Raw genomic sequence first — 57,671 nt, 5'->3', positions numbered from 1 at the left:
CAGTGTTCAACAGTTGCTTGAATCCCTTCAGGACAGGCGTCAACAAATTGAAGAAAGACTGCGTACCCTCCAAAAACAACAACGAGAGTTAGAGGAAAGCCGCAGTCAATTGCAAGAACAAAACAATGCAATCCGCGCGGAATTGGCTCGTAAACGGGCTGAGATGAAGGTGCTGGAGCAGGCAGAGCGAAATTACAACGGTTTGGGGCAAGGGGTGAAAGTGGTTATGACTGCTGCCGAACAAAAAAAGATCAAGGGCAGCATTCAGCCGCTTTCCCGCCTCATCCAGGTGCCTTCCGAATTGACAACCGCAGTGGCTGCCGTTTTAGGGGAAAGCCTGGAGGGTCTGACTATTGAAGCAGATGTAGAAACCGAAGAAGTACTTCAATTCTTGGAAAACATGGAAAACGGAAGGGCGGTACTTTTTCCGCTGGAATGGTTGAGGGGAGAAACCCATATCCCTGCGCCGAAGGAAGAAAATGTCTTTGGCAATGCAGCGGATGTGGTGGTGTATCCTGCGGCGATCAAAAGACTGGTTATGCTTTTATTGGGAAAGGTATGGATTGTCCGGGATCGTCAAACTGCCCGGCGTTTGATTCAAAATCAACCTGCCGATTTGCGTATTGTCACTTTGAGCGGGGAGGTGTTTTTTGGCAGCGGCGAGGTTCGGGCGGGTAAAGAAAACCGCGCTGAGTTGATTTCCCGCCCGCGTCAATTAAAAGAATTGAACGATGAAATCCGTCAGCTGGAAGCACGACTGGCGGAGGGTGAAGGCCTGGTGGCTGAAAACCAGAAACAGCGTGAAGCGTTCGAACAACAGCGGCGGGTTGCTGAAAGAGAATTGAGTGAGACGCAAGAACAGGAGAAATTCCAGCAGCGCAATCTCCAAAAAATTACCATGCAGGTGGAACAAACCCGCCAAAAATTGAGCTGGCAACAAAGTCAGGTTGAACAGCTGAGGCAGCAAACTGGCAGCAGTCAAAAAGAACGCGAAGACCTGATTGGGCAGATGAATGCGCTGACTCGCGAAGCCCAACAGGTGGAGTCCCATGTGCGAGAAGTACAGCGAGCGCTGAATAACCTGATGCTGGATGATCTTCAATCGCAGGTTATTCACTGGAACACCCAGGTGAGTGTTATGGAGCGCGTCCTGCAGGACATGCAGCGACGCTTAAATGACTTTCAGCAAGCGCTGGAGCGAAACGAACACCAGCAGCAAACCTATCGAGAGCGTTTGAATCAACTTGACCGGCTGATGGAGGAACTGGAAGCGGAAAAGACCAAACGAAAAGCTGAAGCAGGTCAATTGAATCAGGCCATTGAAGAAGTTCAGGCAAAGATTCAACCCGCAGAGGAAGAACTGAATGAACTGGAAAGCAGGTATGAAAACCTGCAAAAGGACTTGAGCGCCGCTCAGCAGAATACGGCTGTTGCAGAAAGACACGCCACCCAGGCGCAACTGGAATTTGGGCGCATCCGTGAAAATTTGGAGAGTCTGCGGCGGCGGGTTGAGGAAGATTTTGGTCTGGTCGCATTTGAGTATCAAAATGAGGTTTCTGGCCCAACCCCTCTGCCCCTGGAGGGAATGGTCGAACAATTACCGGTTGTCAAAGAGATTTCCCCTGATCTGGAGGAGAACATTAACCGTCAGCGCAGTCAGTTGCGGCGGATGGGCGCCATCAACCCGGATGCTCATAGCGAATATCTTGCCGTAAAGGAGCGCTATGAATTCTTGATTCAGCAGGTTGCGGATTTGAAAAAGGCTGATCAGGATTTGCGCGAAATCATTGCCGAACTGGACGGTCTGATGAAAAAAGAATTTCGCAAGACCTTTGACGCGGTGGCAGCCGAATTTAAGGAAAATTTTGCGCGGTTATTTGGAGGCGGATCAGCCCGATTGGTATTAGAAAACGAGGAAAGCCCAATTGAAGGGGGAATTGATATTGAAGCCCGCCTGCCGGGCAGACGTGAGCAGGGATTGTCGCTGCTTTCGGGCGGCGAACGCAGCCTGACTGCGGTGGCATTGATTTTTTCTCTGCTGAAAGTATCTCCAACCCCGTTCTGCGTGCTGGATGAGGTGGATGCCATGCTGGACGAATCGAATGTTGGACGCTTTTGTGAGCTGCTGCAAGAGTTAAGTCATACCACCCAGTTTATCGTGATCACCCACAATCGCAACACAGTTCAGGTTGCGGATGTGATCTACGGCGTGACCATGGGGAAGGATACAGCCAGTCAGGTCATCTCCCTGCGCCTGGACGAGGTGGGAGAAGAGATGGTTCGTTGAACAAATCCCAATGAAACAATAGCCAACGGAGGTCAAGCCTGCATTGACCTCCGTTGGGTTTGTGACTGGAAAGAGTTGATCAGAAGCCTAAACCGGGCGGCAGGGTGGGTACGGTGGGTACCTTGTTGACCCAATTGGTATCCCTCTCAATTTTGAGGCTGGCCTTGGTTTCGTTCAACCACGATTCAAACTTTTGCTGCTTGAGTGTGCTTAGGCGGCTTTCGCTGACCGGTCGGCGTTCTTTACCCAGCAGCTGGATGATGTGATAACCGAACTGGGTTTGAACCGGCTCGCTAATCTGTCCGATTTCGGTCATGTCAAACACAGCGTTTTCAAATTCGCTGACCATTTGCCCGCGCTCGAACCAACCCAAATCACCACCGCGGTCTTTGTTAGAAGTATCGGTTGAAAATTGGGCTGCCAGCTGGGCGAAGTCGCCGCCGTTTTTGAGCGCTTCAACCACCACAGCGGCTTCTTCCGGTGTGGCTACCAGAATGTGGCGAGCCCATACCCAATCATCTTCGGCTGGCACATCTTTGGTGATGGCTTCAAAGACCTTCTCATAGAGCAGGGAGGATCGCACAATTTCACGGAAGGTTTTTTCATCAATCTGAGCTTCGGTTTTCAAAGTGGTCAAATAATTTTCCAGACCGGTTTTGAAGCCTTCTTCTGTCATGGCGGTAGGTGTGGGGAAAGGCGTACTGGTCGGGCCGATGGTGGCGGTTGGCAGGGGTGTATCGGATGGCGTTTCGGTAGTTTCAATCTGTTCAGGCGTTGGAGCCTCCGTTGGGGTAGCCGTATAGGGGGCGAGAGTCAACTGCTGTGCTGAATATGTGGCTGTACTGAAGGGGGTAGCAGTTGGAGCAAGGGTTGGTGTGCCGGCCGGGAAGAAACCGAAGGCTTCTTGAAAAGCCTTTTCAACTTCCTCATCGGTCACGGTAAGCCCCAATTTCTGGGCTTCACGCCGGATGATAGCCTCATTAATTAACTCATCAATAACCTGGTTGCCCAATTGATTGGGGTCATTGAGTTTGGATACGTTGAGTTGAATTTGAGAGGTGAAGTAATTGGCTGAATTGGGATCAGCCTGAAAGAGCTGCTGATATTGGGCAAGTTGAATGGTATTCTGGATGAGTTGAAAGCGATCGAATCGAGCGCGGGCTTGAAATTGCTCCAGGGTGATTTTCTCTCCATCCACCGTAGCCACAGGGCGCATATTTTGCAGGTAAAAAGTATCCAGCAGGCCATAACCCAAAATGAGAATCACGGCAACAGCAATGGTAATGCTAACAATGAGAACGATGCGGCGTTGCTGCCGTTCTTTTTCAACCCGGCTTTGTTGTTTGCGGGAAACTACAGCAGGTCGGGATGTCTTAGCCATCTGATGAACCTTTCCAATTCAAAAAATAGAAAAGGGCATTGGGCGTGTTTTTGCCCATGCCCTGAAGTTGTGCCGAAGAAAAACGGATTAGCGGATTGCCTCACTCCACTCTTCTGCAACAAACGGAAGCAGTGCGATATGGCGGGCGCGCTTGATTTCTCGCGCTAAAACCCGTTGATGCCTTGCGCAGGTACCCGTCTGACGACGAGGGCGGATTTTCCCTTCTTCCGTAACATACCGGCGAAGGAGGTCCACATTTTTGTAATCAATTGCCAGGTCTTTATCAGCGCAGAACTGACAAATTTTGGGGCGGGCCATAAAGCGCCGTGGTCCGGAAACCTGTTCGTTCTCGCCTGGAATTTGGTCGGTCATACTATCTTACTCCTAGAACGGATATTCATCTTCGATTTCTTCTTCCTCGCCCTCTTCCAGAGAAGGAGGGGTTTGGTTTTGGGCATTATCACGGCGGTCACCAAGAATCATCATCTCGCTGGCGACGATTTCAACCGAAGTATGCTTGATACCTTCTGAATCCTCCCAACGACGGGTCTGAAGCCGACCCTCAACGTACACTTGCTGTCCTTTGGTCAGATACTGTTTGCAAATTTCTGCCAGATTTCCCCACGTAACCACATTGAACCATTCGGTTTCGGTGTGCCGTTCGCCATCTGCAGTATTCCAGGTGCGGCTAGTAGCAACACTAAATGTAGTCACCGGTCTTCCGGAAGGGGTATAACGCATTTCCGGATCGCGTCCCAAATGGCCGATGATCATGACTTTGTTAAGACCGCGGCTCATGATATTCTCCCAAAGTACATTTGTTGAACCTGAGTTTGTCTTAATCGCGATTAACGATCAAGAAGCGCATTACCTGTTCCTGAAAGCGCAAATTGCGTTCCAGTTCGCTGCTAAAAGCGGGCGGCATGTTCATGTCAAACAAAATGTACTGGCCTTCGCGGCGTTTGTTAATTGGATACGCCAAACGCCGTTTTCCCCAGCGATCAATTTTGCTAACCGTGCCGCCGGCTTCTGTAATCCAACCTTTGACTTTTTCGACCAGTCCTTCAACGGCTGTATCGTCCAGTTCTGGTTGGAGGATGAAGACCAACTCGTAGCTGCGCATGAAGGGATTCCTCCTTTCCTTGGGATTGCCCTTTGCTCCCGCCGCAGGCAGGTCAAAGAGCGGAAAGCAACCATGTTGTTCTGTGTTGCAAGCCGATGTAGTTTACTATAAAACCACTTTTTTGGGTAGGTACAATTAAAAAATATTTAATGGATATAAAACCTTAAAATTCTGATACAGTATACACATAATTTCTATATGAAGGAGATGTTGGTATGAAAGTCGAAATCCTTTTCCGTCCCTCTTATTCCATTGCGAAGGTGCTGCTCGATCCAAACGAAGCCGTGATCGCTGAAAGCGGTGCGATGGTAGGCATGTCTGCGGATATTCAGGTTGAAACAAAAATGCGGGGCGGCCTTTTGCAATCACTGGCGCGGTCGGTACTGGGCGGCGAGTCCTTTTTTGTGAACACTTTCCGGTCAGGTGCTCGCGGCGGAGAACTGTTGCTGGCGCCAACTTTGCCCGGGGATGTTTTTACGACTGAGTTGACCAATGAAACCTACCTAGTTCAGTCTGGTTCTTTTTTGGCCTCCTCGGAAGGTGTTGTAACCGATACCAAATGGTCTGGGGCGCGCACATTTTTTGGCGGTGAGGGTCTGATCATGCTGCGCTGCAGCGGCGCAGGAACGTTGATCCTTTCCAGTTACGGCGCCATTCATGAGCTGGACCTGGCTGCCGGCGAAACTTATACTGTGGACACCGGACATCTGGTGGCGTTCAGCGAAAGAATGGGCTTTAAAGTACGGGCAATAGGCGGATTAAAAACCACCGTGCTGGGTGGCGAAGGTCTGGTGGTTGATTTAACCGGCCCTGGCAGGGTTTTGCTTCAAACCCGCAGTGAAGGCGCTTTCCTCAACTGGCTGCTTCCCAAAATTCCCAAACGCTCCAGTGATTAGGGTTTTTCCTTAATCAGGCTGTCTGGTGAGGCTTGCTGGTAAAATTCACGAAATGCGCGGCTTTCCTCGAGTAAAAATCGAAGCCGCGCTTCTTTATCTCTTAACTGTGAAGGATCTGGCACCCCGCCTTCAGCGATGATGAGAAAATCCGGCTCTCGTGAGAGAATACGGATGAATCCTTTGCAAACCAACCAATCCACCCCGGCGAGAATGGTTTCTTCACGCTGATTCAATGCAGCTGCCATGCGAGGAATCTGCGCTTTGCCCCCATTCTGCTTAATTGCGTAGCGAATCATAGCGGTTAACGCCTGTAAAAAAGACTGGGGTTTATCATTCGGTTGGGCAAGCGAACATAGAATGATTCGTTTTGGGAGAACTTTTTGAATTGAGTCGGATAAGATTTTCTGAGAAGGAGGGGGTGAACAGATGACCAGCGTTTCGGCCGGGGCAAGCTCCCAGCGCTGTTTGACTTTAAGGTCAAGTGCGAATTCTCCATCAGCCCAGAAGAGAATTTGATCGGCAGGGATAGTCAGCCGATCAAGTTCCCGCAGGGCATCCTCAGAGGATCGCAGGTCAATTACTTCGCGGCGGTTCGCGTCAGACAGGTGAATTGTTTCAGTTTCCAGCGGGCGGGCAACAATCCATTCCAATTGCACTTCTAAATCGCCGCCAAAGTTGACCGGGCGAGCGTGATAAGCCAGATCAAAACGCCCCTCGGGAAGTATAGAGCGGGCGCCTTGCCACCAGATCACGCGGCGCGTATTTCCCTCTTCATCCTCGACAATGGTCATCAGGTGTTCCTGTGTTTTACCGATCGGGGCTGAATCCAGTAATGTGAGATTGCGGCTGGCAAAAACCAGAGGCGGGTTGCCTGCCCCAAATGGGGCCAGCCTTTCCAGCTCCAGAATGAAATCCAGATTTAGTTCCCCGATTTTTACCCACGCATCAATCGTGAGAACCGGCTTTTGCCGGTTTTGGGCGCGCTGCAATTCGACATGCGCGGATACCAAACGTCGAAATTCAAGGAAGTTTTCGGCTGGCAATGCCAGACCGGCAGCCATGGGATGTCCCCCGAAACCAATGAGGAGGTGTTGCGCACTGGCAATGGCCGCTGTGATGTTGATGCCTTCGGTTGAACGGGCCGAACCGCGCATGGGTTGGCCGGGGGGTGAACTCAATAAAATTACCGGGCGCTGAAAAATTTCCACCAACCGGCTGGCAACAATCCCGTTGATTCCGCCTGGCCATTCGGGGTGATGCAGGACCAGCACCGCATACTCCAGCACCCGTGGGTCTTGATCAATTTGCTGCAAAGCTGCCAGAAAGACCTGTTCGGTGAGAAAACGGCGCTGACTGTTGTAACCTTCCAGTTGGGTCGCAAAGACGGCAATGGCTTGTGAATTGGTTGAGGAAAGGAACTCGACAACCGGGTTGGCATCTCCCAACCGCCCGATTGCATTCAGGCGGGGGGCAAGACTGAAGCCGATGTGCTGTTCATTCAAATGCGCCGGGGTGATTTCTGCGTTTTGCATCAGTTGCAGAAGCGCTGGGCGACGAGGATTACGCATGAGTTCCAGGCCGCGCTGTACCCAGTAACGGGTATCCCCACGCAGAATCGCTACATCGGCTACACAGCCCAAAGCCACCAGATCGAGATGCTCCTCGACCAGTTCGGGCCTCCCCATTTCTTTGCACAACGCTTGGGCAAAGACAAAGGCCGTGCCAACCCCCGCAAGACTGTGCATGGGATGATCTTCCGGAAGGCGCTGGGGGTTAATGACCGCATCCGCTTCGGGAAGCTGCTCGGGCAGGGTGTGATGATCGGTAATCACCAGCCCAATGCCGCGCTGGCGTAAGAAGTTAGCGGCGTGGTGTGCACTGATGCCTGTATCACAGGTGAGGACGATTTGTACCCCATCAGCGATCATCCGTTCCAACCCATCCAGGTGAACGCCGTGCGATTCGCGCTCACGTACCGGAATGTAGTATTGCACCTCTGCGCCGAGTGATTTCAACGTTGCAACCAGTAAGGTGGTGGCGGTCTGGCCATCCACGTCAAAATCGCCCCATACCCCAATTTTCTTTCCGGTAAGGATGGCGGTTTGGATTAATTTCACCCCTTTTTCCACATCCGGCATTTCATACGGGTCGGCGGGGTGGTAAAAGTGATAATCCAGAAAGGCGCGTGCATCTTCAAATGATTTGAATCCGCGCCGGGCAAGTGTGCGCCCCAGCAGGAGGTTTTCCCCTGCCAGCTGCCGAATGGAAGGTGGGAGGGGAGGGTCTTCGGCGTCCAGCCAGATGCGTTCGATACCTGCAAAAAGCCGTTTCATTAAAACTCAATCTCGCCAATTTGATCAAAGGCAATGTCCAGATTATCCTCGTCCACTTCATTGTCCATTTCATCATCCATGCTGCCTGCAGCTACACCGCGGTTGCACAGTGAACGATAAACACACAAGGAGCATTGCTGTTCCTGGGAAGTGAGCGGGAATACAGTCTGTGCGCAGTGTTCAACCTGACGAGTCAGTTCGAGCAGGTACTCACCATCCAGGTCGGCCTGTTTTTGGGAATATTGGAAGTGCTCGGGGCTGAGCGGATCGGCGGTGAACCAGTAAATCATTTCGATTTGTTCTGGCGAATAGGAGATGGTTTTATCAAACGCGCTGGAGCACTTCCATAGAAGAAATGGGTACAGCCGGGTTTGAATGCGGCGGGAGAGAACGCGGTGCGGTGGTTTTCGCCGGCCGGTTTTCCAGTCCACAATGATTATTTTTTCGCCGGGTTGAATGGCGATCAGGTCATATTTTGCAATGAAGCGGTAACCACCGTGAGTGATTTGCAGCATGTGTTCGATGAAACGATGTTCAGGTAAGGGCTGCGGCTGGCTGCCAAGATAATCTTCCCACCATCCCAGCAGGGTTTGATCATAAGCCTGTGTACTGATTTGTGGGACTGGCAAGCCAATCTGGTGCTGCTGAACCATCTGATGAAAAATTTCCCCGCGGCGCAGGTGTTGTTCGTGTTCCAGCACCGGCTGTGATTGAATGGCTGGCCAGGGTTGACGCAACAGGTAGCGTAATTCAAAACGGCGGGGGCATTCAACAAAATCCTGTAAATTATTCTGGCTGAAGGCAAAATCAGATGGAAATTTCACGACGGTATTCCTCCCAGAACTTTTGGAGATGGACAAAGGGCAAAGCGGGGGAGTTCTCGCCGCCCTGGGTGTTTTTACCCGTGTTCCAGGTGATAATCAAAGAACGGCGAGCGCGGGTGATGCCGACATATAACAAGCGCAGGCGCTCAGCGCAATAATCCAGCCGGGCTTGCTGGGTAGCAATTCCCTCTTCCAGATACAGTGTGGTCAGCTCCCCATTGGCAAGAGCTTTCAATCGGTTGAGCGCTTCGGCCTCTAAATTGAGCTGGTTACGGATAAAGTATTTTTCAGAGTAGTAATGGTCAAATCCTTGAGCAGAGGGAAAGTCATAATTGTTGACCGACATCAGGTAAACCCGATCCCATTCCAACCCTTTGGCCTTGTGAATGGTAGCGACCACAACTTTGCCTTTGTGTTCATCGGGGTCAAAGCCCGGTTCTTCATCGCTGAAACCAAGGATGCGCCGCTCGTTGCGGGCAATTGCCCCCAATTCCTCGGTCAATTGCGGCAGCTGCCAGTCGGGGTGACGCTGGGTAGTGCGCCCCAGCAGTAAGGCAAGGCTGTGTGACAGCGCCAGCTGGGTAGGTTCACGGAAGATGTCTTGAGCGATGGTCAGAAGTAACTGGTCAATCGGCAGTAAAATGGCCTGCTGCCAGCGGCGCATGAGTAGTGCAAAGTCTTCCAGAATTTGGATGACTTGTGGGGGTAAAGCCTGGTGTGCGTGCAGCTCATCTAACCAGTTGGTTTCGACGCGAGGGTAGAGGTAGTTTTCCGGGAAGGAATTGGTTACCAACAATTGTGCTGCTTGCTGGACAACGGCATTATCAAGGGTGTTATCCGGGTAAAGGAATCGTACCACTTCTTTGAAAGCATCTCCCAGTAAGCGGGAATCGGCGGCTTTGTTCAGACTTTTGAGAATTTTTTCCAGCGCTGCGGCGGTTTGTCGGGTCGTCTGACTGGATTGCAACAATTCAATGACAGGCAGACCGGCGTTTTTCAGCGAGTTGACCACTTTGCTGCCGCGTTCGTTGCGGGGCACCAGCACCGCCACGGTTTGATCCGGATGCTGCGGAAGCCAGCGCCTGAGCGAATCAACGACGGCTTTGATTTCTGCATCCGGAGAAAATTTCTTTAAGAAAAGATAAATTTCATTGGGGTCATCCGGAGGATTTGGCTGCGGGTCACCCGGGGGGGTGGGTCGGATGAAGGGCGGGGTCAGCGCGTTCCTCAATGCTTCAACCGGATGGTCTTCCATCGTCCAGCGGATTAGTTCGTTAGCCAGATGGATAATGCTGGCTGTTGAGCGTCCCGAATCGGGCAGGTCACAGGCTTTGACGCGATTGAGTTTGAGAAAACGGCGCAAATATTCAGGGCTGGCGGTCGTGAAGGTTTCATAAATTGCCTGATTGGGATCTCCCACCCGCACCCAGTTGCCTTCTTCTCCAGCCAGCCGGCGCAGGATTTCTTCCTGCAAGCGGGAACTGTCCTGGGCTTCATCCTCCAGAATATAGGGGAAGCGATGCCGCAATCGCTGCAAGTAATCCGAATCGGTCATCAATACACTGAGCGCCAGCGTGATGAGGTCATCAAAATCAATCAGACTGCGGAGAATCAGCCCGCGTTGATAGGCTTCGTAAATATCCAGTCCAAATTGAAGCAGGGAGTGGTTATAATGCGTGCTGTTCAACCGGTCGCGCAGTTGTTGTGGCGAAAGCTGCAAATCCTTTGCCTGACGGATAAAAGCACGACCTAACTTTACCAGTAAATCTTCCCACTTCCTGGGCAGGTCAGAGTTTTTTTGAAGATTGAAAGCCGGGTTGGTCCACTCCAGTAAAAATTCCGGGTGAGATCGAATCCATCCTGAAACTGCGGCTTTGACGATTTCATCACTATCCCGGTCGTCGGCAATGCTGAAACGATCAGAAAGGCCGGCTAGATCGGGACGCTCACGCACAATATCATGAGCCAGCCCATGCAGGGTGCGAACGCGGTAATTCATATCGCGCATCAAACCGAATTGCTCAACAAAGGAACCAATCCGACTGGCAAAGTTATCTACGGCTGAATTGACCAGCGTAACGATCAGAACTTCCTGTTCTTCACCGATCAACCCGCCGGTGATGATTTGGGCAGCCAGCAATGAAAGTGTATAAGTCTTACCGCTGCCCGGAACGGCAGATACTCCCATCCAGCCGCCGGAATAATTCAGAATTTGAGATTGTTTGGGGCGGGGTTGATGGCGGTTATTCATGGGCTTGCTCCCGCTGGTGCAGCCTGCGCAGCAACCCCTGAAAAGCCAGCAGCAAAGCGCCGCGCTCCTCGGCGCCGCGTTCATTCACCCGGCTGGTGCAGAGGAAGATTTGATCACGGCAGCGGTAAGTTAAGCCGTAGATGATGCGCATCAGGGATTGCTGATTGGTTTCGTATTCCTCAGCATCCGTCCATAATCTTCCCGCCGCCCAGTGACGGCTGAGGATGTAGGGGTGGGTAAGGGGTTGATACAGGCGTTCCCACCAGCCAATGTTGCCGCAGTCCAACCAAAACTGAAAGCGAACAGAACGGTTGCTGATGATGAAGGAATAAGCCGGAGAAATTAACACCGCATCTTCCTCATCTGAGGGCAGTAAATACTGCGCCGAGATCACCCCTTGCCTGACCATGTTGAGGTATTCCAGCCCAACCGAAAAGTCGGGCTGCTGGCTGCGCACCGGTTCAATTACCTGGCGGAATTTCTGAATGGATTCAATCAACCGGGCAGTTACTGCTGCATTGTCCAGTTGTTCGTGAAAACCATAGCCAGGCTGGGATAATACTTCACCAAACAAAAAGGCAAAAAACACATCCAGTTCCTGTTCTTCTTGCTGCTCAATGTAGTTCAAAAGCCAGGCACGCAGCCGCGAATAACGCAATCCGGCTGAATAGGTGATTCTTTCTCTTCCTTCTCCACGAATTTCCTCAAAAGGACGCAAGGCAAAAGGTGAGCCTTTGGGCGCCGTTCCCATCTGCATCAACAAATCGGCGCGGACAAGGTCAAGGTCTTCAATACAATGCACCAGCATAGCGCGGATTTCCTCACGGGTGGGAGGCATTTTCCAATGCGGATGTGCCAGCTTTGCCAGCGTGATGAGGGTGCGAACAGCCGGTTCGTCATACAGGCTGCGCGAGGGGCGGTGAGAGCGGGCAGGTATCTGATATTGTTCCAGGCGGTTCATCAGTGAAAAGCGCAACGAATCGGAGACAAACGGCGCAAGCACTGCAATTTCTCCGGGTGCAACCTGCTTTTCATGCACCAGTTGGTGAATGGTGCTGCTAACCATATCCACCATTTCCGGGTAAAAACGGGCGGGTAGATGCGTGAATGCGGTTTTGATTTGGGGTGAGACATCATCCATTTTCAAGTCGCGCTGCACGGCTTTAACAAGGGCGAATTGGAACTGGCGAATCGCCGCAGGGCAGATCAGGCTGGGCGGAAATTCAACAATGTCATCACACAAACCGGCCAGTGATGCAGCCGATTGTGGATCAGCCCCCAGAAAAATGCGATGACCGCCCTGCTGGTCATAAATCAGCAGGGCTGATTCGAATACCGGCAGCCAATCCCGAACGACATCATGGACTGCAGGGGCATCCTCTTCCACATTATCGTAAATCAGATGGCGGTAATGGCTTTGCAGGTAATTTCGCACCAGAAAAGAGCGCCAGAGATGATGTAAAAACAACTCAATTTGTAAGGAAAAATCGAGTAGATTATGTTCAAGGCAGTAGTTTCGAAAAGCATTGATGCATTCCTGCGCCTGATCGAACAAAATCAGGTGCTGGGGCTGACCATTCCAGGCCTGCTTCAACCGGTCGCCAAGCGTGGTGTACGCAAAACCAACCAGGGCGGCTTTGTTAAGATTATCCAGCAATTGGGAGTACAGACGATTACGGTCAATCACCAGCTGTTCAAAATAACCTCGCTCTAGAAACGGCTCAACTACTTTGGCCATGTAGTACTGGGCAGTTTCCAGTGTGAGAAACAAAGGCGGTAGATGGGGCTGGGCAAAACCTGCTTCGCTGCCGATGGCTGGCCAGAACAATTGAATTGTGCGCTGGCTTAAACCGCCCAGCGTTACGATGGTGGGTATCCCACCCGGCGGAAGAGGTTTTTGTGTTATATGGTCGTAGTATGGTCTGGCCAGGGTGCGCTGGGGGAGCAGAATAAGAATCTGCTCTGCCGGTACGCCTTTATCCAACAGGTATGCCAAACGAGCCAGACCGGCGGTGGTTTTACCGCTGCCGGGTTCACCCCGTAAAAAAATTTTACGGTTTAAGGGGGTCTGGGCGATGGCGTTTTGAGTGGAAAATAATTCTGGGAGGCTCATTCCGGTTTGCCGAATGAATAATCCATGCCGGCGATTGCGTATAGCAATGCCCGGGTCAGTCGGGCATCATCAGCAGCGCGATGGGAATTGGGCAAAGGGATCCGCAGGCTTTTACCGGCTTCTTCTAATTTGAAGTAACGATATGCGCGGCGAGTTGCATCCCATTCACCGCGATAGGCGGCATACAACTGCATGATGTCAAGAGTGGTCAGCCGTTCTTTCCAGGCCAGTTTATAGATTTCATAGGATTGGCGCATCATTCGCAGGTCAAATTCAGCATTGTATAGAGCGATTTTGCGGTCAAGTAAGTAGGTTCGTAAGGACGCCCAAACCACCGGAAAGGTGGGGGCTTTTTTTACCATTTGATTGTCTATCCCATGAATTGCCGTTAGATCCGGTGGGATCGGTCGGGATGGGCGGACAAAGGATTCAAACAGGATTGACCCATCACAGTCAATGACGGCGATTTCGACAATTTCAGCGTTTTTATCCAAACCGGTTGTTTCTGTATCCATGAACACCGGATTTTCGCGAATCCACTGGCGTGCCTGCTGTATGATGGCTTGACGGCGAGGATCTATGGTCAGTTCCATTCCTACTCCAGGCGCCAGTAAGCAAATTCTTCGGCATACACCGTAAAATTGGGGGTGTTGCGGGCTGCAATGACAATGCCGAAGGATCCGGGTTCGGTAAAGGTACTATCGCTGATTTCGCGAATTTTGACACCGTTAACATACAGGGTGTAGTTGCTGCTTACGGCATAAACCCCGATGCGGTTGGTTTGATTGGAACCGGTGCGTATGGCGTCGTTGACGTTGCCGCCCTCAGCCAGATTGACATACTGCTGTCCATCCCAGTAACCGAATGCCCATTTGCCGTCGCAAGTCAGCTGGAACCAGTAACCTTTCACGAAATCCGGCGAACGAAAAACCAAACCATAGGTATCCAACCCACTGCATTCGCCGGTTCGTACCAGTGTTTCCAGATAGGCATTGCCGATTTTGGTGCCGCCGGTGCGCCAACCGCGATAACCGGTGGCATAACGGCTGGTCAATACCAGGGCGCCATTTTCGACGCGAATGAAGGTGTAATCGTCATCGTACGGCTTGTCCTGCAATCCAAAAGATCGGCCGCTTTCAAGCGTATCAACGAAGGTAGGATTGCCCAAAAACTGGCGGGGATCATCACTCAATGGTGTGGCGGTTGGAGATGGTTCTGAAGAGGGGCTTGGGCTGGGTGATGAAACAGGTGACTCGGTTGGCTGCACTGGCGGCGCGGGTGTTTCGGTTGGCAAAGGTTGAACGGTCGGCTGGCTGGTTAGGATTGCGGCTACCTGCGTGCCGACAAAATCAACGGTTGGGGTTGATGTGCCACTGGCCGGCAAATTGCAACTGCTCAACAACAGCAGCAGGATTATGGAGGGGAATATCCATTTTGGCATGGCTGATCCTTTAGATTTTTTCAAACCACTCATCAAACAATTTTTCGATTGTATTGATTATAATCGGAATCACTCTGCTGGTTGTATAAATCGAACTAAATTTCGATGAGAGCGATTGCGTTTTTCAAACCCTACGGTGTGCTGACTGCCTTTCAGGATTCTGAGGGTCGTCCAACCCTGAAACAATATATACCCATCCCGGAGGTTTATCCTGCCGGACGTCTGGATTTGGACAGTGAAGGATTGTTGATTCTCAGTGACGAGGGGCGTTTGATTCACTTTTTGACCGATCCCCGACACCGCATTCCGAAAACTTATCTGGTACAGGTGGAAGGGAAGGTTACTGAGGAAGCACTGGCTGCTTTGCAAAGAGGGGTAATGGTTAAGGGCAAAAAGACCCGGCGGTGCGATGCGCTGATGATCCCAGAGCCCAACCTCCCGCCGCGCAGTAAGCCAATCACACCTCATGGAGAAACCAGCTGGTTGAGATTGGTGCTGCAGGAAGGACGCAAAAGACAAATCCGGCACATGACGGCTGCGGTGGGTTTTCCCACCCTCCGGCTGGTGAGGGTAGCAATTGGGCCAGTTACGCTGGAGGGCTTGCAACCGGGGGAATGGCGGGATTTGGGGGCTGAGGAAATTCGGCGGTTGTGGGAGTACGGTCAGCCCACCCGACGTGTATAATTACCATAAATCCATTCCCGTTGTTTGTGTTCTTAATGAAAACCCAAATCATTCGTCTGGAAACCCATGATGACTACATCTCGATTCGCGACAAGATGTCCTGGAGCAAAGCGAGGCGTATTCTGCTGGTGCTTCCCCGCCGCCGCCCGCCGTTACTCCAACGCCTGGATTTGATTCTGCTGCAAAGACAGGCGCAAGCTCTGGGTGGTCAGGTTGGTCTGGTAACACAGGATCAAGACCTTATCCTGGAGGCGAAGGAACTGGGGATCGCCGCTTTTCCGACGATACCGGCTGCCCAAAGGATGACATGGCAGCCTTCAACCCGCAGGCGGAGGCTGCTACGGTATCGTAAAACTCAGAAAGCCAATCCTGACGCACTTCGTCGGTTATTGGATGAAACGCGTCACCGCCCGGAAAAGAATTGGGTGAGGTTGGTGTTCTTTTTATTGGGGCTGAGCAGTTTTCTCAGCCTGATGTTGTTTTTCCTCCCTTCTGCAACCATTTCCCTCGATCCCTATCAGGAAGAACAAACTATCGAGATGCAAATTCGGGCAAGCCCGCAAATTGAGGTGGTATCTCCTTCTGGTTTGCTGCCTGTCGAGGTGTTCAGGGTCAAGGTGCAGGGAACTCTTTCGGCAGATGCCAGTGGCGTTCAGCAGGTTGGCGACCAAAAAGCAAGCGGTACGGTCATTTTGACCAATTTGACCGATGGGGTGGTTTCTGTCCCCCAGGGTACAATCCTTCGGACTTTGAATGAGCCTTTCATTCGATTTGAAACTACCCGGAACGTCACCATACCGGCCGGTAACGGGCAAAGCCGTGAAGTGGCCGTGCGGGCGTTGGCTGCCGGAAGTCAGGGAAATGTTCCACCTCGGGCATTGGGTACGGTGGAAGGAAACCTTGGGTTGGCAGTGGCCGTGGAAAATCCGCAGGCGGTGTTTGGCGGTAGCGACCGGCAGGGCAGGGTGGTCAGCGAAGCAGATGCAGCACGCGTATATGACACCTTGATCACCTCACTTGCGGAAGATGCCTTGCAGGAATTGCAAAATGCGATCCCGCCTGGAAAAACCCTGCTGCCGGAAACGCTGGTCATTCACCAGGTGATTGAAAAAGTTTATCAGCCGGGAATTGGAGAACTGGCAGATCGGTTTGTCCTCAATATGCAGGTGGAATTTGAGGGGTGGGCTTATGATCAGGCTCATCTGGATCGCATCCTGAATGACGCAATGAACGCTAACCTGCCAGAGGGTATGGCTGCTGTAGAAGAAACCTATCAAATCCATGACCGCAGGGTGAAAAACTTTATTGAGGGAGAATCCATAGAATTCACAATCGAAGCTTCCCGATGGATTGAAGAGAAGATTGAAGCGGCGCAGTTAACGGCAGCAATTCGTGGGTTGCCGCTGGAAAATGCCCTCACATTGATTCAACAGCAGTTCCGTCTTGCCAGCTTACCCGAAATCATCGTGCGTCCGGGGTGGTGGTCGCGTTTGCCTTTTCTTACTTTTCGCATGGCTGTGGAGGAACGATGAGCCTTGAACGAGGGCGGGTGCTGGCCGTTGATCCGGGTGAAAAGCGAATCGGACTGGCCATATCGGACCCAACCGGAACCATTGCGAATCCGCTGTTGGTGCTAAAGCATGTTTCACGCATAGCAGATGCAGCCAATATCGTTCAGATTGCTCAAGAATGGGGGGTTGTTGAAATCGTGATTGGGCAGGCAGTGGAACTGGATGGTATGCCGGGCGTAATGGGAAGAAAAGCTCAACGGTTGGCTGAAGCGATTCGCTCGCAAACTGAAATTCCTGTGATCTTATGGGATGAAAGTGGCAGCACCCAAACTGCCCGCAACGCCCGAAAGAAAATGGGCGTCAAACAAAGCCAGCGGCGCGGCCACATGGATGATCTGGCGGCTGCTGTCATATTACAATCCTACCTGAATAGTCGTGATTCCATTTTTCCAGTAGAAGAAGGATGAGCATGGCAAAATCAAAGCGCGGAGGCCTTTCGTTTGGATGTTTTTTGTTGCTGCTGATCAGTTTGATGGGCATGGTTGCTTTGGGCTGGATGCTGGTGCAAATCCCTGTCCTGGCGGAGCAGCGTTTTGGTTATGCCAGTTCAAAATTAGATGTTTTTGATCGTTACTGGTATTCTCTGAAGTTGTTGTTGAAATATGCGGAGCTGACAACTCCGCTGGAACCTCAGGCAACACCTCGCCCGTTTGTCATTCAACGCGGGGAAACGGCTGAGCAGGTTGCCATTCGACTGCAACGCGAAGGTCTTATCCGCGATTATGAAGCTTTTCGAGATTACATGGTTTACTCCGGATTGGACACGGCAATTCAGGCAGGAGAGTATGAAATCAGTCCGGCGTGGAACGCGATTGAAATCGGGCATCAATTGCTGGATGCTACCCCGGATCAGATAACTTTTGTGATTCTGGCAGGCTGGCGGGTTGAGGAAATCGCTGCATCTCTGCCGACATCGGGGCTGCAAATTACACCCGAGGAGTTCCTTCAATTTGTGCGCAATCCCCCCTCCGAATGGCATCCGGCTGGCAGGGATTCGACCGGCATGAGTCTGGAAGGTTATCTTTTTCCCGGTGAATACCGCTTCAGGCGGGATGCAAGTGTTCGCGAGGTGGTTGCTGCCTTTTTGGATCGCTTCAATGAGCAGGTGGATGCTAACCTTCGTGAGGGTTTCTCCCGGCAGGGCTTAACATTACATGAAGCCGTTACGCTGGCTTCCATCGTCCACCGCGAGGGAGTGGTCGAAGAGGAAAGGCCAATGATTGCTTCGGTGTTCTATAATCGCTTGAGAGCCGGCATGAAACTGGATGCTGATCCAACCGTTCAATACGCATTGGGATATAATTCAATTCAACAGACGTGGTGGACAAATCCGCTTAGCCGCGATGATTTGATGGTCAATTCACCTTACAATACTTATCAAAATACCGGTTTACCGCCTGCCCCAATTTGTAATCCCTCGTTGAGTGCATTTCAGGCGGTGGCTTATCCCGCGGATTCGCCTTACTTTTACTTCCGCGCTCGATGTGATGGTTCAAGGAAACATTCCTTTGCAAAGACATTTGAAGAGCACTTGCAAAATGCGTGTCCATAACTGACAGGGAAGGAGAGCAAAATGGAGATTTTAGGGATTGACATTGGCGGATCTGGTATCAAGGGAGCTGTAGTTGACCCGGTAACCGGTTCATTGCTGACCGAGCGCAAACGGCTGCCAACCCCGGAAGGTGCAAAACCCGAAGACGTTGCCCAAACTTGTGCCGAACTTGTTCACCAGTTTGGCTATGAGGGGGTCATTGGCTGTGGCTTTCCTGCCCCTATTTTGCAAGGAATCGCAATGATGGCTGCTAACATTCATCCCAGTTGGATTGGAACGAATGTCAACGAACTGCTGACCCAGTACACCGGTTGCCGTACTTTCACCTTGAATGATGCCGATGCTGCCGGTATTGCCGAAATGAAATTTGGAGCCGGTAAAGATGTGAAAGGGGTTGTGCTGGTAATCACTCTTGGGACGGGAATAGGTACGGCCATTTTTACCGATGGCATTTTGGTGCCGAATGCTGAGTTTGGACATCTCAAGATCCGTGGAAAAGATGCTGAGTGGCGGGCTTCAGATGCGGCGCGGCAGCGAAAAGGCCTGTCATGGAAAAAATATGCCAAACGGCTGCAGGAATTCTTAAGTGAGATGGAAAGACTCTTCTGGCCGGAATTGATCATTATCGGCGGCGGCCTGAGTAAAAATGTGGAAAAATTCCTGCCCTATATTTCTACCAGAGCAAAAATAACACCGGCATTGTTCTTGAACAATGCCGGTATTGTGGGATCTGCGGTGTACGCCAGCCAAAAGATTGAATAGGTTTATCCGCCACCGCCTCCGCCGCCGAACAATCCACCTTCAGTCAATTTGCGCATATCGCTGAACACAGCGCGGATTTCTTCTTCGCTCAGCGGTTGACCGGTATCTTTGTGTTTTAATGCGCCTTCGCGCACTTTTTCGAGCGCAACCTCTTGTACGGTTAAATCGCGGCTAAGCGCTTCTTTGACTAGGGCGGCGCCTGCTAGATAGCCAATAATCGGATTCAGGGCGGTGACCACAATCGTATTGCGCGCCAGCCAGCCTTCGGCTTTGGCGCGGTTGGCTTTTATGCCCACGACGCATTTATCTGTAAATGCGCTGATTGCACCAATCATCACGTGCATCATTTCAAATAAGTCATGGGCGATGATCGGCATCATCACATTCAATTCCAGCTGTCCAGCCTGAGAGGCCAATGCCACAGCGGTATCCAACCCGATAATATGATACATTGCCATGTTCAACATTTCGGCCAGGACGGGGTTTACTTTCCCGGGCATGATAGAAGAGCCCGGTTGAACCGGCGGCAGCCGAATTTCATCCAGACCTGTTGCCGGTCCCGAAGAGAGCAGACGCAGATCATTGGCGATGCGGGTGAGGGTCAACGCCAGGGTACGCAAAGAAGCCGAGAAGTCGGCCATATCGGCCATGGATTGCATGGATTCAAACAAATTGTCGGAAGTATACAGTTTGAGGCCGGAAACCCGCGAAAGCACTTCCACCATGCGGGCATGGTATTCTGGATGGGCGTTCAAACCAGTACCGGTAGCCGTGCCGCCAATCCCTAAACGGCGCAGTCCCTCGGCGGCGCGTTCGATTCGTTCGCGGTCGCGTTCCACAGCCCGGGCATATGCCCCAAATTCCTGACCCAGGCGGACCGGCACAGCATCCTGCAAGTGTGTACGTCCAGATTTGACGATGTCATCAAATTCAATGGCTTTATCTTTTAACGCTTCCACCAATTTTTGAATGATGAAGGTTAATTCATCCAGCCGCCACAAACAACCCAGACGAATTGCTGTTGGGATGGTATCGTTGGTGGACTGGGACATGTTGACATGGTCATTGGGGTGAACCCGATATTCGCCAATTGAACCGCCTAAAATTTGAGTGGCGCGGTTGGCGATGACCTCATTCGTATTCATGTTGTGGCTGGTTCCGGCACCGGCTTGAAAAGGATCTACAACGAATTGATCATTCCATTGACCGGCCATAATCTCCTCGCCAGCCTGAATGATGGCGTTGGCACGTTGTTCGTCCAATAGACCCACCGCATGGTTCACTTCAGCGGCAGCGCGTTTGATTAATGCCATTGACCAGATAAAAGCGCGGTAGGGCCGCATACCGGACACTGGAAAATTGAGGACAGCCCGCTGGGTCTGGGCGCCGTACAGGGCATTTGCCGGCACCATTACTTCTCCCAGTGAGTCTCTTTCGATGCGCACGTTTTCTTGGGTCATTGACTTTCTTTACCTCCTTTGGCTGATTTTTTACAAAAAAACAGGGTTGTTGAATCAGTGGTAAAAGAAACTTGTGTTTTCACCGGTGAGAATATATCGCTCACCGGTAATTTTCTTCATTCCACCGATAACAACCCTGAAGGGAAAATCTGGTAAAGACTAGCCAGCCGCGCTGTAGCCGGGGCCTTCCTTGAAGTACTCGTAATTTTTGGGGATATCTGGGGTCAGATCAACCACCTCTCCGGGCTTGAGGGTGCGGGTGGCTTCCAGATGAACCGGCTCGCCATCGTGGTTTACACCGTCATAAACCTCCGTGAAGCCGGGAGTGCCAACCGGCATGGATTGTCGTTCACCGCCGCGGGCGACATAGGCTGAGGGAACTTCATCTTCGGGGAATATAGCCGCATACGGACACTCCGGCACACATGCACCGCAATCAATGCAGGTATCCGGGTCTATGTAAAACCATGGGTATTGTTCTTGCGGTTTTCCCGGCACAATACACTCCACCGGGCAGACAGTCACGCAGCCGCCATCGCGCAGACACAGGCTTGTAATAATATGGGTCATTGGAACCTCCGTTTGGTTGAAATAGAGTTGGATCAGAATGCAAAAGGGAAACTTAATGGTTGGGTGAAAATGAATTGCTTGATTACATACTGATAAAATGCTGAAAATTGAAAAGCTCCAGACACCTCCCCGCAATTATTTGTTTGGTTTTTTGACCGGTTTTGTAGTAATGGGATAAAGTTATTCTAGCCAGCCGATACCCGTTTGTCAAGCATTCCTCTGGGATATAATAGGGTGATTATGTCCTCACCACAGAAATCATACCGTTTCGCTTCCGCCATCCTGGTGATTGGCATATTGGCGGTTTCAACCGCTGCTATTTTTATCCGTTATGCCCAACAGGATGCGCCTTCTCTGATCATTGCGGCTTACCGGTTGGGGCTGGCCAGTTTGATTTTACTGCCATTTTCATTCCGGCAGGCGCAGCGGGACGTGATTGCCCTGCCTGCAAGTGGTAAGTTACAGGCACTCCTGGCGGGTGTTTTTCTTGCCGTTCATTTTGCCGCATGGATTGTCTCATTGGAACTGACCAGTGTTGCCAGTTCGGTTGTCCTGGTTACAACCACACCTCTGTGGGTTGCCATTTTTTCTCCTTTGTTCCTCAAAGAGCGGATGATAAAGGAAGTCTGGTGGGGGCTGGGTCTGGCGCTTATCGGAGGAGTGGTGGTGGCTGCCAGTCAGGTCTGTGTTTGGGAAGAGAGCCGGCTGGTTTGTGCCTCGCTGAGCTCGTTTTTTCAGGGCAAAGCGTTGCTTGGGAATCTGCTCGCGTTGATGGGGGCATGGATGGCAGCCGGCTACCTGCTGGTAGGACGGAAGATCCGACCCTTGATTTCGTTGCGGTCGTATACTTTACTGGTTTATTCAACAGCTGCGGTGGTATTGATCGTTCTGGCTGCGCTGAATGGTTACTCGTTCACCGGCTATCCTCTGTCAGTTTTTGGATGGTTTCTCTTACTGGCCATCATCCCACAGGTGATTGGGCATTCATCTTTCAACTGGGCGTTGCGGTATTTACCGGCAACTTTTGTCTCTCTTGCTTTGTTGGGTGAACCTGTTGGGGCGACGATTCTGGCAATGATTTTCCTTCGAGAAACGCCGTTGCTAAATGAAGTGATTGGCGGGGGAATGATTTTGAGCGGCATTTACCTTGCTTCCCTTGCCAATCGTGAGAATTCTTGAATTGATTATTTATCTGACAGGCGCAAGTCCATGCTCAGGTTTTATGATAGGTTGCAAAGCCTTTTTGGCCTTTCCAAATTCACCTGACTAATTCAGGGCAGGTGCGGGTTGGTGGGTTACACAAAAGAGATACAGCCTGGCTTTATAAAGGATAATCGGCTGGTATTTCAGATTCTGAAGTACGTTCGATATCCATTCGGGCGTACAGGTAATTGACCTCTTTGAGCCGTTTAAGAATTGTCGGGGTATAGGCTTCGGGGTGTAACCTCCAACCCCAGTTACCACTGGCTCTGCCGGGCAGGTTCATACGGGCTTCATTTCCCAAACTCAGCACATCCTGCATGGGGGCCAGGGCAAAAACTGAAACCGAAGACCACACAGCGCGAATCATATCCCAGGCAATGTCCTCGCCAGAACGGGCGAGATAGCGGCGGATGAAATCGCGTTCTTTTTCCGGTGCGCTTTGATACCAGCCCAGGGCGGTATCATTGTCATGGGTGCCGGTGTAGGCCACACAATTGGTTTCGTAATTATGCGGCAGGAATGGGTCCAGCGGGTCGGTCGTGAAGGCAAATTGGAAGACCTTCATACCGGGCAGGGCAAACGAATCGCGCAGTTCCACCACATCCGGGGTAATTACGCCAAGGTCCTCAGCGATGATTGGCAGGTCGCCCAGCGCTTCTCGAAAGGCATGGAATAGTTCGGCTCCTGGGCCCTTGACCCAGCGACCGATTTCCGCCGTTGGCATGCCGAAGGGTACTTCCCAATAACCCGCAAAACCGCGAAAATGATCCAGTCTCACAATATCCACCAGCCGCAAGGTGGCCTGCATTCGTCGTATCCACCAGCGGAAGTTCTGCTGGCGGTGCACCTCCCACTTGTAGAGAGGATTCCCCCATAACTGACCGGTGGGAGAGAAGTAATCCGGCGGGACACCGGCAACAACGGTTGGTTTGCTTTCTTCATCGAGGTAAAACAATTCCGGGTTTGACCAGGCATCTGCGCTATCGTAAGCCACGAAGATGGGGATATCTCCGATGATTTGAATGTTCTTTTGATTGGCGTATGCCTTCAAATCCAGCCACTGGCGGAAAAATAAAAACTGGCGGAAGGCATGCCGTTGAACGCGGTCTGCTTCGGTCTTTTGGAATTGCTCGATTGCCGCCGGCTGGCGAGTGCGCAGTTCTTTGGGCCAGTTATCCCATGAAACGCCTCCATTGGCTTCTTTGATTGCCATGAAGAGAGCAAAATCGTCCAGCCAATCAGCCTCATGTTCCATGAAATGATGATATTCATCATGAAGCTTGGAATCGTTTTGGCGCTTGAAGTTATCATAAGCGCGGTCAAGAATTTTTAATTTCCAGTTGATGGCTTCACCATAATCAATCCGAATCGGATTAAATTCCGGGCGGTCGGTCAGGTCGCTTCGCCTCAAGAGACCCTCTTCCAACAGCAGAGCCGGACTCACCAGATATGGATTACCGGCAAACGCCGAGAAGCACTGATAAGGAGAGTCGCCGTAACCGGTTGGCCCAAGCGGCAGTACCTGCCACAGCTTACAACCGGATTCAGCAAGAAAATTGATCCAGCGGTACGCCTCAGGTCCAAGATCTCCGATTCCATCTGGACCCGGTAAACTCGTTGGATGAAGGATGATTCCCGCGGCGCGTTTAAATTTCATTGGGTAATCTCCGTGTTTGAATGAATTCTCCGGGTTTTACCTCGTTCCCCGTATAATCCGATGATACCACATCCGTCCCAACCGTACTACCGGCGTGAATGATTGTGCCGTCCGGCACAATACTGTTTCTTCCAATCATCGCAAATTCCAAATGGTCGTCCGTTTTTTCGCCGATCTGGCAATTTTTGCCGACTTGAATCCGTTTATCCAGTATGGAGCGCAAAATGCGGGTGTTTTGATCCACAATCGTATCGGTGAGGATGATCGAATCTTCGATATGGCAGCCTGAACGGACAACGACTCCCGGAGAGAGTACGGAACGGATGATGGAAGCTCCTTTTTCGATCAGGCAGCCGTGACAAATGAGGCTGTCTTCAATTGTCGTCCCTCGCTGGAGCATAGCGGGAGGTCTTTCCTCTGTGCGGGTGTGGATGATCCAATCCGGGCGGTAAAGGTTGAAGGCAGGAGGATCACACAAGAGATCCATGTGTGCCTGCCAGTAGGATTGCACGGTTCCAACATCCATCCAATAGCCCTGATAGCGGTAGGCAAATACCCGATGGCCGGTTTCGACCAGACGGGGAAGAATGTTTTTGCCAAAGTCATGTTGCGAATCCTGCCTCAAGTGATCTTCCCACAGGGCTTCATTGAGGGTATCCAGATTAAATAAGTAAATACCCATGTTAGCCAGTGTGGAAGGAGGTTTTTCCGGCTTTTCAACGAAAGAAGTAATGCGGTTATTTTCATCTGTGCCCACAATGCCAAAACGAGGTGCTTCTTCGAGCGGCACATCCATCACGGCAACTGTCACCTCAGCCTGATTTTGCTGATGAAACTGAATCATCGGATTGTAATCCATGGTGTAAATATGATCACCAGAAAGGATCAAAATGGTATCTATGTTGCCGCGTTTGATAAACGTGAAGTTTTGTTGAACCGCATCCGCAGTGCCAACAAACCAGCTTGAACCACGCGCGCGGTATGGCGTGAGAATCCTGACACCTCCCGTAAAATCGCGGTTCAAGTCCCATGGGCCGCCAGCGCCAATATGTTCGATCAGTGAATGCGGACGGTATTGGGCAACCAGCATTACATCGAACAGGCGTGAATTTACACAATTGGAAAGGGGAAAATCAATGATGCGGTACTTTCCGGCATAGGGGACGGCCGGTTTGGTGCGTTTTGCAGTCAGAATACTGAGACGTGTACCTTCTCCACCGGCAAGTATCAGACTACGGATTTTCATTTGCTTTGCTCCGTCAGTTCAAGGTATATTTTGGCGTACTCGATGGCTGATTTTTCCCATGAAAAGTCCTGCTGCATGCCGTTGCGCTGAATTTTGCGCCAGACCTCTGTGTTGGGATAAAGGTTCAATGCCCTTTCCAGCGCAGCCGTAAAGGCCTGGGGTGAGGCCTCCTCGAATAAAAAGCCGGTAGACTGGTCAGGATCATCATGATCTTGAATGGTGTCTTTCAAGCCACCGGTGGCGCGTGCCAGTGGGACACAACCATAGCGCATCGCGATCATCTGCGCCAGCCCACAGGGTTCATAGCGCGAGGGCATCAAGAGAATATCTCCAGAGGCATACATGCGGCGGGCGAACCCGGCATCGAAGCGGATGACAGCGCGGACACGCTCTGGGAATTCGGCTTCCAGACTACGGCAATCACTTTCCAGTAATGGGTCGCCGGTACCCAGTAAAACTAATTGCCAGTTTTGGGCTGCCATTTGGCGCAGCCCGGCAATAGCGAGGTCTATTCCTTTTTGTTGATCCAGCCGGCTGATGATAATCAGCAAGGGAGTATCGGCTTCGACGGGCAGGCTTAAGTCCTCCTGAAGGGTCTTCTTATTCAGGGAGCGTCGTTCCAGTGTCTCAGGTGAATAATGCTCGATGAGTGCCGGGTCAGTTTGGGGGTTCCAAGATTCCTGATCCAAACCGTTCAAAATCCCTGATATCGAAGATCGCCGTGTTTTCAGGAATTCTTGCAAGCCGCAGCCAAATTCGGGAGTCAAAATTTCTTCCGCATAACCCGGAGAAACGGCAATGATGCGATCGGCTGCCAGCAAACCCAGCGGCAGGGGAAACAGGGTTGCCCACCTGGGCAGTCGTTTGTCTTTCGCACGGGGAATGCCGTACTTAATCAGCGCTTCTTCAGCGTCTTTGCCCATAAAAGGCAGGTTGTGGATACTGAGGATTTTGCGGATGTTTTGAAACTCAGGTTGGTTCTTTTGGCGGATTTGCAAGGCGTAAAGGCTGGCAGCTGTATGCCAGTCGTTGGCATGAAGGATATCTGGCTTCCAATCGAGATGTTTCATCATTTCCAATACTGCAAGGGAAAAGAAAACATACTTTTCTCCGTCCAGTGCAGCGTCACTGCTATAAACCGGCATATCCGGCAGAATCGGAGGCCCTTCAATGAGATAGACGGGCAGCCCATTGACTTCGGTGAGAAAGGCTTTCGCAGGCAGATCTTCACCGGGATGGTCAACCAAAAAAGAGGCAACAAAACGCGGTTCGCGCACTTTGTGCTTGATTTCCTCATGAAAAGGCAGGACCAGACGAACATCCAGTTGCGGACCTGTCCAAACAGGAGAGTTCAATTGGCGCAAAGCAGGGGGAAGCGAACCGGCTACATCTCCCAGTCCTCCCACCTTGACCAGCGGGGCAGCTTCTGATGCCAGAAACAACACATTGATGGTTGATTTATTGGCCTGTTTTGTCATTCTGGGCCGTCCTTTTTGAGATTATCGGGATGATCATGCTTTGACCAGTTCGATGTAGTCCTGAGAAATGGTTTGCTGAGGTGATGCACCTAATTTTTCCAAAATTTCAACCACCAGCCGGGATTTTAATTCAGCATCTTTACGGCTCCATGTGCGGCTCTTAATTTCCAGGAAATTCCCCAGTTCGGGTTTTTGCACATGATCAAGGTTGATGAAAAACTCCGTGTCTTGATAGCGCACCAGATAGCGCAGTCGTTCTTTCTCAATTTCGGTTTCACTGATGGGTTTAAAGTATTCACGGTAAAAGCGCAAACTCTGCGTTGCGGTGGCTAAATAACGGCTACGGGAGAGCAAAACTTTTTGGGGAAAAGAGTATTCGCGGGTGGGTCCGAGCAAAGTCAGACGCGTGCGCACCCGGTTGACTTCCCCGGTGGGTGAAATGAAGTGATCCTCGCGGTAACGCAGGCGCGAATCTTCCGGAGGTGGAAAGTTGAAATACACATCGTACTCACGGTAATGGCGGGTGCGTAAAATTTCAAAGGGTGGATCGGTGAGCCGATCTTGAATGAGGGCGATTTGCTCGACCGGAACTTTGACCTGAACTTCAAAACTCTCTTCCTCTTCGGTGGCTTCCCCTAAGGCGAGAAGTTTGGAAAGGAGCGATTTCTCACGCTGAATGAGGAAGATATCAATACGCTTAGCATAATCCTCGGCCCCTTTCAGCAATTCTTCTTCATTTACTGTGAGCAGATTGTGATCGCGCATCAGCCATTGCCCATTGACCATCACATCGCTTACATCCATCGCTTTGGCAGCATACACGATTTGAGAATAAATGCCCTGAGGATCTCGCTGAAAGCGGGGTGAGTTGTGCACTGGGGCAAGGTCGAGAACGATCAAATCGGCGCGTTTACCGGCTTTGATTGAACCGGTCAAATGATCCACGTGCAAAGCTTTGGCTCCATTACAGGTTGCCATTGCCAGGGTAGCCAAAGCCGGAAGGGCAGTGGGATCGCCGGTAGAACCTTTTGCCAGAAATGAGGCGAGGCGCATCTCTTCAAACATATCAAGGTCATTGTTAGAAGCCGGCCCATCGGTGCCGATGCCAACGTTCAAACCCAACTCCAGCATCTTTTTGACCGGCGCAATACCGGAAGCCAGTTTTAGATTTGAAGACGGATTGTGAGCAATGCCGGTGTTATAGTGCTGAAAGGTGCGCATTTCACCTTCATCCACGTGGACGCAATGGGCTGCGATCACTTTAGCCTCCAGTAATCCCAGTTTCTTTACATACGGGATCACCGGCATTCCCTGTTCCCGGCGCATGTTTTCGACCTCTTGGGCTGATTCGGAAAGATGGATGTGAAGCGGTACATCCATTTCAATCGCCAGTTGGGCGCAGGCACGCAGAATTTCATCTGTGCAGGTGTAGGGGGCATGCGGTGCTACCGCCGGGATGATCAGTGAATGATTCTTCCAGCGCTGAATGTAATCGCGGGCATAGGCAAGCGATTCTTCGTAGGATTGAGCATCCGGGGTTGGAAATTTCAGCACGGTTTGACCACAAATGCCGCGCAGGCCGGCCTGAGCGGTGGCTTTTGCAATATCCTCTTCAAAGTAATACATATCCGCAAAGGTTGTTACACCCCCGCGGATCATCTCGGCACAGGCTAAACCGGTACCCAGGCGCACAAAGTCGGGAGAAACGAATTCCCTTTCGACTGGCATCATATAGCCCAGCAGCCAGACATCCAGCCGCAGATCGTCAGCCAGGCCGCGCAGCAAGGTCATGGGTACATGGGTGTGAGCATTGATCAGACCCGGCATGAGGATTTTGCCGCGACAATCTACCACCTGATTGGCAAAATACTGCTGGATGATTTCATTTTGTTGACCGGCAGCCAAAATGGTTTCTCCGCGGATCGCAACTGCACCGGGTTCATAGAGATTAAATTGCTCGTCCATCGTTACGACGACGGCATTCTTAAGAATGAGATCGGCTGAAATTGTCATAAATTATTTTCTCCGGTTAGGCTTGAAGGCAGATGTCGGCGCACAAATTCCAGCGAAGTTCGTAAAGCCCACAACCCGGCCAGGGGCGGTGGTCCACCGTAGGAGCGGGTTGTTTCGTCAATTCCCTGCGGAGTGCGCAGGTAAAGGGTCAAATCCTGCTGTTGTTCTCCTCGCTTCAGGCTGGCAATTAAAGCCAGGCGGCTCTGTAAAAATTCTGGCTTTTGTTGAAGGCTTTCGATGAGTGTTTGTTGTTCCGTGTAGGGTAAAAAGATCAGAGTTTCGGGGTTTGAAAGGACGGTTTCGAGCCGTTTTTTAACTTCTTCGGGAAAACCGGCAGCGGCTATAAAAATTTCCCAATTTAACGCCCGGAGTTTTTCGGCAACCACCTGCTCCAATTTTTGTTGATCAACTCCAAAGATTGCAAACCCCATCCGCTGGTAAACCTGACGGATTGTTTTTTGAATCATCCGGTCAGCCTCTTCAATCGAAGCGGCTTTGGCGGTGATGCGGATATCCACCTGACCGGGATGTGCCAGCAATCCAACAGTGGGATTGGATTGTCTTTCTAAATCCGCCAGCCATTCGTCCACCTGAGATTCGCCAACTCCGGCAGCGTGTAAAACCGTTGCACGGATTACTTCGCGCAAATCATACCGGGAACGCAGTAATGGAATTATGGATTGGGTGAGAATGGTTTCCATTTCACTGGGCACACCCGGCAGACAGATTATTATTTTATCCAGCCATGGATAATAAAATGCTGGAGCGGTTCCAACCGGATTGGGAATGGCAACCGCTCCGTCGGGCAGATATGCCTGCCGGCGGTTATTTTCGGTGGGCAGGCGGTTATAACGACGAAAACGCTCCTGAATTTGCTCCCATAAATCAGGGTGGAAGACTAGTTCGCTTTGGGTGGCAAGCGCAACAGCTTCGCGAGTGGGGTCATCTACGGTTGGACCCAAACCGCCAGTGGTAATTACAATTTGGGCACGGGAGAGCGATTCGCGGATGGCTTCGGCAATCCGGACGGCATTATCTCCCACAATCATGGTGCGATAAATATCCACACCAAAATCGCGCAGGGTACGGGCAATGAAGGCGGTGTTGGTGTCATGGGATTCACCCAGCAACAATTCGGTACCGATGGCAATGATTTCAGCAGCAGTCATGGGTTTGGTTTTTTTGGTTAAAATATGAGGAAGTGATTAAACCTTTCTCAAAGTTTAGCACAAAACTGCGTTCTGACAAAACCTGAACCATTTCTGTTCAATGCTCTTTGGTAAAAGGCAACCCATTTCAATCATTCGAGGAATATGTGAAAAATTATCGTCAACAATTCGGTTCGTGGGGTGAGGCAGTGGCTGCCGCTCGAATCACGGATGCAGGATATGAATTAATTGGACAGAATGTTCGCACTCCCTACGGGGAAATTGACTTGATTGCCCGATATGGAGAAGTCATAGTTTTCTTTGAGGTAAAGACTCGCAGCACAGATGACTTTGGGCCCCCGGAAGATGCTCTTGATACGAAAAAAAAGGAACACCTGATTAATGCTGCCTCATTTTTTGTTCAAGAAAAAAATATTAACGGTGATTGGCGGGTGGACTTAATCGCAATCCGCGGCAGATTGGGTCAAGCAGACCCGGAAATCGAGTGGTTTGAAAATGTCATCGGCTGAAGGCATGCCCCGTTTGATTGTCATCGTAGGACCAACAGCGGTTGGAAAAACCGAAACAGCCATCCAGCTGGCACAGCAATTTGAGGGAGAAATTGTATCTGCAGACTCGCGGCTGTTCTACCGTGGTATGGACATTGGCACTGCCAAACCCACCCAAACTGAGCGGCAGCGCGTGCCGCATCATTTAATAGACGTTGCCGAGCCAAACGAAGTGTGGAGTCTGGGGGTTTTCAAAAGCGCAGCTAAACAGGTGATTGCTGATATTCAAGCCCGCGGTAAGCTGCCTTTTCTGGTAGGTGGGACAGGTCAATACATCACGGCATTAATTGAGGATTGGTCTGTACCGGCGCAACAGCCGGATGCCCGGCTGAGGCAGGTTTTGGAATGCTGGGCGAGGGAAATCGGCCATGAGAGTATTCATCACAAACTGGCGATTCTGGATTTCCAGGCTGCCTCTGCCATAGACCCGCGCAACCTTCGCCGAACGATTCGCGCCCTGGAGGTGATTCTTAAGACCGGCCAGCGTTTTTCGGAGCAGCGTCAAAAAGGAGAGTCACCATACAGGGTATTAAAGATCGGTTTAAAAAGGCCGCGGCAGGAGCTTTATCAACGCATTGACCAACGCCTTGATCAAATGCTGGCAGCCGGACTGGTGGATGAAGTCAGGCAATTATTGGAGCGGGGATTGCAACCTCATTCACCGGTTTTTTCGACCATTGGATACCGTGAAGTTGTGGCTTACCTGCACGGAAAGCTAACCATGGATGAGGCAATCGCGTTAATAAAAAAGAATAGCCGTCAATTCGTTCGCCGGCAGGCTAACTGGTTTAAAGAAAACGATCCGAAAATTCACTGGTTTGAAATGAACGAAAAAACCACCCGCGAAATTTCGGAGCTGATTCGCGGGTGGTTGGTGGAAGTCTAAAGCGGTTTAGTTATTCGATGCCAGAGCTGGCACACCACTGCGCTTGGGAACCGGCGGCGGAAAGATGCGTTCAAATTCCTCGCGGGAGATGGTTTCAACTTCCAGCAAGCGCTGAGCCACCGCATCCAGTTTATCGCGATACTCGATCAGGATCTGGCGGGCTTGCTGGTAGGCATCGTTGACCAGACGGCGAACCTCGGCATCAATTTGCTCAGCGACTGCTTCGGAGTAATCGCGCTGTTCGGAGATTTCGCGCCCCAGAAAGATTAATTCCTCTTTCTGTCCATAAACCATCGGCCCCATCTCGCGGCTCATTCCCAAACGGGTGACCATCGTACGGGCTATTTGGGTTACGCGCTCAATGTCATTGCCAGCTCCGGAGGTAATATCGTCAAAGACGATTTCCTCAGCAGCGCGCCCGCCCAGCAAACCGACCATTTGAGCAATGAGTTTCTTGCGCGGCATAATCGTCCGATCTTCAGTTGGCAGGGCTATGGTATAGCCGCCAGCCATTCCCCGAGCGATAATCGTAACCTTTTGGACGGGGTCATGATCCGGCAGAGCGTTCATCACTACGGCATGTCCGGCTTCGTGGTAGGCAATAATGCGTTTTTCTTCATCACTGATCAGGCGGCTCTTGCGTTCCGGGCCGGCGATCACGCGCTCGATGGCTTCTTCAAATTCTGACTGAGAAATACTCTTTTTATTCCGCCGGGCAGCAAGAATGGCTGCTTCGTTGACCAGGTTTTCCAAATCGGCACCGACAAAACCGGGAGTTGCCCGCGCAAGAATGCTCAGGTCCACATTGGGTTCAAGCGGCTTGCCTTTGACATGCACCTTGAGGATGGCTTCGCGTCCGCGAACATCCGGGCGGTCCAATACAACCCGCCGATCGAAACGGCCGGGGCGCAGTAAAGCTGGATCGAGGATGTCGGGACGGTTGGTGGCGGCCATGATGATGATGTTGGTGTCGGTATCAAAGCCGTCCATTTCAACCAGCATCTGATTGAGGGTTTGTTCGCGCTCGTCATGGCTGCCGCCCAAGCCAGCACCACGTTGGCGTCCAACGGCATCAATTTCATCCACAAAGACAATACAAGGGGAGTGGCGCTTGGCCTGATCGAACAGGTCGCGCACACGGCTTGCACCAACACCCACAAACATTTCCACAAATTCCGAACCAGAGATGGAGAAGAAAGGAACACCAGCTTCTCCTGAAACCGCTTTTGCCAGCAATGTTTTACCCGTGCCGGGAGGTCCGACCAGCAGCACACCTTTTGGAATGCGCGCGCCTAACTGGATGAACTTTTGGGGTTCACGCAAAAATTCGACAACTTCTTTCAATTCTTCTTTGGCTTCTTCCACACCAGCGACATCTGCAAACGTGACCGTTGGATGATCCCCGGTAAACATACGTGCGCGTGATTTTCCAAAGGACATGGCGGCATTATTGCTGCCCTGAGCCTGTCGGAAGATAAAGAAGAAGGCACCGATTAAGATCAGAAACGGTAAGATGTAACCGAGGGCGGTCAATACACCTACCCAGGCGCTGGGTGGTTTGATGATGATTTTGATTCGTTCAGGATGCAGCTGTTCCTGGGTTACCCCTAAATTAAGCAGTTGTTCAACCAGAGTTGCAGAAGGCTCTTTGGTGGAGAGCGCTTCGCTCAGGTCTTTGTAGGTAATTTTCAGGCGGTTGTCATCCTCTTCAATTTTTGTAACCCGCTGATTCTTGATATCTTCAGCCAGTTGGTTAATTGAAACTTCGGAGGTGCTGCCCCGCTGGCTGAAGCTGTACATCACCATGGCGATGATGGCCACAAATAGCAGCAGGTAGACAACATAAGATTGGTTGCGAGAGCTCACATAAACCTCCATGTTATTAATGAAACCCATCCGGGCGAATTGCCTTTATTGTTGGTATGAATTATACCAATCTATCAATACCCCTGCCAGTCTATGAATAAGGATTAGGGTGGTTCTTATACAACTCCTATGTTGACGGAATGATTATCCCTGTCTATACTGGAAGTAGTGCCATGGAATTGATTTTTGGAGGTGAGAGATGAGTGACCAGCCTGATTCTTCTGCTTTTAAGCCCCTTGACGAACGAATTGAAGAAGGCAATACAGAAGAAAATGAACACGTTCTCCCGGAAGATCGTCCAATGCGGGCAGTTTTTCCTGTTCTTGAAAGTGAAAGAGAAAAAGTGGTAACGAAAGGCAATGAGTTCATCACGCCGGAGCGAATTCAAGCCTTGCATGAACGTGCCAGTCATGCGCTTGAAAGAATTAAAGCAGAAGTTAACAAAATCGAATTAGCCGGTCAGTTGTTTGACAAAATCGAACGAGCACGACAACTCCTTTTTGAAGCAGAAGAAAATTTTGAAGAGGGTGAGCGTTTGATTGTTGAAGTTGAACACCGATTGGATTTTATTGCGCGGGTCAAACAGGCTTCTCGGACGGTTGGTTTGCGTCTGTTTGGCTATGAACTGTTTGTTTTCCTCATGTTGATTGCGGTGTTTGTCATCACCAATATTGAACCGCAGGCTTCTCAGATCAATCGAGTAAGTCCGTTTGCTTCGGTCAATCTGGTGCAGTTTATCAATACGCTGTTATGGGGTGGTTTTGGGGGTGTGGTTGGCGCATTGTACGCTTTGTGGAAACACATCGCTGCTGAGCAGGATTTTGATCCACAATATGCTTTGTGGTACATTACCAATCCATTGCTGGGAATTGCGTTAGGAGCATTTGTTTTTCTGGTTTTTCAGGCCGGGTTCTTTTCTCTGACCGCAGGAATAGAAGAAAATGTCACCATTCGCTCAGCCCTGGTCATCTATGTGTTTGCGTGGGTGAGCGGCTTCAAGCAAAATGTGGTTTATGAAATTGTCCGCCGAATTTTGGATGTCTTTCGAGTTGAATTGGGCGGAAAGACAGAAGAAACACAAAAACCCGGTTCGGCTGAGGAAGAAAGAAAATAAAACCCATCAAGTAAGGGCTTGAATGGTCTGCCAGGCCTGATTGATGTGGATTCGGTCATGCGTTGCAACAAAACCCACCAGTTCTTTCAAGGTGGTAGGCCCAAAAATTGCGTGGCGAGCTGGTCTTTGCCAGTCTTTTTCGTTTAGATTGATTAATTTTTGCAAAATCTCACTGCGGGCTGAAATAAATCCATCCAGTGCGGTTCTTCCATTTTCAAAAATACAATTCCGTGCTTCAACCCAGCCATCCGTCATTGCGGCTGGCAGGAAGGGACGATTTTCTTTCAAAACCATTTCAATGCGTTCCTGATTGACCTCGCGATCGACATCGCGTAGATGACATAAAATTTCGGTGAAACACCATTCTTTAGGTTCAGGTCTTTGATTCCAGAGTTCTTCAGGAAAAGCAGAGGAAAAAGTTTCCAATGCAGCCGGGGTGGATTGCAAAGTCGCCAGAATGGCGGCAATCCCATCATAGGAGGGTACGCCATCCTGTTGAGCAATGGTATCCAGCCAGGCCAGTACATCCTCCAAAGCACCGGTTTTACTGAGGGGGTTACGCGAGGCGCTGTTCTCAGGCTGATTCTGTTCGCTCAGGAAAAAGGTGGGTAATCCTAACTGTTCTGCTGGTAGAATGTCGTCCTCCCAGCTGTTGCCAACCATCGCAGCCGGCATCTGAGGCCAGCGAAGGACTGCAAGGATTTCTGCAAAATAGGCTGGATGAGGTTTACAGAAGTGTGAATTTTCGTAAGTGGTAACCAATGAATATGGATATTGGTCAACGGGTAAACCGGCCCATGCCAAGCGCTGTTCGATTGCGGTTCGAGGGAAGAGGGGATTGGTGGCGATCACAACCTGCCATCCGCGCTCAAAAGCGCATTCAATCAGGCGGATGGCTGTTGATCTGGGGCGGGTTAATTCTTTTAGTAAAGGGAATTTTGTCCGGTAGAAATCATCAATTTTCTCTTTGAGGGATTGTTTGGACACCCCTAAAGCGGGGTAGAACACCTGGTCGAAGGTGTTTTCTAATGTGCCCGCTGGCATTTGTTTTTGCAGCATGGCATAGACTGCATGCTGCATGGCCTGCAAAAATTGTTGGGGTGAGATCGATTCAGCCAGTGTATTTGCAAGTAATTCAAAATAACGTTGAATAAACGGCTGGATATCGTTTTCCAGCAGGGTATCATCTAAATCAAAAAGAACGGTGAGGCTCATCGAGTTTCCGGTTCGATAAAAGGTGGGGGTAGCGGATGGCACTGACCGCAACCGACATGCGGTTCAGTGACAATCTGGAAGGATTTATTGCAATAGGCGCTGACGTGGACTTTTCGTTTTAATCCAAGAAACCCGCGGCTTACTCGGGCATCCAGTACCATGTGCGGGCAGGCATTGGCTCTTTGAATACCCGGAACCGGACAGGTTTTACATAAATCAGCTGTCCAGTGGTGGGGAGGAGGTGTGTTGCCGATCAGGCGGCACTCCTCCCTTTTTCGTCCACGATAGTAATCCCCGTAAAAATAACTGCATTCAAAACCCGCAGGGGTTTTCATTCAAATAAGAGCCTTGTTTATTGAACGCGGGTTACGTATGTGCCTGTGCGGGTATCTACACGGATGACATCGCCTTCTTCCACAAAATTGGGCACCTGTACCTGAATACCAGTTTCAACGGTAACGGTTTTGGTCACGCCCGTGGCAGTATCGCCGCGCACCGCAATTTCCGCATAAGTCACTTTTAAATCAACCGTGGTAGGCAGTTCCACATCCAGCGCTTCAGATCCGTAAAAAGTCAATTTGACCGGCATTTCCTCTTTGAGATAACCGGCCGAATCGCCGAGGATTTCGGCACGGATGGGGTACTGCTCAAAAGTTTCGGTGTCCATGAAGTAATAAATTTCGCCGTCGTTGTAGAGGTATTGAGCGTTATGGTATTCCAGGCGGGCTTCAGGAACACGGTCACCGGAGGTAAAGGTCTTTTCCAGTGTGGCGCCGGTGCGCAGGTTGCGAGCCTTAATGCGAATGGTAGCGTTACCGCGCCCCGGTTTGTGGTGGCTGTATTCGAGTACTTTGTAGAGGTTTCCATCCAGTTCGAAAGTTACCCCTTTGCGCAGATCGTTGACGTCAATCATATTACTTTCCCTGTTTTCAAGATGGTTTCAGAACGGCTAGATTATAGCGCACAGCCGCAGGAGTGGCAAGTAACAAAAACACACCCCTGGCCAGGGTGTGTTTTTGGTGAGTCGTTGTTGGATGAGGTTAACCTAATTTGGGTTCAATCAAGCCATATGTTCCATCTCGTCGGGTATATAAAACGTTAATGGCATTGGTATTTGCATTGTAAAAAACGAAGAAATCTTCATGCCCAAGCAGTTTCATCTGCTCAATGGCTTCCATCTCATCCATCGGAACCAGCGAAAACGTCTTGCGGCGGGCAATGACCGGCATTTCCTCAATATCGGCGGTGGTTTCTTCGGGCATGGGTTCTTTTGCTACCTCAGAAGCGGGTGTACCATCACCACGCCCGCGCTGGCGCTTGCCTTTGAAGCGAGAAATCTGGCGTTGCATTTTGTCCACTGCTTCGTCAATGGCGGCAAACAAATCGTCCGCTCTTTCTTCGGCCCGCAAAATAAAACCTTTGCCTCGAATGGTAATTTGTGCAACCTGCCGGTCGGATGCACTCCGTGCTGATTTTACATACGAAAGATCTACACGGGTGTCTTCAACGTCATTGATTAATTTATTTAATTTAGATACTTTTTTGGTGACATATTCCTGTAGGCGGTCGGTCAATTCCAGATTACGGGTAAATACTTCAATTTGCGGTGTCATTCCTTCCTCCTGAGGGTAAGATTGGGGTAAGGCAGATTGGCATACCGGGATTTAAACCTAGTATACCTCAACTTTGTTCGATCTGAACGGTGCGAGCGAGGGTTATTGCAAAAACCTGACTGGCGCCGGCGCTCTTCAGTGCTTCGGCACAGGCAGAGAGCGTTGCGCTGGTGGTAGCAATGTCATCAACCACCAGTACGGTTTTGTTTTGTACGATGGATGGCACGGCGCTGAACGCTCCTTTTACATTTTCCCGTCTTTGTACGGCGTTCAACCCAACTTGAGAGCGTGTTTCTCGAATTCGGTACAAGGCTTTATTGGTAAAAGGAATAGACAAAGCCCAACCCAGTAATTGGGCAAGTAATGCAGACTGATTGTATCCCCTTTGTCGCTGACGTTGGTGACTGAGTGGGACGGGGCAAATTAAGTTGACCTGCCAATTTTGTTCGGCGAAGAGAGAAATGAGAAACCGGCAAAGGGTATCTGCCAGGGGCAAGTCGTTTTCATATTTCAACCGATGAATGGCTCGACGGAGTGAACCATCATAAACGCTGTAAGAACGCAGCTGCTCAAAAACTGGGGGCTGACTCTGGCAGTCGGGGCATAGGTGATTGACTTGAGGAAGGTCACAACGCGGGCAAGAGGTTTGATGGTCAATGGGTGTAATTTGTTGCAGGCAGGAGCGGCATAACCGTTCGCCGTTTTTTCCACAACCGGCGCATGATGGGGGATACAGCCAGTCCATGGCAATCCAGAAGAACTGCTGGATCGCAAACCGTGGAGAGGCTTTCGTTAAGGTGTGCATGGTTTACCAGGCGCTTTTTGAGCCGGCAAGGTAGAAAAATATCGAAACCCGTTTTTTTATGGTGTTTATTGAAACATGCCGCCAAGCGCGGACTGAAACAGGCGAAGGGCAGCAGGGGTGAGGAGTACAATCATTAACGAGGGGAAAATCAGCAACGCCATGGGGATGAGCATTTTCAACGGCGCTTTGTGCGCTTCCTCTTCCGCGCGCTGGCGGCGCTTAACTCGCATCTGATCAGATTGAATGCGTAAAACCTTAGCGAGACTAACGCCCAGTTGTTCAGATTGAATGACCGCTGCCACAAAACTGGTCATTTCAGGGATGCCAATGCGTTCGGCCATATCTCGCAGGGCTTCACGGCGGACTTTTCCCAACTGGATTTCCTGAATGGCTCGGGCAAAGGCAAAAGAAAGTTGGGATTCCCATTTTTCGCTAACTTTGGACATGGCGGCATCAAATCCCAGGCCGGCTTCTACACAAATGGTGAGCAGGTCAAGAGCATCCGGCATGGCTTTGCGAATTTCCTTCTGACGACGGGAAATTTTGCTGGAAAGCCACAGTTGAGGGAACATGTAGCCCAATCCGCCAAAGAGAAAAGCAAACAAGACCACCCGTCCAAAGGGCCATTTTGTGGCTCCAACGGTGAAAACCAGTACCACCAGCCCACCAAATATGACGGCACAAACTGCTTGAGCCGCAAGAATCATCGTGGCATCAACGTTCGCCGGGCTTCCAGCCAACTCCAGCTTGCGGTTAATAGAGTTTATGGCGTTTTGAGGCGTGAAGCGAACCGCCAGTTCACCCATTTTACGTGCCATAGGGTAAATTACGCGTTGCGTGAAGGGCTGTGACAATTCCAACTTGCGTAGATCTACCTGTTCTCCGGTACGGCTGAATTCCTCCAACCGCGCCTGAAGGGCACGCTCATTGGCCAGTTCGGGATTGCGAAGCCCGATGACGGTTAAAATGACCGCTCCAAGGATTACCAAACCACCGACAACGAATAGAATCCACATATCTGCCTCCTTTGTTTTACCTATACTTCAATGTCGGCGAGTTTAGTCATTGTAAAATAACCCGAAATGATGAGAATGGCAGCCACGCCCAATGCAATATATCCACAAGGGACGCTTTCGGGTTTGAAAAATGTCATGATGTAATCACGGTTAAGCAGATACAACACACCAATCAGGATGAGAGGAAGCAGCGAAAGAAATTTACCCGAATACATCACCTGGGTGGTTAGAACCCGGATTTCACCTTTGATTCTCACCCGTTCGCGGATGGTGAAGGAGATCGTATCCAGAATCTCGGCTAAATTACCACCAACTTCGCGTTGAACATTGATTGCTGTGATGACCAGGTCCAGGTCATCAGAGGGGATGCGTTTGAGCAGGTTGTCCATCGCCTTTTCCATGGTAATACCCAGCTGCATTTCCTGAACCACGCGATGAAACTCGTCGGAGATGGGGGAGGGCAATTCCTTAGAAACGGCTTCCATGGCTTGCATGGTGGAGTAACCGGCTCGCAAACCGTTTACCATTAGGTTGAGCATATCCGAAAGCTGTTCGTTGAAGCGAATGAGCCGTTTGTTTTGTTGTCGTTTGACATAGAAACGGGGTAAAAAACCACCTATGATCGCCCCAATGATGGCGGTGACCACACTGTATTGACCGATGACATACCCTACCCCCGCCATTACGATAATCGTGATGACAACCAGGGCGATGAATTCCCCGGGACGCAATTTCAAATCGGCCCGGCTGAGTTCCTGTGAGATTCGGTCTCCCAGGGTTGACCGTTCAACGCGCCGGTTCAACCAATCGGTTAAAGGGGTGGAGCGCCGTTTTTCACTCAGGATTTCCTGCTGCTGGGTTTCCACATAGCGTCCCAGTCGTTCCTCGACCATGCTGCGCTCGCTGGTAATTGAAACAACGATGCCGAGAATCAATAGCAGGAAGGCGAAGCCACCTCCTATCAGTAAAACCATGGTTGGGCTGAATATCATAGGTTCACCTGCTTTCTGGTCATTTTAATGAACCAAAGAGAGTGACAGAAATTTATCTTCTGCGGGTTTCTCCCATGCCCCAAAGTGAGGGAGGAAGATGAATACCTGCTGCTTCGATTTTCTCGTAAAACCTTGGGCGCAGGCCGGTGGGGCGTAAGCGACCGATGACTTTGCCGTTCTCGTAGCCGGCTTGCTCAAACTGGTAAATGTCGGTCATCGTAATCACATCCCCTTCCATACCCGAGACCTCGCAGATATTGACCACCTTGCGTGTGCCATCGCGGAGGCGCTCCTGGTGAACGACGACATCAATGGCGGATGAAACCTGTTCGCGAATGGCGCGCACGGGTAAATCCATACCGGCCATCATTACCATCGTTTCCAGACGGGAAAGGGTATCACGCGGGCTGTTGGAGTGGAGGGTGGTCATGGAGCCATCGTGACCAGTGTTCATCGCCTGCAACATATCCAGCGCGGCTTCGTCGCGGATTTCGCCAACGATGATGCGATCAGGACGCATACGCAGCGAGTTAATTACCAGTTGACGGATGGTAATCTCTCCACGTCCTTCAATGTTGGGAGGGCGGGATTCGAGGGTGACCACATGCTCCTGACGGAGTTGAAGTTCGGCTGCGTTTTCGATTGTAATAATACGCTCATCAGCTGGAATGAAACCAGAAAGCACATTCAGCAGGGTGGTTTTCCCGGAACCTGTACCGCCCGAAATGACGATGTTCAAACGCGCCTTTACGCAGGCATCCAGAAGTTGGATCGCTTCAGGGGTAATTGAGCCAAATTGAATCAGTTGATCTACCGTGATGGGATTGCGGGCAAATTTACGAATGGTAAGAACCGGTCCAACCAGTGAAATGGGTGGAATCACGGCATTAACACGCGATCCATCGGGCAGACGGGCATCCACATAAGGTGAGGATTCGTCAATGCGCCTGCCCAAAGGTGCTACGATGCGTTCGATGATTCGCATGACGTGTTCATTGTTTTCAAATGTAATGGGTGCCCGTTGAATCTTCCCGCGCCGCTCGACGTAGACGTTCTTAGCGCCGTTGACCATGATTTCTGTAATGCTGTCATCATCCAGCAAGGGCTGCAACGGCCCAAACCCGAGGATTTCTGCAGCAATTTGTTCGTACATTCTTGCCTTTTCAGGGCGAGAAAGCACGATGTTTTCCTCGTTGAGAATTTGCTCAAATAATTCTTGAATGGTGCGGCGCACTTCAGCCGTGCGGGTTACGTCCATATTGCTATCCAAATTGGAGAGCAATTTATTTTGCACGCGCACCTTCAGGTCCTGATAGGTATCCTGTGTGGTGGGCATGGATGGCGCGCCAACCCGCCTTGGCGGGACAGGGGACGGCGGAGTGGTACCACCACCCGGTGCTTTTCCTGAGCCACCCGGTGGCGGAGTTTGTTCACCTTGAATTCGTTTTAATATGGACATGGCTAAATCTCCCCTAAATTACCTTTACTTTCTTCCAACCAGTTCTCTTTCGGAAGAGGTGGTTTCATCTTGTTGAATCCTGTTTTGGATTTGATCAACAAGGTTATGGATATTTCGGCTGGCAAGCAGCGTGGGGTTTTCCAGAATGAAAGGTGTCCCGCGATTGACTGAATAGGAAATGTTTCTTTCGTCCAAAACAACAGTCCCAATGACTGGATGGTGAAGCCTTTCACTGATTGTTTCTGCAGTTAATTTTAACCGATTGTCAAAGCGGTTCAATACAAATAGGACCCGATCAATAATTTTCGATTCATTTGCGATGGTCAGAAATACGCTGCAACTTCGGAGAGCTGGAATATCCTGGGTGGCAACCAACAAAATATAATCCGAAATTTCTAACGCCGCTTGAACCGTTTCGGTTAAGTATGAAGCAGTATCCACAATAATGAAGTTATACATTTGCTGAAGAAACTGTAAGGTGAGTTTGAACTGGTCAGCAGTGATGGATTCTGCAAGTTCAGGGCTTGGTGGACAGGAGAGAATATGGATACCGGATCTATTGTGGGTGGTGACAACTTCTTCAACGATTTCCGGGTCAAGTTCTTCAGCGCGTTTGGTGAGGTCGTATAAACTATTGCGGCCTTGCTCATTCAGGAAAATGGCAACATCCCCAAATTGAAGGTCACCATCCACAATCAGCACTTTGTTGTCGGCCTTTTTGAGCGCAATTGCAAGGTTTGTGGCAAGGGTTGTGCAGCCGACCCCTCCCTTGGGACTGTATACGGTGATTATCTTCCCTTTTTGCAGTGCAGGGGAGGAGCCGGCTTGGGCGGAATCCATGGAGTACGCCGGTAAAACCGCCGCAGCCTTCTTGCGATCTTCGGCTGCCATTTGACCGGCTCTTAAGATTGCGGTAATCAATTCATCAAGATGTGGTGGTTTGCTCAGGAAATCGGTTGCTCCGGCAATCATTGCCCGGCGCATATAATTCGGGTCATTCTGGATGGTGAGGATGACCACCCGCGTAAAAGGAACTTTTTTCCGAATCCTTTCGGTGGCAGTAATGCCATCCATGTCTGGCATGTTGATGTCTATGATGGCTACGTCCGGCTTTGTTTCTTGAGCGACACGGATGGCTTCTTCACCGTTGGAGGCAAAGCCAACCACTTCAATTCGCTCTTCAAATCGAATCAAATCCTTGATGGCTTTGCGCGTATCGCTATCATCGTCAACAATAATGACTCGAACTATATCCTTTTCCGGCATACCGTCTCCTGATGAAACCTCTAAATAAAAGATTTGTTCCTATTGAACCGGAATGGGGGTAGGACCGAGTTCAGGCATCTTTAGTTTATCTACCCGCGGTTCAATAGCGTAAGGCAATTTGGCGGGAAGCGGGATGTTCTTCTGATCCATGAGGTATTGTTGGGTCACAGCATCCGTCACAATTGGTTTGGTGTCCGTAGGATTGCGCAATGCAAGGTTGAGTGTTACCTCGCTGAGGAGCATATAATTCAGAGCGACGGCATCTTGTGGGCTGACTACCAGCGTAATCGGGAAAGGCTCGCCTGGTCCCTGAACAGGTGCGGGTTGGGCAGCCTGTTGCTGATCTTGTGGGATGGGGGTCGGTTGAACTTGTGGTTGAGATTCCTGACCGGTGCGCAACACAACCGCATCTTGAATTACGGTCTGGCAAACCAGACGCGGTCGTTGGGGTTCGGAGGGGACAATGTAGAGCGGCAAATTGAGGGTTGGGTCTAATTGTGCTCTTCCTTCGGTTGCCCCGTCAGGTGCTGGGATTATTCCCGCTGATGCCCGTTCTGGGCCGGCCTGTTCACCGCCGGCTGCGCCCGGCCGTTCCACCACACCGACTTCATTGGGTAATTTGGATTGGAACTGGGTGTCCACATCCACCAGCAACATGCAACCAATGACCATGACATGATCACCGGGTGCAAGAGAATTATCTACGGAAGTAAGCCGGGTTGCCGGGATTGGCATCGCAACAAAGTCCTTTGGCACATCAAAGGATGCCACTGAACCGCCGGCAGGTTCGATGAGAACAGCCTTGGTAAGTGGTACACTGGGTTGTAAATCGTATCTTGCCCGGCTTCCGACGACAGATTGAATGTCGCGGATAAAGGTACCCTCGACGTATGATTCGGCAGGATAGTCAATCATCATGACTTTGGCTTCGGTGATCTCTTCGCCGCGCGCGATGAATTGGGTCGTGATGACGATTTGCACCATCTGTTTGGCTGGTTCTGCTGTTGGTAACGGTTGTGCGCTCTGCTGTTGTTGCATTTGCAGCCAAAGATAAACTGCCCCGACTGCAAAGATCAAAATTAGAGCCACCAGGATGATGATTTGCCCACCTCTTTTACCTTTAGCGGCCATGGAAATTCCTCCTGAGTTGAAATATGAATTTTGAAATGTGCATAAGCGTTTGGGAATGGGTGTGAATGTGGATCTAGAATGATGCCAAATAAAACATTAAAGGCATATGACTATATCACCATTATATAATATCAATAAAAATGTGCAAGGATTATATCGAGCAAAAATCCTAATACTTTTGAAAGTTTCCTTTTTTGGTTTAAATGATAAACCCTGCGTTGACAGGGTTTATCAAAATGGGCTGCAAAGAAATGTGACAAAGGACTAGATGGCGTTCATGATGTTGGAGAAGATGTTGCCGATGGCCGGGCCGAGCAATGCCAAAATAACGATTACAACAACGGCTACCAAAACAAGGATTAATGCGTATTCAACCAGGCCCTGGGCTTTTTCTTTGGGAGCGAATAACATGACTGTTCACCTCCTTTCTGCTCGTAATATATTAAAAAACCAAATCTAAACCTTATTATAACCATATCGGTTGATTATTCAAGCAGATTTAATTACAAACACCTTACAGCTCAAAAGCATAATGTTGTCATACGTTAATACCTTCGCCAATTTCGTTAATGGCTTTACGGAGTGCCACATATGGGTATTGTCCAATTGAGGTGCCGCCAGATATGGTCAAAAAGGTCGGCGTTCACATTTTGGCGAAGGTATGGATACGTCAATAGTCAATGAGTTCACGAAAAAAAAGATAAGCCCAAGGAAAACATGGGCTTACCTTTTTTTGTTTTGCTGGTTTGCTTGCTTAGATGGCGTTCATGATGTTGGAGAAGATGTTGCCGATGGCCGGGCCGAGCAATGCCAAAATAACGATTACAACAACGGCTACCAAAACAAGGATTAAAGCATACTCTACCAAGCCTTGGGCTTTTTCCTTCGGTGCGAACAGCATTTGTCTCACCTCCCTTCTGTTCAAGATTCGAATGAATGTAATTATTTTATACAACATTCTTGTTAAAATACAAGTGCCTTTCTGCCTTATTTCCGAGATTTTCAACAAATTGCAACTTGAAGTAAACAAATTACGTATACTGGAGTGCAGTAACGTGGCGTTTTTTTGATCACATCTATAAACGATTGACCTAAAGCGGTTGCAACCAGAGGGTGGGATGGCTATAATGATATTGTTCGATGAATTGATCAATGAAAATTGGGAGGCAAAATGAGCGACTTGTTTGAGCGTGTAACGGGTGATCAGGATATTATCAAAAAATTATTGGCAAATGTTCCGGGCTTCAAGGGCTACTTAGAAAAAAGAAACCGGAAGATGTCGGACAAGCTTTTACGAGAAGCGGTGGCGAACCGGTTTGAGCAGTTGTGGCAGCGGATTTCTGGTCTCCAGCGCGAATTGATCTCATCCGGTGATATCGGTCTGATTGACGACCTGGAGGCGGCAGCCATCAAACTGCGTCAGTTCATTGACCGAATCCGCACGGCATCCTATGGATATTCACCGTTTTTTGCCGCGGTAAAGATCAACAGCGAAGACCTGGCAAGGGTTTATGAATATGATAGCGCAATGTTCGACCTTGCTGATGAAGTTTCGCGGGCAATTGACCACGTGGAAGCCTCTTTGGGTACGGAAGGCTTACCGGCTGCAATCCGAAATTTAACAACTACAGCCCAGTCCTGTTTGGATGCTTTTAATAAACGAAACGAAGTCATGATCAATTTTCAGGCTGGCGGGGCAGAATCGTAATTTTAAGTCAGATGATTTGAGAGGAGTAATCGTACCATGGCGAGAATTTTTGATGTAGTTGAATATCCCAGCGAGATGACCGATGAACTCGTTCATCGCTTTCCAGAACAAGGAATTGCCGATTTGCGGCTGGGCTCACAGGTGATTGTACGTGAATCCCAAAATGCGGTTTTTATGCGCGATGGCCATGCCCTGGATGTGTTTGGCCCCGGCCGCCACACCATTACTACGGCCAACATACCGCTTCTTACCCAACTGATTGGCAAGGCCTTTAATGACCGTACTCCCTTTACAGCTGAGGTCTATTTCGTCTCCATGCGTGAGTTTCCGGATCGCAAGTGGGGAACCCCGCAGCCGATATTGGTCAGAAACCCAGGTATGGGGTTGGGGGTGGCGCTGCTGCAGGGATTTGGAACGTATAGTTTTCAGGTGAAAGATGCTCAGCAGTTTGTTACCCAGATTGTCGGCGCACAAGGCACTTACCGCATGTCCGATATTGAAAACCGCCTGCGCACCATGTTGCTCTCCAAACTGCAAGACCTTTTGGGTGAAATTGGAGCAACCAAATCCGTTGCAGAGATGATCGGTTTGATTGAAGAAATTGGCGCGGGTGTGCGCGCCAAGGCGCAGGATGATTTTGCAGCTTTGGGGCTTCTCCTAAAGTCATTCTATATTGGCAGCCTTAAACCCTCTGACAAGTCTGCTGAGGAACTGCGGGCAATGGGCATGCTCGACATGGCAACCTACACCCAGCTGCAGGCGGCAGATGCTTTACGGGATGCGGCACAAAATCCCAGCGGGGGGGCTGGTTTGACGGCGGGAATTGGTGCCGGGGTTGGGCTCGGAAATGTCATCTCTCAATCGCTGCAAGGAATGACTGCCGGTGGGCAAGGCGGGCAAACCACTCCAGCCTCAAGCGGGGCGGTAATCCCTTCGGTCATGACACCCACCGAAGCAGCCCAAATCCTCAAAGTTTCCGAAGAAGATGTGGTAGCGGCGATTCAATCGGGCGAATTGAAAGCAAAAAAGATTGGAAATGCTTACCGCATCAGCAAGGAAGCCCTGGAAGAATTCCTGAAGGGTTGAAAATTCTCATATAAGACCTGACTATAAAAAGTCGGGTCTTTTTGTATTTAAACCAATTTTATCTAAATTGACCTCGTGGTATAATCCGCTCAACGGTCAAAACCGGTTAATTTTGGTTTGGGGAGAACGTATGAATCTACATGAATATCAGGCAAAACAAATCTTTTCGCGGTATGGGATACCCATCCCACGCGGGAGAGTTGCCGCAAACCCGGCAGAAGCAAAACAGATTGCTGAAGAATTGGGCGGCAAAGTTGTGGTGAAATCCCAGGTTCTGGTTGGCGGGCGAGGCAAAGCTGGTGGAATTCGGCTGGCAAAATCAAGCCAAGAAGCGGAAGAACTGGCAACGTTAATTCTGGGAATGGAAATAAAGGGTTTACCGGTACGAAAAGTGCTGGTAGATGAAGCTGTAAGCATTGAAAAAGAAATCTACCTCGGCATTACCAATGACCGTTCATCCAGAAAACCGGTGTTGATGGCTTCGGCAGAGGGTGGTGTGGATATTGAAGAAGTGGCTGCTCGATCTCCTGATAAAATCATCAAAATCCTGATTGATCCGTTGTTGGGTCTGAGAGAATATCAATCCAGGGATGTTGCCGTTTCCATTGATCTACCCAAACCGTTCTGGCGTTCGTTTATATCCCTGGCTGAGGCTTTGTGGCGAGTTTACCGAGAAACGGATGCCACACTGGTGGAAATCAATCCATTGGTGATTACCAATGACCAGCGTTTGTTAGCCCTGGACGGGAAAATGAGCATTGATGATAATGCGCTTTTCCGTCATGCAGACCTGGCAGAAAAACGTGACCTGGATGTTGAAGCACCTGCCGAAATTGAGGCGCGCAAGTACGGGCTATCTTACATTAAGTTGGACGGAGAAATCGGTTGTATGGTGAACGGCGCCGGACTGGCAATGGCAACGATGGATATCATTAAGTTATATGGAGGGTACCCAGCAAATTTTCTGGATATTGGCGGGGGAGCGGGTGCAGATAAGGTTGCAGCCGCTTTGAGAATTATCCTTTCGGATACAAATGTCAAAGCAGTGTTGATCAATATTTTTGGTGGAATTACCCGCTGCGATGAGGTTGCTCGCGGCATCCTGGCTGCAATTGGGGAAGTGCAACCAAATGTACCAATGGTGGTGCGACTGGTCGGTACCAATGCTGAAGAAGGCCGGCGTCTGCTTGCTGATGCTCAATTGATTACAGCGGAGACTCTGGTCGAAGCGGCCCAAAAATCGGTGCAGGTTGCGCGAGGAGGTGCGGCATGAGCATCTTGATCAACAAACACTCGCGGGTTGTGGTTCAAGGAATTACCGGGCATGAAGGCTCTTTCCACGCTCAACAAATGATCACCTATGGTACCAATGTCGTGGCTGGTGTAACACCGGGCAAAGGAGGTGAATGGGTGCTGGATGGTAAGGTGCCGGTCTTTGACTCGGTAAAAGTGGCCGTGGAAGCAACCGGGGCGAACGTTTCGGTCATCTTTGTGCCTGCCCGCTTTGCGGCGGATGCCATATTTGAAGCCGCGGATTCAGGTGTGCCGTTAATCTTCTGTATTACCGAAGGAATTCCGGTGCAGGATATGATGACCGTTCGCGCCTATCTGGATCAAAAAGGCGTCCGCCTGGTTGGTCCGAATTGTCCGGGGGCATTAACCCCGGGCGAAGCCAAAGTCGGCATTATACCGGGAAACATTGCTATCCCTGGTGACATTGGGGTCGTTTCGCGCTCAGGGACATTGACCTATGAGGTTTTGTATGCCTTAAAACTGCACGGCATGGGAGCAAGCACCTGTGTGGGTATCGGGGGAGACCCCGTGAATGGTACATCCTTCATTGATGCATTGAGTCTCTTTGAAGCCGATCCTTATACCGAGCGGGTGATTTTAATCGGGGAAATTGGTGGCTCTGACGAAGAGAAAGCAGCAGAATACATTTCCCGGCACATGACCAAGCCGGTGGTTGCCTTTATTGCCGGTCAAACGGCACCGCCCGGTAAACGCATGGGACATGCCGGCGCCATTATTGAGGGTGGAAGTGGCACAGCGGCGGATAAAGTCAAGGCCTTGAATAATGCCGGAGTACGAGTGGCGCGTCACCCGGAAGAAATTCCGGCTTTATTGAGAAGCTGAAAAAATTTTGGTTGAGGGATTATTGGATGAAGTAGCGTGGAAAGGCAGGCAAAAATTAAACTCCTTCCCACGCTACCTCGCCTTTGTTATTTTTTATGGGTTTGAATGTAATTTACCGCATCCTGGACGGATTTGATTTGACGGGCATCTTCGTCGCTGATTGCCAGATCAAATTTTTCGCTTAACCCGTCAATCAGGAAGAACTGATCCATTGAATCGGCTTTAAGGTCTTCGATGAACCGTGTTTCTGGCGTGATTTCTGACCCATCCACTTTCAGGACTTCCACTATGACTGCTTTGACTTCTTCATAAAGATCACTCATGCCAAAACCTCCAATTAGATTATTACTGCAGTGAAATTATTGTAACTTTCCTATCCATTCTGTCAAGCCCGTATTGGGAATATCAATGGTCAATAGAAAAGAGAAAAAGGGAGAGCATCATCTATGATCAGTATTGTTTATTTTCCAAAAATCGGCGCTCCCCAACTTAATTTGCCGTTCTCTGCTCTGAGAAGTGCTCTTGCTGATCGAGAAGGGCTGGTCTGGGTCGCGCTTGAAGAACCCGATGAAGAAGAAATAACCCGCGTGATGGTAAATCAATTTCACTTCCATCCGCTTGCGGTTGAAGACTGCCAATCCGATGGTTATCAGACCCCCAAACTGGATGATTACGGGGAATATTTATTCCTGGTTGTGCAATCGGTAACTTCTGGCGGCTTGCTCGAGGGAGACACAACGCGTGAGTTGAATATCTTTCTTGGTGATCATTATCTGGTTTCCAGCTCACTGAGAAAGGTTACCGCCGTTGAAAAGTTGAGAAAACGGTTGGAGAGAGACGAGCGCATCTATCAAAATGGCTCTGACTTTCTTTGCCATGCGCTGTTGGATCAAGTAGTGGATGAGTTCATTCCGCACATTGATCAACTGGAAGAAGAAATTGATTTTTTGGAAGAGGCGGTGCTTTCCAATCCTGACCCGCAAACCCTGCAGCGGATATTACGATTAAAACGTTACTCGATGAACCTGAGGCGGGTAATTTCTCCGCAGCGGGAGGTCATCAATCGCTTATGCAGGGATGATTTTCCAATGATTGACCCACATAGCCGAATGTACTTCCGTGATGTTTATGACCACCTTGTCAGGATTTTTGATATGTTGGATGGAATCCGGGACATGACGACCAGTGCACTGGAGGTGTACCTCAACGCAACCTCCCTGCGATTGAATGAGGTTATGAAGGCATTAACGATTGTTTCGACAATTTTTCTACCGCTTTCCTTTGTGGCAGGAGTTTATGGGATGAATTTCCACTATATGCCGGAATTGGGCTGGCGTTGGGGCTATCCATTGGTGTGGTTGGTTTTTGTTTTGATTGCCATTGGGATGCTGGGTTATTTTCGAAAACGGCGCTGGTTTTAATTTGACAAAATAGAATAAATGTTCTATAATATTCTTGCACAAAATAATTCCTTTGTGCAGGAGAAATGAGATGACCGCAAGACCCTACGATGAGCCAAGTTTTTGGCAAAAAATGCTCTTTTATCTGCAAAGCCAGCGAAAAGCCATCTACGGTCTCATTCTGGCGGTGGCTTTGATTGGATTTGAGGTGTTCAATTACAGCACTACCGAACTTGCCCTGGGGGATTTACTGGGGGATTTGCGTTTTGCGGGTTTTCGCTGGGCTACCATTCTGGCTGTTGCCTTTTGCGGGATAGATTTCGCAGGAATAGCGCGGTTGTTCCTGCCCGAATCGCATGATTCGCGTGAGACCTGGTACTTGATGGGTGCGTGGCTGATTGCCGCGACGATGAATGCTGTTTTAACCTGGTGGAGCATCTCACTTGCACTGGTCAATCGCACGCTTCAAAGCAGTTCGTTCATTTCACATGAGATGCTGGTCGAAGTCATCCCTGTTTTCATTGCTGTTCTGGTTTGGGTGACGCGCATCCTTCTAATTGGCACCTTTTCTTTTGGTGCCTCGCTTTCGGAAGATGTCGTCAGCCGGCTGGTTTTGACGAGAAGCGGTGATCAACGATCCGATACCCCGCTTACCTCATCACATCCACTATCCAGGCCTTTGCGATTGACCCGCAAAGAATCAATGTATGCAAAACCTCAGCAAACCAGGGAAAGACGGCCAGAACCTGAATATGTTAATGAAAATGACGAGGCATATATTCCCGTTCCTGAACTGCTCAAAAGTGCGTCAAACTCTGTGGATCAACGAACGATGCGTTAATTCCGGTTCATTTCAAGGGCTGTAGCAAGCGCCTCATTGACATTCCCAAAAACTTTTGCGCCTAAATCTTGCAATGCCTTCTTTTTATGCGGATGGTCGGTTATTCCCCAGAGATTAAGCCATACCGGCCATCCAGCATTTTTCAGGATTTCGGACGCGCGAATCACTGAGCGAATACCATTCGGAGAATCCTCGAAAACATGGATATGGAGCGGTTCGTCAGGTAGAAAATCGCCCAGTGAAAAAGGTGATCCCTCTGGAAAATTTCCCTGAGCGGGTTGATACAGCCTCATGGTGAGATGCAAAGCATTGGTTATGTCGGTAAAGGTCATTAGAATGGCTGTGAGAGCATGAAATTCAGAGGGTTTCAAAATCTGGTCAATTGCCAGGTGATAGCGCTCGCATGCCCAAAGGAGAGTACCATAACCGGCCAGTGGAATACCTTCCAATCCGGAGAGGTTTAATGCAATTTCGGCTTCAGGTGAAAAACCAGCCCGGCAGGAATTTCCATTGATGGAGATGTTTTCAACCCAGTTAGGCCGCAATGTCATTGCCGCGGCGCGTATTTGTCCATTTTTTATCTGTTCTCTCAACTCCTGTTGAAGTGTTGGCTCAAGATTGGGTTCGTCATATCTTTCCAATGTGGATTCGACCTGTACTACCGGTAAATTCGGGTAATACTGAGCAAAAAGGGCTTTTCCCAAGACCTGATTTTGAAACAGCCTGCTAAAGGGATTGGCAGAAAAATCACGGGTATTGCCAAGAACTTCAACGGTAAATGGCTGTCCCGCCAGATTTCGAAAGGGATGGTTGTCGGGATTTTGTTGAAGACGGGAAAACAGAGCATCGGCCAGTGGCAAACTTGGTATAGCCATCCCCAGCCATTCCGCGATATTCTCAACATAGGAGGGACGCTCAACCAGGGGATGTGTTTTTCTAAACCATTCAATCGCTTGCTTCAAGGAAGGTAAATGAATTTTTGCATTAGAAAGGGCTTTATCAAAGAGGATGGCAAAGGTCAGAGGAATCATGTCCCATTCGCTGGTAATTCCATTTGCCTCAAACGTACCAATTTCTTCTTCGGTCAAGTTGAAGGAATCGGGTAATCCGAGTTGCTCCAGGAAGTGTGCAATTGTGCGGTGAAGCGCGGTGCGATACCCACCGGGTTTAACCAGAACTCCATCAATATCCAGTATAAATAGATTTGCCATAGCCAAACCTCTGAAGGGTCATTATAATAGGGAAGCTCTCTTTTGGTGAATTTTATCCTTGTAAAAAAGGTGTACATGATGATTGATTTAACAACGGACTCTTGCTCTGACCTTTCTCGTGAAATAATTCAAAACCGAAACATACGGGTTCTTCCTCTCCAGGTTTTCATCAATAATCAAAACCTTAAGGACGGGGAGGTAACCCCCCAGCAATTATTCAAACTTGTGGAAGAAAGCGGTAATCTTCCCAAGACAGCTGCCCCTTCGATTGCCGAATTTGCTGAATTTTTCAAAACTCCCGGCGAAACGATTTATATTGGCATTTCTTCTAAACTTTCCGCAACAGTGCCAAACAGTATTCTGGCATTAGAGTTGTTGGATAAAGAAAAGAAGGTTTACATCATCGACTCTCTGAATCTCTCGACAGGAATTGGTTTGCTGGTGCTGAAAGCAGCCGATTTACGCGATGCGGGCTGGAGCGCACCAGAAATCACCGAAGAAATCCAGCGCTGGGTGCCAAAGGTACGCACTTCTTTCATCATTGACACGATGGAATATCTCTACAAAGGAGGGCGCTGTACTGCCCTGCAGGCAATTGTTGGTTCGGTTTTGAAAATTCGACCCATCATCGAAGTCCGCAGTGATGGGACATTGGGTGTCAAAGAGAAAATCCGCGGGGGGCGAATGAAAGGTTTGAATTCTATGCTGGAGGATTTCAAATCCCATTTACCGAATGTTGATCCGACCCGTGTTTTTGTAACTCATACAGGTTGTGATGAGGACGCTGCATATCTGGTGGAAGAAATCCGCAAGACCGGGGCAGTGGAGGAAATTCTGGTCACGACTGCGGGTGCTACCATTTCCAGTCATTGTGGGCCGAATACCATTGGGATTTTATTCATGGTTAAATAAATCAGGCGCAGGTGATTTTTCTCCGCTGCGCCTGACCTTTAGATTGCTGAATAGGACTAAATCAGACCGACCATCTTACCAACTTTTTCAAATATTCCCACAACCCGATCCAATTGTTCATCAGTATGGGTGGCCATGTAGCTGGTGCGCAGCAATTGATGACCGGGTGCAACTGCCGGACTGATGACCGGATTGACGAAAACACCATTTTCAAAGAGCAATTTCCAGGTCAGGAAAGTCTTTTCATCATCCCCGATAATTATAGGGACGATTGGCGTAACGGAATTGCCAATATTAAATCCCAGTTCCGTGTAGGCTTTGCGCATTCTGGCTCCAATTTCATTGACGCGAGCGATACGTTCGGGCTCTTCGCGCATGATTTTGAGGGCGGTCAGGGCTGCCACAGCATTGGAAGCGGGGATACTGGCGCTGAAAATCAAGGATCGGGCGTGGTGCTTAATGTAATGGATTACATCCTCATCACCGGCAACGAAACCGCCCAGCGATGCGAAAGATTTGCTGAAAGTGGACATAATCAAATCCACATCCTCGGTTACGCCAAAGTGGGCAGCCGTGCCGCGTCCTCCACCTAAGACGCCCATGGAATGTGCATCATCCACCATCAGACGAGCGCCGTATTTTTTAGCAACCGGAATCAGCTCAGGTAAGGGTGCGAGATCACCCTCCATGCTGAACAATCCATCTACGACAATCAACTTGCCGGCATTTTCCGGCAACGACTGCAGCACTCTTTCAAGATGTTCCATGTCATTGTGGCGGAAACGTTCAATTTTCCCGTAACCGAGACGAGCTCCATCCACAATACTGGCATGGTCATCTTTGTCCAGGATGATATAATCTCCGCGCCCAACCAGGGCGCTGACGGCACCAAGGTTTGCCTGCATACCGGTTGAAAAGACCAGCGCCGCTTCTTTGCCCACCCACTCAGCCAGTTCGTGCTCCAATTGCTCATGGAGTGCCAGGGTGCCATTCAGGAAGCGGGAACCTGTGCAGCTGGTACCGTAACGTTCCAGCGCATCGCACGCGGCTTGCTTGACCCGCGGGTCTGTGGTGAGACCGAGATAGTTGTTTGAACCGCACATGATCAGGCGGTGTCCGTGAAAAATGACTTCTGTGCCTTCATTTTCATCCAGGGGAATAAAATAAGGATAGATACCCTGTGCAATGGCTTCTTTGGCCGCAGTAAATTCTCGACATTTTTCAAAAATATCCATGATGACAAACCTCTTTTTCGCTAAATTCTCAGGTCATATCAACAAAAAAACGAATTAATCCATACGGAGCGGATTTTCTCAAACCTTGAAGAATGATTGGAGATGTCTGGAAAATCCTGGCTGGATTATACCCCGTTCATTCGATTTCCACATTAAAAATGAGGGGTGGTTTGTGATATTATTAAAATACCCAGAGAAAATAAAAAATTATCAACAGGAGGTCAGTCATGGAACTCTATGGTGGTGTTGAAGCCGGTGGAACTAAGTTTGTTTGTGCAATCGGAACATCGCCAGAGGATATCCGCGCAGAAGTGCGTTTTCCGACGACTGAACCGAAAGAAACTCTGGCGAAAACAGTTGACTTCTTCCGCCAGTACATGGTCAAAAATAACGCCCGGCTGGCGGGAATCGGAGTCGGCTCGTTTGGGCCTCTTGATCTCAACCCTGCTTCTCCGAATTTTGGGAAAATCACAACTACCCCAAAACCGGGCTGGTCTTTTGCACCCGTCCTTCAAACCCTGCAAGACGCCACAGGAGTGCCTGTGTTTCTCGATACGGATGTCAACGCTGCAGCCCTCGGAGAAGGTACATGGGGGGCAGCCAAAGGGTTGAAGGACTACATCTACATTACGATTGGCACCGGAATTGGCGGTGGCTTAATCATCAATGGACAGCCGTATCATGGTTTGGTTCACCCCGAGATGGGGCATATTCGTTTGCTGCATGATCAAAAGGCAGATCCATTTGTGGGGATTTGTCCTTTCCACGGTGATTGTTTTGAGGGATTAGCCAGCGGACCGGCTTTGCAAGCCCGGCTGGGAAAGCCGGCTGAAGGTGTCCCGCCTTATCACCCGGTTTGGGAATTGGAAGCCGAGTACATTGCTTTGGCGCTGAATGATTTCATCTGTGTCGTTTCCCCTCAACGGATTATTCTGGGAGGAGGGGTAATGCAGCAAACTCACCTTTTCCCCATGATTCGGCTTAAAGTTCAGCAATACCTCAATCGTTATATCTTCGCTTCGCAAATCCTGGAAAACATTGATGAATATATTGTTCCCCCTGCATTGGGTAACCGGGCTGGGGTTATGGGCGCCATTGCACTGGCGAAATTACGAACCGAAGGATGATGATCAGGAGCAATGCCGTATGCCTCCACACATGACCTTCTTTTGTGAACTGGAAGCAGCTCAACTTGAAGTCCTTTTTGAATCAGGGCAGGTTATTGCTACCTTGCAGAAATTGGACGCCGGCGTTGCGCTCGCCATTCGGGATTTTTCGACTGAGAGGGCAGCGGTTGTGCGGCGGCTCAATGAGGCTGGCATACCGGTAACGGCGTGGCTGCTGCTCCCGGAGGAAGAGGGTTACTGGTTCAATCTGGATAATGCTCCCCTGGCGGTACAGCGCTACCAGGATTTTCAGGCCTGGAGTCAAAATGAACACTTGAAATGGCTCCGTATTGGGCTGGATATCGAACCGGATTTTCGATTGATCACCGCATTGAAAGAGGGGGTAATGCCGGCTTTGCGGTTTATTTTCTCTACGGCGAGTCATCGCAAAAAACGATTTGCCAGTGCCCGATTGCTCTACCGCCAGCTGGTTGAGCAGATTCACAACGATGGTTATGAGGTGGAGGCTTATCAGCTGCCGCTGATACTGGAAGAGCGCAGAAGCCGCTCATTCGTTTTACAGCGCTGGCTGGGGGTTCTGGATTTAGAGGTTGACCGTGAGGTTCTCATGCTGTATTCCAGCTTCAGCCGACCATGGGGAGATGCACTGCTGCTCAGTTACGGCAAAGATGCTCAAAATATTGCAATTGGCAGCACTGGCGGTGGTGTGGATTTGGAAGGAGTTGCAGATACCCGTCCGCTGGACTGGCAGGAATTCAGCCGGGATTTATTGATTGCGGGTCTATTAAAGCCGGAGGTGGCAATCTTCAGCCTGGAAGGTTGTGTACAGCAGGGTTATTTAGAGAAACTGATTCAGTTTGACTGGCAGCAATCGGTTCAGGTTGAGCGAAGAAAGTATGTTCTTGTTCAACAGGTGAGGCGACTGCTGGCAGCCGCCTTATGGATTCTGGAACGTCCATGGCTGCCAGCAGCGCTGTTGATTTTGATGGTGCTGCTTCAAATCAGGCGAAAAAAATCAAATTAAATCCTGAACCTGTCCAGTGGTAAGGTGCAACCGGATAACGCGGCGTTGTCGTGCGAGCAGCGCTTCCAGATCACCCAGCGCCTGAGCGCGCTCCATAATACCGAAGGTGATACCCTGTCCGGGGATAACCACATCCTCGCTGATTTCACGCGTGATTTGTAAGAACAGGGCGCGGTCTGGACCGCCTTTGTGCAGTTGGCCAGTGGAGTGCAGAAAGCGCGGTCCAAAGCCCAACGTGGTGGCACACCCTGTTTTTTCAAGAATGCTGCGTCGAAGCTGCTGGAGTGCCTGGGTGGTTTCAGGGTTGCGGGGCAGGTAAGCATTGATCGCAATGTAATCGTCTTTGCGCGCCTGGTTCAGAAAGAGCTGGATGATCTCGCGCGGATGGGAAGCGTTGGACATATCTTCCAGTACTTTGCCAAAAATTTTGCACTGGTTGCTTTCCCAAAGCGGCTGACCTTCATCCAGGACTCCGATGCGGCGGTATTCAGCGATTTTTTGAGCCGTGCGGTCTTTATTATCCTGAACATCCGGCTGGTCAAAACCATTGATCCCTAATACAGCGCTGGCTACGGCGATTGCCATTTCCCAACGGTAGAATTCTGCCCCTAATTCATAGACATCCTTCAAGTCAAATACCAGCACGGGCTGGCCGGCCTGACGCAAGGCTGTTACCCTTTCATCCAAACTGCCACTGGAACGGAAGCAAACGAACAGACGGTCGTCGCCGTAACGGTCAACCGAAACAGGCGGTTCGAGGTCTATCGGTATAATCCCACGCCCTTCCTTTCCGGTTGATTCAGCGATTAATTGTTCCAGCCATGAGCCAAAGGATTCAAAAGGCGGCTCGGCTAAAATGGTCAATTTATCTCTGCCCTCAAGGGCGGCTTCACCCAGCAGTGTACCCAGCACCAGACCGGGGTTGCGGGCGGCAGGCGTGTTGGGTAAACACTGGGTCATCATCCGCTCGGCGCGTTGGAGTAAGGTTTCAAGGTTCATGCCCAGCAAAGCAGCCGGAAATAAACCGAAGGGGGTCAATGCCGAGTATCGCCCACCGACTTGTGGA

General features: G+C 50.1%; 52 protein-coding genes and 2 pseudogenes (1 of these 54 running past the window's edge). 20 read left to right on the top strand and 34 right to left on the bottom strand.

Annotated elements, in window-relative coordinates:
- Positions 1-2,287: the 3' portion of a chromosome segregation protein SMC gene (gene smc, locus ACWIZX_RS13135; RefSeq protein WP_448336092.1), read on the top strand. Its footprint begins 1,319 nt before the window's first position; only the last 2,287 of its 3,606 coding nucleotides appear in the window; its start codon lies beyond the left edge, outside the window; the stop codon is at positions 2,285-2,287.
- A 79-nt stretch (positions 2,288-2,366) separates the two neighbouring features.
- On the opposite strand, the gene ACWIZX_RS13130 is transcribed toward smc, so the two are convergent.
- From ACWIZX_RS13130 to rpsF, 4 genes are all read right to left on the bottom strand, one after another.
- On the bottom strand, positions 2,367-3,668 hold the full coding sequence (locus tag ACWIZX_RS13130) for a peptidylprolyl isomerase (protein WP_448336091.1): 1,302 nt from the start codon (positions 3,666-3,668) through the stop codon (positions 2,367-2,369).
- Positions 3,669-3,755: 87 nt separating this feature from the next.
- Positions 3,756-4,040 (bottom strand): 30S ribosomal protein S18, encoded by a 285-nt coding sequence (gene rpsR, locus ACWIZX_RS13125; protein ID WP_322792925.1) that lies wholly within the window; start codon positions 4,038-4,040, stop codon positions 3,756-3,758.
- Between the two features lie 12 nt (positions 4,041-4,052).
- Positions 4,053-4,466: a single-stranded DNA-binding protein gene (locus tag ACWIZX_RS13120; RefSeq protein WP_448336090.1), complete on the bottom strand. Its 414-nt coding sequence runs from the start codon at positions 4,464-4,466 to the stop codon at positions 4,053-4,055.
- Positions 4,467-4,506: 40 nt separating this feature from the next.
- The gene (rpsF, locus tag ACWIZX_RS13115; protein WP_322794481.1) at positions 4,507-4,791 is read right to left on the bottom strand and encodes a 30S ribosomal protein S6; all 285 of its coding nucleotides are present in this window, start codon (positions 4,789-4,791) and stop codon (positions 4,507-4,509) included.
- A gap of 215 nt (positions 4,792-5,006) precedes the next feature.
- Between rpsF and ACWIZX_RS13110 the strand changes: the two genes are divergently transcribed.
- On the top strand, positions 5,007-5,687 hold the full coding sequence (locus tag ACWIZX_RS13110; RefSeq protein ID WP_322794480.1) for a TIGR00266 family protein: 681 nt from the start codon (positions 5,007-5,009) through the stop codon (positions 5,685-5,687).
- Here ACWIZX_RS13110 and recJ read toward each other — a convergent pair.
- Genes recJ through ACWIZX_RS13080 form a run of 6 tightly spaced genes read right to left on the bottom strand, consistent with a single transcriptional unit; the run spans position 5,684 to position 14,649 of the window.
- On the bottom strand, positions 5,684-8,020 hold the full coding sequence (gene recJ, locus ACWIZX_RS13105; protein WP_322794479.1) for a single-stranded-DNA-specific exonuclease RecJ: 2,337 nt from the start codon (positions 8,018-8,020) through the stop codon (positions 5,684-5,686). The genes ACWIZX_RS13110 and recJ overlap by 4 nt on opposite strands.
- On the bottom strand, positions 8,020-8,844 hold the full coding sequence (locus ACWIZX_RS13100) for a PD-(D/E)XK nuclease family protein (RefSeq protein WP_322794478.1): 825 nt from the start codon (positions 8,842-8,844) through the stop codon (positions 8,020-8,022). The genes recJ and ACWIZX_RS13100 overlap by 1 nt, the downstream gene beginning before the upstream one ends.
- Positions 8,828-11,095, bottom strand: coding sequence for an ATP-dependent helicase (locus ACWIZX_RS13095; RefSeq protein WP_448336089.1), 2,268 nt, complete (start codon positions 11,093-11,095; stop codon positions 8,828-8,830). The genes ACWIZX_RS13100 and ACWIZX_RS13095 overlap by 17 nt, the downstream gene beginning before the upstream one ends.
- On the bottom strand, positions 11,088-13,208 hold the full coding sequence (locus ACWIZX_RS13090; protein WP_448336088.1) for a UvrD-helicase domain-containing protein: 2,121 nt from the start codon (positions 13,206-13,208) through the stop codon (positions 11,088-11,090). The genes ACWIZX_RS13095 and ACWIZX_RS13090 overlap by 8 nt, the downstream gene beginning before the upstream one ends.
- Positions 13,205-13,801 (bottom strand): 3'-5' exonuclease, encoded by a 597-nt coding sequence (locus ACWIZX_RS13085; RefSeq protein ID WP_448336087.1) that lies wholly within the window; start codon positions 13,799-13,801, stop codon positions 13,205-13,207. Before ACWIZX_RS13085 ends, ACWIZX_RS13090 begins: the two co-directional genes overlap by 4 nt.
- Before the next feature lie 2 nt (positions 13,802-13,803).
- On the bottom strand, positions 13,804-14,649 hold the full coding sequence (locus ACWIZX_RS13080) for a hypothetical protein (protein ID WP_448336086.1): 846 nt from the start codon (positions 14,647-14,649) through the stop codon (positions 13,804-13,806).
- 105 nt (positions 14,650-14,754) lie between these two features.
- Between ACWIZX_RS13080 and ACWIZX_RS13075 the strand changes: the two genes are divergently transcribed.
- The 5 genes from ACWIZX_RS13075 to ppgK are packed head-to-tail and all read left to right on the top strand — an operon-like array spanning position 14,755 to position 19,218.
- The gene (locus ACWIZX_RS13075) at positions 14,755-15,333 is read left to right on the top strand and encodes a pseudouridine synthase (protein WP_322794548.1); all 579 of its coding nucleotides are present in this window, start codon (positions 14,755-14,757) and stop codon (positions 15,331-15,333) included.
- A gap of 35 nt (positions 15,334-15,368) precedes the next feature.
- Positions 15,369-16,865 (top strand): baseplate J/gp47 family protein, encoded by a 1,497-nt coding sequence (locus tag ACWIZX_RS13070; RefSeq protein ID WP_448336085.1) that lies wholly within the window; start codon positions 15,369-15,371, stop codon positions 16,863-16,865.
- Positions 16,862-17,311, top strand: a complete 450-nt coding sequence (gene ruvX, locus ACWIZX_RS13065; RefSeq protein ID WP_322794546.1) for a Holliday junction resolvase RuvX — start codon at positions 16,862-16,864, stop codon at positions 17,309-17,311. Before ACWIZX_RS13070 ends, ruvX begins: the two co-directional genes overlap by 4 nt.
- A 2-nt stretch (positions 17,312-17,313) precedes the next feature.
- Complete coding sequence (gene mltG / locus ACWIZX_RS13060) at positions 17,314-18,456, top strand: endolytic transglycosylase MltG (RefSeq protein WP_448336084.1); 1,143 nt, start codon at positions 17,314-17,316, stop codon at positions 18,454-18,456.
- Between the two features lie 21 nt (positions 18,457-18,477).
- Positions 18,478-19,218, top strand: coding sequence for a polyphosphate--glucose phosphotransferase (ppgK, locus tag ACWIZX_RS13055; RefSeq protein ID WP_448336083.1), 741 nt, complete (start codon positions 18,478-18,480; stop codon positions 19,216-19,218).
- A gap of 2 nt (positions 19,219-19,220) precedes the next feature.
- Here ppgK and ACWIZX_RS13050 read toward each other — a convergent pair whose 3' ends face one another.
- Positions 19,221-20,678 (bottom strand): aspartate ammonia-lyase, encoded by a 1,458-nt coding sequence (locus tag ACWIZX_RS13050; RefSeq protein WP_448336082.1) that lies wholly within the window; start codon positions 20,676-20,678, stop codon positions 19,221-19,223.
- Between the two features lie 360 nt (positions 20,679-21,038).
- A pseudogene (locus tag ACWIZX_RS13045) lies at positions 21,039-21,248 on the bottom strand (4Fe-4S dicluster domain-containing protein); the annotation flags it as partial.
- 240 nt (positions 21,249-21,488) lie between these two features.
- Here ACWIZX_RS13045 and ACWIZX_RS13040 point away from each other — a divergent pair.
- Positions 21,489-22,427 (top strand): DMT family transporter, encoded by a 939-nt coding sequence (locus ACWIZX_RS13040; protein WP_322794541.1) that lies wholly within the window; start codon positions 21,489-21,491, stop codon positions 22,425-22,427.
- Positions 22,428-22,569: 142 nt separating this feature from the next.
- Here the strand turns inward: ACWIZX_RS13040 and malQ are convergent, their stop codons facing one another.
- From malQ to ACWIZX_RS13015, 5 genes are read right to left on the bottom strand one after another with little or no spacing between them, the layout of a single operon-like run.
- Positions 22,570-24,108, bottom strand: coding sequence for a 4-alpha-glucanotransferase (gene malQ / locus ACWIZX_RS13035; RefSeq protein WP_448336081.1), 1,539 nt, complete (start codon positions 24,106-24,108; stop codon positions 22,570-22,572).
- A complete protein-coding gene (gene glgC / locus ACWIZX_RS13030) occupies positions 24,098-25,354 on the bottom strand; it encodes a glucose-1-phosphate adenylyltransferase (RefSeq protein ID WP_448336080.1) in 1,257 nt (418 codons plus the stop codon). Before glgC ends, malQ begins: the two co-directional genes overlap by 11 nt.
- Entirely contained in the window at positions 25,351-26,832 is a 1,482-nt protein-coding gene (locus ACWIZX_RS13025; protein ID WP_322794038.1) for a glycogen synthase, read from the bottom strand. Before ACWIZX_RS13025 ends, glgC begins: the two co-directional genes overlap by 4 nt.
- A 33-nt stretch (positions 26,833-26,865) precedes the next feature.
- Positions 26,866-28,845, bottom strand: a complete 1,980-nt coding sequence (locus tag ACWIZX_RS13020; RefSeq protein ID WP_448336079.1) for an amidohydrolase family protein — start codon at positions 28,843-28,845, stop codon at positions 26,866-26,868.
- Positions 28,842-30,014, bottom strand: coding sequence for a competence/damage-inducible protein A (locus ACWIZX_RS13015; RefSeq protein ID WP_448336078.1), 1,173 nt, complete (start codon positions 30,012-30,014; stop codon positions 28,842-28,844). Before ACWIZX_RS13015 ends, ACWIZX_RS13020 begins: the two co-directional genes overlap by 4 nt.
- 146 nt (positions 30,015-30,160) lie before the next feature.
- Here ACWIZX_RS13015 and ACWIZX_RS13010 point away from each other — a divergent pair, with 146 nt between their 5' ends.
- On the top strand, positions 30,161-30,523 hold the full coding sequence (locus ACWIZX_RS13010) for a YraN family protein (RefSeq protein WP_322791539.1): 363 nt from the start codon (positions 30,161-30,163) through the stop codon (positions 30,521-30,523).
- Positions 30,510-31,448 carry a tRNA (adenosine(37)-N6)-dimethylallyltransferase MiaA gene (gene miaA, locus ACWIZX_RS13005; RefSeq protein WP_448336077.1) on the top strand — a complete coding sequence of 313 codons (939 nt, stop codon included), beginning with the start codon at positions 30,510-30,512 and terminating at the stop codon, positions 31,446-31,448. Before ACWIZX_RS13010 ends, miaA begins: the two co-directional genes overlap by 14 nt.
- Before the next feature lie 6 nt (positions 31,449-31,454).
- Here the strand turns inward: miaA and ftsH are convergent, their stop codons facing one another.
- Entirely contained in the window at positions 31,455-33,314 is a 1,860-nt protein-coding gene (gene ftsH, locus ACWIZX_RS13000; protein WP_322791541.1) for an ATP-dependent zinc metalloprotease FtsH, read from the bottom strand.
- Positions 33,315-33,513: 199 nt separating this feature from the next.
- Here ftsH and ACWIZX_RS12995 point away from each other — a divergent pair, with 199 nt between their 5' ends.
- Positions 33,514-34,428: a hypothetical protein gene (locus tag ACWIZX_RS12995; protein WP_448336076.1), complete on the top strand. Its 915-nt coding sequence runs from the start codon at positions 33,514-33,516 to the stop codon at positions 34,426-34,428.
- 6 nt (positions 34,429-34,434) lie between these two features.
- Here the strand turns inward: ACWIZX_RS12995 and ACWIZX_RS12990 are convergent, their stop codons facing one another.
- The 12 genes from ACWIZX_RS12990 to ACWIZX_RS12935 all read right to left on the bottom strand — a co-directional run bounded on the left by ACWIZX_RS12990 (position 34,435) and on the right by ACWIZX_RS12935 (position 44,826).
- On the bottom strand, positions 34,435-35,643 hold the full coding sequence (locus ACWIZX_RS12990; RefSeq protein ID WP_448336075.1) for a DinB family protein: 1,209 nt from the start codon (positions 35,641-35,643) through the stop codon (positions 34,435-34,437).
- A complete protein-coding gene (locus ACWIZX_RS12985; RefSeq protein WP_448336074.1) occupies positions 35,640-35,978 on the bottom strand; it encodes a hypothetical protein in 339 nt (112 codons plus the stop codon). Before ACWIZX_RS12985 ends, ACWIZX_RS12990 begins: the two co-directional genes overlap by 4 nt.
- Before the next feature lie 17 nt (positions 35,979-35,995).
- Positions 35,996-36,556: an elongation factor P gene (gene efp / locus ACWIZX_RS12980; RefSeq protein ID WP_322792744.1), complete on the bottom strand. Its 561-nt coding sequence runs from the start codon at positions 36,554-36,556 to the stop codon at positions 35,996-35,998.
- A 127-nt stretch (positions 36,557-36,683) separates the two neighbouring features.
- On the bottom strand, positions 36,684-37,256 hold the full coding sequence (gene hpf / locus ACWIZX_RS12975; protein ID WP_322792743.1) for a ribosome hibernation-promoting factor, HPF/YfiA family: 573 nt from the start codon (positions 37,254-37,256) through the stop codon (positions 36,684-36,686).
- A gap of 67 nt (positions 37,257-37,323) precedes the next feature.
- Positions 37,324-38,061: a ComF family protein gene (locus tag ACWIZX_RS12970; protein WP_322792742.1), complete on the bottom strand. Its 738-nt coding sequence runs from the start codon at positions 38,059-38,061 to the stop codon at positions 37,324-37,326.
- A 65-nt stretch (positions 38,062-38,126) separates the two neighbouring features.
- Positions 38,127-39,077: a type II secretion system F family protein gene (locus ACWIZX_RS12965; RefSeq protein WP_448336073.1), complete on the bottom strand. Its 951-nt coding sequence runs from the start codon at positions 39,075-39,077 to the stop codon at positions 38,127-38,129.
- A 20-nt stretch (positions 39,078-39,097) separates the two neighbouring features.
- Positions 39,098-40,069 carry a type II secretion system F family protein gene (locus ACWIZX_RS12960; protein WP_322794360.1) on the bottom strand — a complete coding sequence of 324 codons (972 nt, stop codon included), beginning with the start codon at positions 40,067-40,069 and terminating at the stop codon, positions 39,098-39,100.
- A gap of 52 nt (positions 40,070-40,121) precedes the next feature.
- Positions 40,122-41,528 carry a CpaF family protein gene (locus ACWIZX_RS12955; protein WP_322794359.1) on the bottom strand — a complete coding sequence of 469 codons (1,407 nt, stop codon included), beginning with the start codon at positions 41,526-41,528 and terminating at the stop codon, positions 40,122-40,124.
- Positions 41,529-41,552: 24 nt separating this feature from the next.
- The gene (locus ACWIZX_RS12950; protein WP_448336072.1) at positions 41,553-42,794 is read right to left on the bottom strand and encodes a response regulator; all 1,242 of its coding nucleotides are present in this window, start codon (positions 42,792-42,794) and stop codon (positions 41,553-41,555) included.
- Between the two features lie 39 nt (positions 42,795-42,833).
- Positions 42,834-43,925 (bottom strand): SAF domain-containing protein, encoded by a 1,092-nt coding sequence (locus tag ACWIZX_RS12945; RefSeq protein WP_448336071.1) that lies wholly within the window; start codon positions 43,923-43,925, stop codon positions 42,834-42,836.
- Positions 43,926-44,189: 264 nt separating this feature from the next.
- Positions 44,190-44,336 (bottom strand): Flp family type IVb pilin, encoded by a 147-nt coding sequence (locus ACWIZX_RS12940; protein ID WP_322794356.1) that lies wholly within the window; start codon positions 44,334-44,336, stop codon positions 44,190-44,192.
- Positions 44,337-44,679: 343 nt separating this feature from the next.
- Positions 44,680-44,826 carry a Flp family type IVb pilin gene (locus tag ACWIZX_RS12935; protein WP_322794356.1) on the bottom strand — a complete coding sequence of 49 codons (147 nt, stop codon included), beginning with the start codon at positions 44,824-44,826 and terminating at the stop codon, positions 44,680-44,682.
- Between the two features lie 270 nt (positions 44,827-45,096).
- On the opposite strand from ACWIZX_RS12935, the gene ACWIZX_RS12930 reads away from it, so the two are divergent.
- The 4 genes from ACWIZX_RS12930 (at position 45,097) to sucD (ending at position 48,855) form a co-directional block, all read left to right on the top strand.
- Positions 45,097-45,633, top strand: a complete 537-nt coding sequence (locus tag ACWIZX_RS12930; protein ID WP_448336070.1) for a hypothetical protein — start codon at positions 45,097-45,099, stop codon at positions 45,631-45,633.
- A 36-nt stretch (positions 45,634-45,669) separates the two neighbouring features.
- Positions 45,670-46,719: an SPFH domain-containing protein gene (locus ACWIZX_RS12925; RefSeq protein ID WP_448336069.1), complete on the top strand. Its 1,050-nt coding sequence runs from the start codon at positions 45,670-45,672 to the stop codon at positions 46,717-46,719.
- A 130-nt stretch (positions 46,720-46,849) separates the two neighbouring features.
- Positions 46,850-47,992 carry an ADP-forming succinate--CoA ligase subunit beta gene (gene sucC, locus ACWIZX_RS12920; protein WP_322794353.1) on the top strand — a complete coding sequence of 381 codons (1,143 nt, stop codon included), beginning with the start codon at positions 46,850-46,852 and terminating at the stop codon, positions 47,990-47,992.
- Complete coding sequence (gene sucD / locus ACWIZX_RS12915; protein WP_448336068.1) at positions 47,989-48,855, top strand: succinate--CoA ligase subunit alpha; 867 nt, start codon at positions 47,989-47,991, stop codon at positions 48,853-48,855. Before sucC ends, sucD begins: the two co-directional genes overlap by 4 nt.
- 86 nt (positions 48,856-48,941) lie before the next feature.
- Here the strand turns inward: sucD and acpP are convergent, their stop codons facing one another.
- Positions 48,942-49,178, bottom strand: coding sequence for an acyl carrier protein (acpP, locus tag ACWIZX_RS12910; RefSeq protein WP_322794351.1), 237 nt, complete (start codon positions 49,176-49,178; stop codon positions 48,942-48,944).
- A 123-nt stretch (positions 49,179-49,301) separates the two neighbouring features.
- On the opposite strand from acpP, the gene corA reads away from it, so the two are divergent.
- Both corA and ACWIZX_RS12900 read left to right on the top strand, forming a co-directional pair.
- Positions 49,302-50,276 (top strand): magnesium/cobalt transporter CorA, encoded by a 975-nt coding sequence (corA, locus tag ACWIZX_RS12905; protein ID WP_448336067.1) that lies wholly within the window; start codon positions 49,302-49,304, stop codon positions 50,274-50,276.
- Positions 50,277-50,346: 70 nt separating this feature from the next.
- The gene (locus ACWIZX_RS12900) at positions 50,347-51,096 is read left to right on the top strand and encodes a hypothetical protein (RefSeq protein ID WP_322794349.1); all 750 of its coding nucleotides are present in this window, start codon (positions 50,347-50,349) and stop codon (positions 51,094-51,096) included.
- Here the strand turns inward: ACWIZX_RS12900 and ACWIZX_RS12895 are convergent.
- Complete coding sequence (locus ACWIZX_RS12895) at positions 51,093-52,307, bottom strand: hypothetical protein (protein WP_448336066.1); 1,215 nt, start codon at positions 52,305-52,307, stop codon at positions 51,093-51,095. The genes ACWIZX_RS12900 and ACWIZX_RS12895 overlap by 4 nt on opposite strands.
- A 75-nt stretch (positions 52,308-52,382) precedes the next feature.
- Between ACWIZX_RS12895 and ACWIZX_RS12890 the strand changes: the two genes are divergently transcribed.
- Positions 52,383-53,219, top strand: coding sequence for a DegV family protein (locus ACWIZX_RS12890; RefSeq protein ID WP_448336065.1), 837 nt, complete (start codon positions 52,383-52,385; stop codon positions 53,217-53,219).
- 56 nt (positions 53,220-53,275) lie between these two features.
- Here the strand turns inward: ACWIZX_RS12890 and ACWIZX_RS12885 are convergent, their stop codons facing one another.
- Positions 53,276-54,454 (bottom strand): aminotransferase class I/II-fold pyridoxal phosphate-dependent enzyme, encoded by a 1,179-nt coding sequence (locus tag ACWIZX_RS12885; RefSeq protein ID WP_448336064.1) that lies wholly within the window; start codon positions 54,452-54,454, stop codon positions 53,276-53,278.
- Between the two features lie 227 nt (positions 54,455-54,681).
- On the opposite strand from ACWIZX_RS12885, the gene ACWIZX_RS12880 reads away from it, so the two are divergent.
- A complete protein-coding gene (locus tag ACWIZX_RS12880) occupies positions 54,682-55,581 on the top strand; it encodes an ROK family protein (protein ID WP_322791900.1) in 900 nt (299 codons plus the stop codon).
- A complete protein-coding gene (locus ACWIZX_RS12875) occupies positions 55,496-56,605 on the top strand; it encodes a hypothetical protein (protein WP_448336063.1) in 1,110 nt (369 codons plus the stop codon). The genes ACWIZX_RS12880 and ACWIZX_RS12875 overlap by 86 nt, the downstream gene beginning before the upstream one ends.
- On the opposite strand, the pseudogene ACWIZX_RS12870 reads toward ACWIZX_RS12875, so the two are convergent.
- Positions 56,597-57,671: pseudogene (locus tag ACWIZX_RS12870) on the bottom strand (hypothetical protein); the annotation flags it as partial. The gene ACWIZX_RS12875 and the pseudogene ACWIZX_RS12870 overlap by 9 nt on opposite strands.

The sequence above is a fragment of the Bellilinea sp. genome (assembly GCF_053501535.1).
This window is presented reverse-complemented; position numbering and strand designations above follow the sequence as displayed.

Bases quoted from the DNA above. Each gene is read 5' to 3' on its own strand.
- ACWIZX_RS13070 (WP_448336085.1), top strand. From the start codon at position 15,369: ATGAAAACCCAAATCATTCGTCTGGAAACCCATGATGACTACATCTCG.
- sucC (WP_322794353.1), top strand. From the start codon at position 46,850: ATGAATCTACATGAATATCAGGCAAAACAAATCTTTTCGCGGTATGGG.
- ACWIZX_RS13120 (WP_448336090.1), bottom strand. From the start codon at position 4,466: ATGAGCCGCGGTCTTAACAAAGTCATGATCATCGGCCATTTGGGACGC.
- sucD (WP_448336068.1), top strand. From the start codon at position 47,989: ATGAGCATCTTGATCAACAAACACTCGCGGGTTGTGGTTCAAGGAATT.
- glgC (WP_448336080.1), bottom strand. From the start codon at position 25,354: ATGAAAATCCGTAGTCTGATACTTGCCGGTGGAGAAGGTACACGTCTC.
- ruvX (WP_322794546.1), top strand. From the start codon at position 16,862: ATGAGCCTTGAACGAGGGCGGGTGCTGGCCGTTGATCCGGGTGAAAAG.
- ACWIZX_RS12900 (WP_322794349.1), top strand. From the start codon at position 50,347: ATGACCGCAAGACCCTACGATGAGCCAAGTTTTTGGCAAAAAATGCTC.
- ACWIZX_RS12925 (WP_448336069.1), top strand. From the start codon at position 45,670: ATGGCGAGAATTTTTGATGTAGTTGAATATCCCAGCGAGATGACCGAT.
- ACWIZX_RS12875 (WP_448336063.1), top strand. From the start codon at position 55,496: ATGAATATATTGTTCCCCCTGCATTGGGTAACCGGGCTGGGGTTATGG.
- corA (WP_448336067.1), top strand. From the start codon at position 49,302: ATGATCAGTATTGTTTATTTTCCAAAAATCGGCGCTCCCCAACTTAAT.
- ACWIZX_RS12885 (WP_448336064.1), bottom strand. From the start codon at position 54,454: ATGGATATTTTTGAAAAATGTCGAGAATTTACTGCGGCCAAAGAAGCC.
- ACWIZX_RS12935 (WP_322794356.1), bottom strand. From the start codon at position 44,826: ATGCTGTTCGCACCGAAGGAAAAAGCCCAAGGCTTGGTAGAGTATGCT.
- ACWIZX_RS12945 (WP_448336071.1), bottom strand. From the start codon at position 43,925: ATGGCCGCTAAAGGTAAAAGAGGTGGGCAAATCATCATCCTGGTGGCT.
- ACWIZX_RS12895 (WP_448336066.1), bottom strand. From the start codon at position 52,307: ATGGCAAATCTATTTATACTGGATATTGATGGAGTTCTGGTTAAACCC.
- ppgK (WP_448336083.1), top strand. From the start codon at position 18,478: ATGGAGATTTTAGGGATTGACATTGGCGGATCTGGTATCAAGGGAGCT.
- ACWIZX_RS13090 (WP_448336088.1), bottom strand. From the start codon at position 13,208: ATGAGCCTCCCAGAATTATTTTCCACTCAAAACGCCATCGCCCAGACC.
- recJ (WP_322794479.1), bottom strand. From the start codon at position 8,020: ATGAAACGGCTTTTTGCAGGTATCGAACGCATCTGGCTGGACGCCGAA.
- rpsR (WP_322792925.1), bottom strand. From the start codon at position 4,040: ATGACCGACCAAATTCCAGGCGAGAACGAACAGGTTTCCGGACCACGG.
- ACWIZX_RS12930 (WP_448336070.1), top strand. From the start codon at position 45,097: ATGAGCGACTTGTTTGAGCGTGTAACGGGTGATCAGGATATTATCAAA.
- ACWIZX_RS12880 (WP_322791900.1), top strand. From the start codon at position 54,682: ATGGAACTCTATGGTGGTGTTGAAGCCGGTGGAACTAAGTTTGTTTGT.
- ACWIZX_RS13130 (WP_448336091.1), bottom strand. From the start codon at position 3,668: ATGGCTAAGACATCCCGACCTGCTGTAGTTTCCCGCAAACAACAAAGC.
- ACWIZX_RS13085 (WP_448336087.1), bottom strand. From the start codon at position 13,801: ATGGAACTGACCATAGATCCTCGCCGTCAAGCCATCATACAGCAGGCA.
- ACWIZX_RS12970 (WP_322792742.1), bottom strand. From the start codon at position 38,061: ATGCACACCTTAACGAAAGCCTCTCCACGGTTTGCGATCCAGCAGTTC.
- ACWIZX_RS12985 (WP_448336074.1), bottom strand. From the start codon at position 35,978: ATGAAAACCCCTGCGGGTTTTGAATGCAGTTATTTTTACGGGGATTAC.
- rpsF (WP_322794481.1), bottom strand. From the start codon at position 4,791: ATGCGCAGCTACGAGTTGGTCTTCATCCTCCAACCAGAACTGGACGAT.
- ACWIZX_RS13080 (WP_448336086.1), bottom strand. From the start codon at position 14,649: ATGCCAAAATGGATATTCCCCTCCATAATCCTGCTGCTGTTGTTGAGC.
- ACWIZX_RS13025 (WP_322794038.1), bottom strand. From the start codon at position 26,832: ATGACAAAACAGGCCAATAAATCAACCATCAATGTGTTGTTTCTGGCA.
- malQ (WP_448336081.1), bottom strand. From the start codon at position 24,108: ATGAAATTTAAACGCGCCGCGGGAATCATCCTTCATCCAACGAGTTTA.
- ACWIZX_RS13015 (WP_448336078.1), bottom strand. From the start codon at position 30,014: ATGACTGCTGCTGAAATCATTGCCATCGGTACCGAATTGTTGCTGGGT.
- efp (WP_322792744.1), bottom strand. From the start codon at position 36,556: ATGATTGACGTCAACGATCTGCGCAAAGGGGTAACTTTCGAACTGGAT.
- ACWIZX_RS13110 (WP_322794480.1), top strand. From the start codon at position 5,007: ATGAAAGTCGAAATCCTTTTCCGTCCCTCTTATTCCATTGCGAAGGTG.
- miaA (WP_448336077.1), top strand. From the start codon at position 30,510: ATGTCATCGGCTGAAGGCATGCCCCGTTTGATTGTCATCGTAGGACCA.
- hpf (WP_322792743.1), bottom strand. From the start codon at position 37,256: ATGACACCGCAAATTGAAGTATTTACCCGTAATCTGGAATTGACCGAC.
- ACWIZX_RS12990 (WP_448336075.1), bottom strand. From the start codon at position 35,643: ATGAGCCTCACCGTTCTTTTTGATTTAGATGATACCCTGCTGGAAAAC.
- ACWIZX_RS13075 (WP_322794548.1), top strand. From the start codon at position 14,755: ATGAGAGCGATTGCGTTTTTCAAACCCTACGGTGTGCTGACTGCCTTT.
- ACWIZX_RS12890 (WP_448336065.1), top strand. From the start codon at position 52,383: ATGATGATTGATTTAACAACGGACTCTTGCTCTGACCTTTCTCGTGAA.
- mltG (WP_448336084.1), top strand. From the start codon at position 17,314: ATGGCAAAATCAAAGCGCGGAGGCCTTTCGTTTGGATGTTTTTTGTTG.
- ACWIZX_RS13095 (WP_448336089.1), bottom strand. From the start codon at position 11,095: ATGAATAACCGCCATCAACCCCGCCCCAAACAATCTCAAATTCTGAAT.
- ACWIZX_RS13040 (WP_322794541.1), top strand. From the start codon at position 21,489: ATGTCCTCACCACAGAAATCATACCGTTTCGCTTCCGCCATCCTGGTG.
- ACWIZX_RS12965 (WP_448336073.1), bottom strand. From the start codon at position 39,077: ATGTGGATTCTATTCGTTGTCGGTGGTTTGGTAATCCTTGGAGCGGTC.
- ACWIZX_RS12955 (WP_322794359.1), bottom strand. From the start codon at position 41,528: ATGTCCATATTAAAACGAATTCAAGGTGAACAAACTCCGCCACCGGGT.
- ACWIZX_RS12995 (WP_448336076.1), top strand. From the start codon at position 33,514: ATGAGTGACCAGCCTGATTCTTCTGCTTTTAAGCCCCTTGACGAACGA.
- ACWIZX_RS12940 (WP_322794356.1), bottom strand. From the start codon at position 44,336: ATGTTATTCGCTCCCAAAGAAAAAGCCCAGGGCCTGGTTGAATACGCA.
- ACWIZX_RS13050 (WP_448336082.1), bottom strand. From the start codon at position 20,678: ATGACCCAAGAAAACGTGCGCATCGAAAGAGACTCACTGGGAGAAGTA.
- acpP (WP_322794351.1), bottom strand. From the start codon at position 49,178: ATGAGTGATCTTTATGAAGAAGTCAAAGCAGTCATAGTGGAAGTCCTG.
- ACWIZX_RS12960 (WP_322794360.1), bottom strand. From the start codon at position 40,069: ATGATATTCAGCCCAACCATGGTTTTACTGATAGGAGGTGGCTTCGCC.
- ACWIZX_RS12950 (WP_448336072.1), bottom strand. From the start codon at position 42,794: ATGCCGGAAAAGGATATAGTTCGAGTCATTATTGTTGACGATGATAGC.
- ACWIZX_RS13020 (WP_448336079.1), bottom strand. From the start codon at position 28,845: ATGACAATTTCAGCCGATCTCATTCTTAAGAATGCCGTCGTCGTAACG.